This window comes from Tepidamorphus gemmatus, assembly GCF_004346195.1.
GTDB lineage: Bacteria > Pseudomonadota > Alphaproteobacteria > Rhizobiales > Tepidamorphaceae > Tepidamorphus > Tepidamorphus gemmatus.
Genome location: NZ_SMAK01000002.1, coordinates 1 through 54,753 on the forward strand (window position 1 = coordinate 1; position 54,753 = coordinate 54,753).

General features: G+C 66.6%; 61 protein-coding genes, 1 tRNA gene and 1 pseudogene (1 of these 63 only partly in view). 28 read left to right on the forward strand and 35 right to left on the reverse strand.

What is annotated here, in order from left to right:
- From EDC22_RS02870 to EDC22_RS02880, 3 genes are all read right to left on the reverse strand, one after another.
- On the reverse strand, positions 1–662 hold a 662-nt coding region (locus tag EDC22_RS02870; protein WP_132805127.1), incomplete at its 3' end, for a DUF2163 domain-containing protein.
- Positions 659–1,291 carry a DUF2460 domain-containing protein gene (locus EDC22_RS02875; RefSeq protein WP_132805128.1) on the reverse strand — a complete coding sequence of 211 codons (633 nt, stop codon included), beginning with the start codon at positions 1,289–1,291 and terminating at the stop codon, positions 659–661. The genes EDC22_RS02875 and EDC22_RS02870, both read right to left, overlap by 4 nt.
- A complete protein-coding gene (locus tag EDC22_RS02880; protein WP_132805129.1) occupies positions 1,291–3,735 on the reverse strand; it encodes a phage tail tape measure C-terminal domain-containing protein in 2,445 nt (814 codons plus the stop codon). The genes EDC22_RS02875 and EDC22_RS02880 overlap by 1 nt, the downstream gene beginning before the upstream one ends.
- A 64-nt stretch (positions 3,736–3,799) precedes the next feature.
- Here EDC22_RS02880 and EDC22_RS02885 point away from each other — a divergent pair, with 64 nt between their 5' ends.
- Both EDC22_RS02885 and EDC22_RS02890 read left to right on the forward strand, forming a co-directional pair.
- On the forward strand, positions 3,800–4,018 hold the full coding sequence (locus EDC22_RS02885) for an AbrB/MazE/SpoVT family DNA-binding domain-containing protein (RefSeq protein ID WP_281048259.1): 219 nt from the start codon (positions 3,800–3,802) through the stop codon (positions 4,016–4,018).
- The gene (locus EDC22_RS02890) at positions 4,018–4,398 is read left to right on the forward strand and encodes a type II toxin-antitoxin system VapC family toxin (RefSeq protein WP_132805131.1); all 381 of its coding nucleotides are present in this window, start codon (positions 4,018–4,020) and stop codon (positions 4,396–4,398) included. Before EDC22_RS02885 ends, EDC22_RS02890 begins: the two co-directional genes overlap by 1 nt.
- On the opposite strand, the gene EDC22_RS17995 is transcribed toward EDC22_RS02890, so the two are convergent.
- The 9 genes from EDC22_RS17995 to EDC22_RS02935 all read right to left on the reverse strand — a co-directional run bounded on the left by EDC22_RS17995 (position 4,388) and on the right by EDC22_RS02935 (position 9,055).
- A complete protein-coding gene (locus EDC22_RS17995) occupies positions 4,388–4,561 on the reverse strand; it encodes a DUF7697 family protein (protein WP_425385503.1) in 174 nt (57 codons plus the stop codon). The two genes, EDC22_RS02890 and EDC22_RS17995, sit on opposite strands and share 11 nt — an antisense overlap.
- Before the next feature lie 68 nt (positions 4,562–4,629).
- Entirely contained in the window at positions 4,630–5,067 is a 438-nt protein-coding gene (locus EDC22_RS02900; protein WP_132805133.1) for a hypothetical protein, read from the reverse strand.
- The gene (locus tag EDC22_RS02905; RefSeq protein ID WP_132805134.1) at positions 5,067–6,008 is read right to left on the reverse strand and encodes a phage tail tube protein; all 942 of its coding nucleotides are present in this window, start codon (positions 6,006–6,008) and stop codon (positions 5,067–5,069) included. The genes EDC22_RS02900 and EDC22_RS02905 overlap by 1 nt, the downstream gene beginning before the upstream one ends.
- A gap of 23 nt (positions 6,009–6,031) precedes the next feature.
- Positions 6,032–6,451 (reverse strand): acyl-CoA transferase, encoded by a 420-nt coding sequence (locus tag EDC22_RS02910; protein WP_132805135.1) that lies wholly within the window; start codon positions 6,449–6,451, stop codon positions 6,032–6,034.
- A gap of 40 nt (positions 6,452–6,491) precedes the next feature.
- Positions 6,492–6,827, reverse strand: coding sequence for a type II toxin-antitoxin system RelE/ParE family toxin (locus EDC22_RS02915; RefSeq protein WP_132805136.1), 336 nt, complete (start codon positions 6,825–6,827; stop codon positions 6,492–6,494).
- Positions 6,824–7,081 (reverse strand): type II toxin-antitoxin system ParD family antitoxin, encoded by a 258-nt coding sequence (locus EDC22_RS02920; RefSeq protein WP_132805137.1) that lies wholly within the window; start codon positions 7,079–7,081, stop codon positions 6,824–6,826. Before EDC22_RS02920 ends, EDC22_RS02915 begins: the two co-directional genes overlap by 4 nt.
- Positions 7,082–7,140: 59 nt before the next feature.
- Entirely contained in the window at positions 7,141–7,773 is a 633-nt protein-coding gene (locus tag EDC22_RS02925; RefSeq protein ID WP_132805138.1) for a DUF6441 family protein, read from the reverse strand.
- Positions 7,770–8,081, reverse strand: coding sequence for a head-tail joining protein (locus EDC22_RS02930; RefSeq protein ID WP_132805139.1), 312 nt, complete (start codon positions 8,079–8,081; stop codon positions 7,770–7,772). The genes EDC22_RS02925 and EDC22_RS02930 overlap by 4 nt, the downstream gene beginning before the upstream one ends.
- The gene (locus EDC22_RS02935) at positions 8,081–9,055 is read right to left on the reverse strand and encodes a major capsid protein (RefSeq protein WP_132805140.1); all 975 of its coding nucleotides are present in this window, start codon (positions 9,053–9,055) and stop codon (positions 8,081–8,083) included. Before EDC22_RS02935 ends, EDC22_RS02930 begins: the two co-directional genes overlap by 1 nt.
- Before the next feature lie 72 nt (positions 9,056–9,127).
- Here EDC22_RS02935 and EDC22_RS02940 point away from each other — a divergent pair, with 72 nt between their 5' ends.
- Positions 9,128–10,852 carry an AAA family ATPase gene (locus tag EDC22_RS02940; protein ID WP_132805141.1) on the forward strand — a complete coding sequence of 575 codons (1,725 nt, stop codon included), beginning with the start codon at positions 9,128–9,130 and terminating at the stop codon, positions 10,850–10,852.
- On the opposite strand, the gene EDC22_RS02945 is transcribed toward EDC22_RS02940, so the two are convergent.
- Genes EDC22_RS02945 through EDC22_RS02960 form a run of 4 tightly spaced genes read right to left on the reverse strand, consistent with a single transcriptional unit; the run spans position 10,766 to position 14,765 of the window.
- Positions 10,766–12,010 (reverse strand): phage portal protein, encoded by a 1,245-nt coding sequence (locus tag EDC22_RS02945; RefSeq protein WP_207903681.1) that lies wholly within the window; start codon positions 12,008–12,010, stop codon positions 10,766–10,768. The genes EDC22_RS02940 and EDC22_RS02945 overlap by 87 nt on opposite strands.
- A 3-nt stretch (positions 12,011–12,013) precedes the next feature.
- Positions 12,014–12,229 carry a phage head-tail joining protein gene (locus tag EDC22_RS02950; protein ID WP_036731884.1) on the reverse strand — a complete coding sequence of 72 codons (216 nt, stop codon included), beginning with the start codon at positions 12,227–12,229 and terminating at the stop codon, positions 12,014–12,016.
- 3 nt (positions 12,230–12,232) lie between these two features.
- On the reverse strand, positions 12,233–14,173 hold the full coding sequence (locus EDC22_RS02955; RefSeq protein WP_245499602.1) for a phage terminase large subunit family protein: 1,941 nt from the start codon (positions 14,171–14,173) through the stop codon (positions 12,233–12,235).
- 31 nt (positions 14,174–14,204) lie between these two features.
- Positions 14,205–14,765 (reverse strand): hypothetical protein, encoded by a 561-nt coding sequence (locus tag EDC22_RS02960; RefSeq protein WP_132805143.1) that lies wholly within the window; start codon positions 14,763–14,765, stop codon positions 14,205–14,207.
- A gap of 111 nt (positions 14,766–14,876) precedes the next feature.
- On the opposite strand from EDC22_RS02960, the gene EDC22_RS02965 reads away from it, so the two are divergent.
- Both EDC22_RS02965 and EDC22_RS02970 read left to right on the forward strand, forming a co-directional pair.
- Positions 14,877–15,137: a hypothetical protein gene (locus EDC22_RS02965; RefSeq protein WP_132805144.1), complete on the forward strand. Its 261-nt coding sequence runs from the start codon at positions 14,877–14,879 to the stop codon at positions 15,135–15,137.
- A gap of 90 nt (positions 15,138–15,227) precedes the next feature.
- Positions 15,228–15,800 (forward strand): DUF3489 domain-containing protein, encoded by a 573-nt coding sequence (locus EDC22_RS02970; RefSeq protein ID WP_132805145.1) that lies wholly within the window; start codon positions 15,228–15,230, stop codon positions 15,798–15,800.
- 54 nt (positions 15,801–15,854) lie between these two features.
- On the opposite strand, the gene EDC22_RS02975 is transcribed toward EDC22_RS02970, so the two are convergent.
- The 13 genes and pseudogenes from EDC22_RS02975 to EDC22_RS03025 all read right to left on the reverse strand — a co-directional run bounded on the left by EDC22_RS02975 (position 15,855) and on the right by EDC22_RS03025 (position 24,283).
- On the reverse strand, positions 15,855–16,079 hold the full coding sequence (locus tag EDC22_RS02975; RefSeq protein ID WP_132805146.1) for a DUF7220 family protein: 225 nt from the start codon (positions 16,077–16,079) through the stop codon (positions 15,855–15,857).
- Positions 16,076–16,783: a hypothetical protein gene (locus tag EDC22_RS02980; RefSeq protein ID WP_207903682.1), complete on the reverse strand. Its 708-nt coding sequence runs from the start codon at positions 16,781–16,783 to the stop codon at positions 16,076–16,078. Before EDC22_RS02980 ends, EDC22_RS02975 begins: the two co-directional genes overlap by 4 nt.
- Positions 16,680–17,063, reverse strand: a complete 384-nt coding sequence (locus EDC22_RS18000; protein ID WP_207903683.1) for a DNA cytosine methyltransferase — start codon at positions 17,061–17,063, stop codon at positions 16,680–16,682. The genes EDC22_RS02980 and EDC22_RS18000 overlap by 104 nt, the downstream gene beginning before the upstream one ends.
- Positions 17,063–18,322, reverse strand: coding sequence for a DNA modification methylase (locus EDC22_RS02985; protein WP_132805147.1), 1,260 nt, complete (start codon positions 18,320–18,322; stop codon positions 17,063–17,065). The genes EDC22_RS18000 and EDC22_RS02985 overlap by 1 nt, the downstream gene beginning before the upstream one ends.
- Positions 18,297–19,061 carry an HNH endonuclease gene (locus EDC22_RS18175; RefSeq protein ID WP_132805148.1) on the reverse strand — a complete coding sequence of 255 codons (765 nt, stop codon included), beginning with the start codon at positions 19,059–19,061 and terminating at the stop codon, positions 18,297–18,299. Before EDC22_RS18175 ends, EDC22_RS02985 begins: the two co-directional genes overlap by 26 nt.
- A 436-nt stretch (positions 19,062–19,497) precedes the next feature.
- Positions 19,498–19,878, reverse strand: a complete 381-nt coding sequence (locus tag EDC22_RS02995; protein ID WP_132805149.1) for a DUF6362 family protein — start codon at positions 19,876–19,878, stop codon at positions 19,498–19,500.
- Positions 19,871–20,080, reverse strand: coding sequence for a hypothetical protein (locus EDC22_RS03000; protein ID WP_245499603.1), 210 nt, complete (start codon positions 20,078–20,080; stop codon positions 19,871–19,873). The genes EDC22_RS02995 and EDC22_RS03000 overlap by 8 nt, the downstream gene beginning before the upstream one ends.
- The gene (locus EDC22_RS03005) at positions 20,077–20,334 is read right to left on the reverse strand and encodes a DUF6378 domain-containing protein (protein WP_132805150.1); all 258 of its coding nucleotides are present in this window, start codon (positions 20,332–20,334) and stop codon (positions 20,077–20,079) included. The genes EDC22_RS03000 and EDC22_RS03005 overlap by 4 nt, the downstream gene beginning before the upstream one ends.
- The gene (locus EDC22_RS03010) at positions 20,331–20,951 is read right to left on the reverse strand and encodes a hypothetical protein (protein ID WP_425385504.1); all 621 of its coding nucleotides are present in this window, start codon (positions 20,949–20,951) and stop codon (positions 20,331–20,333) included. Before EDC22_RS03010 ends, EDC22_RS03005 begins: the two co-directional genes overlap by 4 nt.
- 27 nt (positions 20,952–20,978) lie before the next feature.
- On the reverse strand, positions 20,979–21,425 hold the full coding sequence (locus tag EDC22_RS18275; protein WP_425385512.1) for a hypothetical protein: 447 nt from the start codon (positions 21,423–21,425) through the stop codon (positions 20,979–20,981).
- A 61-nt stretch (positions 21,426–21,486) separates the two neighbouring features.
- Positions 21,487–23,370, reverse strand: a pseudogene (locus tag EDC22_RS03015) (phage/plasmid primase, P4 family); the annotation flags it as partial.
- A complete protein-coding gene (locus tag EDC22_RS03020; RefSeq protein ID WP_132805151.1) occupies positions 23,331–24,077 on the reverse strand; it encodes a hypothetical protein in 747 nt (248 codons plus the stop codon). The pseudogene EDC22_RS03015 and the gene EDC22_RS03020, both read right to left, overlap by 40 nt.
- A complete protein-coding gene (locus EDC22_RS03025) occupies positions 24,077–24,283 on the reverse strand; it encodes a DUF6511 domain-containing protein (RefSeq protein ID WP_132805152.1) in 207 nt (68 codons plus the stop codon). The genes EDC22_RS03020 and EDC22_RS03025 overlap by 1 nt, the downstream gene beginning before the upstream one ends.
- 225 nt (positions 24,284–24,508) lie before the next feature.
- On the opposite strand from EDC22_RS03025, the gene EDC22_RS03030 reads away from it, so the two are divergent.
- The 14 genes from EDC22_RS03030 (at position 24,509) to EDC22_RS03100 (ending at position 39,953) form a co-directional block, all read left to right on the forward strand.
- Positions 24,509–25,699 (forward strand): hypothetical protein, encoded by a 1,191-nt coding sequence (locus EDC22_RS03030; RefSeq protein WP_132805153.1) that lies wholly within the window; start codon positions 24,509–24,511, stop codon positions 25,697–25,699.
- Positions 25,671–26,828, forward strand: coding sequence for a hypothetical protein (locus EDC22_RS03035; protein WP_132805154.1), 1,158 nt, complete (start codon positions 25,671–25,673; stop codon positions 26,826–26,828). Before EDC22_RS03030 ends, EDC22_RS03035 begins: the two co-directional genes overlap by 29 nt.
- A gap of 162 nt (positions 26,829–26,990) precedes the next feature.
- Positions 26,991–27,602, forward strand: a complete 612-nt coding sequence (locus tag EDC22_RS03040; RefSeq protein WP_132805155.1) for a helix-turn-helix domain-containing protein — start codon at positions 26,991–26,993, stop codon at positions 27,600–27,602.
- A 176-nt stretch (positions 27,603–27,778) separates the two neighbouring features.
- On the forward strand, positions 27,779–28,072 hold the full coding sequence (locus EDC22_RS03045; protein ID WP_132805156.1) for a hypothetical protein: 294 nt from the start codon (positions 27,779–27,781) through the stop codon (positions 28,070–28,072).
- Positions 28,069–28,965, forward strand: coding sequence for an ATP-binding protein (locus EDC22_RS03050; RefSeq protein ID WP_132805157.1), 897 nt, complete (start codon positions 28,069–28,071; stop codon positions 28,963–28,965). The genes EDC22_RS03045 and EDC22_RS03050 overlap by 4 nt, the downstream gene beginning before the upstream one ends.
- A 2-nt stretch (positions 28,966–28,967) precedes the next feature.
- The gene (locus tag EDC22_RS03055; protein WP_132805158.1) at positions 28,968–29,597 is read left to right on the forward strand and encodes a hypothetical protein; all 630 of its coding nucleotides are present in this window, start codon (positions 28,968–28,970) and stop codon (positions 29,595–29,597) included.
- Between the two features lie 13 nt (positions 29,598–29,610).
- Positions 29,611–31,293, forward strand: coding sequence for a DEAD/DEAH box helicase (locus EDC22_RS03060; RefSeq protein ID WP_132805159.1), 1,683 nt, complete (start codon positions 29,611–29,613; stop codon positions 31,291–31,293).
- A gap of 196 nt (positions 31,294–31,489) precedes the next feature.
- Positions 31,490–31,942: a DUF2924 domain-containing protein gene (locus EDC22_RS03070; RefSeq protein WP_132805161.1), complete on the forward strand. Its 453-nt coding sequence runs from the start codon at positions 31,490–31,492 to the stop codon at positions 31,940–31,942.
- A complete protein-coding gene (locus tag EDC22_RS03075; RefSeq protein WP_132805162.1) occupies positions 31,939–33,249 on the forward strand; it encodes a recombinase family protein in 1,311 nt (436 codons plus the stop codon). The genes EDC22_RS03070 and EDC22_RS03075 overlap by 4 nt, the downstream gene beginning before the upstream one ends.
- On the forward strand, positions 33,246–33,689 hold the full coding sequence (locus EDC22_RS03080) for a hypothetical protein (RefSeq protein ID WP_132805163.1): 444 nt from the start codon (positions 33,246–33,248) through the stop codon (positions 33,687–33,689). The genes EDC22_RS03075 and EDC22_RS03080 overlap by 4 nt, the downstream gene beginning before the upstream one ends.
- 21 nt (positions 33,690–33,710) lie before the next feature.
- On the forward strand, positions 33,711–34,226 hold the full coding sequence (locus EDC22_RS03085) for a DUF488 domain-containing protein (RefSeq protein WP_132805164.1): 516 nt from the start codon (positions 33,711–33,713) through the stop codon (positions 34,224–34,226).
- A gap of 207 nt (positions 34,227–34,433) precedes the next feature.
- Positions 34,434–34,928: a hypothetical protein gene (locus tag EDC22_RS03090; RefSeq protein WP_245499604.1), complete on the forward strand. Its 495-nt coding sequence runs from the start codon at positions 34,434–34,436 to the stop codon at positions 34,926–34,928.
- A 279-nt stretch (positions 34,929–35,207) separates the two neighbouring features.
- Positions 35,208–37,361 (forward strand): site-specific DNA-methyltransferase, encoded by a 2,154-nt coding sequence (locus EDC22_RS03095; RefSeq protein ID WP_132805165.1) that lies wholly within the window; start codon positions 35,208–35,210, stop codon positions 37,359–37,361.
- A gap of 3 nt (positions 37,362–37,364) precedes the next feature.
- Positions 37,365–39,953, forward strand: a complete 2,589-nt coding sequence (locus tag EDC22_RS03100; protein ID WP_132805166.1) for a DEAD/DEAH box helicase — start codon at positions 37,365–37,367, stop codon at positions 39,951–39,953.
- A gap of 271 nt (positions 39,954–40,224) precedes the next feature.
- On the opposite strand, the gene EDC22_RS03105 is transcribed toward EDC22_RS03100, so the two are convergent.
- Positions 40,225–40,314: transfer RNA gene (locus tag EDC22_RS03105), tRNA-Ser, on the reverse strand.
- A gap of 230 nt (positions 40,315–40,544) precedes the next feature.
- Here EDC22_RS03105 and EDC22_RS03110 point away from each other — a divergent pair.
- The 8 genes from EDC22_RS03110 (at position 40,545) to EDC22_RS03145 (ending at position 48,521) form a co-directional block, all read left to right on the forward strand.
- Complete coding sequence (locus EDC22_RS03110) at positions 40,545–40,946, forward strand: hypothetical protein (protein ID WP_245499605.1); 402 nt, start codon at positions 40,545–40,547, stop codon at positions 40,944–40,946.
- Positions 40,947–41,323: 377 nt separating this feature from the next.
- Positions 41,324–42,250 carry a septal ring lytic transglycosylase RlpA family protein gene (locus EDC22_RS03115; protein WP_132805167.1) on the forward strand — a complete coding sequence of 309 codons (927 nt, stop codon included), beginning with the start codon at positions 41,324–41,326 and terminating at the stop codon, positions 42,248–42,250.
- Between the two features lie 100 nt (positions 42,251–42,350).
- Entirely contained in the window at positions 42,351–43,589 is a 1,239-nt protein-coding gene (locus tag EDC22_RS03120) for a D-alanyl-D-alanine carboxypeptidase family protein (protein ID WP_245499606.1), read from the forward strand.
- 11 nt (positions 43,590–43,600) lie between these two features.
- Positions 43,601–44,272 (forward strand): dTMP kinase, encoded by a 672-nt coding sequence (tmk, locus tag EDC22_RS03125; RefSeq protein ID WP_132805169.1) that lies wholly within the window; start codon positions 43,601–43,603, stop codon positions 44,270–44,272.
- Positions 44,269–45,324, forward strand: a complete 1,056-nt coding sequence (locus tag EDC22_RS03130) for a DNA polymerase III subunit delta' (RefSeq protein ID WP_165926766.1) — start codon at positions 44,269–44,271, stop codon at positions 45,322–45,324. The genes tmk and EDC22_RS03130 overlap by 4 nt, the downstream gene beginning before the upstream one ends.
- 47 nt (positions 45,325–45,371) lie before the next feature.
- Complete coding sequence (metG, locus tag EDC22_RS03135) at positions 45,372–46,922, forward strand: methionine--tRNA ligase (protein WP_132805171.1); 1,551 nt, start codon at positions 45,372–45,374, stop codon at positions 46,920–46,922.
- Positions 46,923–46,926: 4 nt separating this feature from the next.
- Positions 46,927–47,724 (forward strand): TatD family hydrolase, encoded by a 798-nt coding sequence (locus EDC22_RS03140; RefSeq protein WP_132805172.1) that lies wholly within the window; start codon positions 46,927–46,929, stop codon positions 47,722–47,724.
- Positions 47,721–48,521 (forward strand): MBL fold metallo-hydrolase, encoded by an 801-nt coding sequence (locus tag EDC22_RS03145; protein WP_132805173.1) that lies wholly within the window; start codon positions 47,721–47,723, stop codon positions 48,519–48,521. The genes EDC22_RS03140 and EDC22_RS03145 overlap by 4 nt, the downstream gene beginning before the upstream one ends.
- Here EDC22_RS03145 and EDC22_RS03150 read toward each other — a convergent pair whose 3' ends face one another.
- The gene (locus tag EDC22_RS03150; protein ID WP_132805174.1) at positions 48,522–50,120 is read right to left on the reverse strand and encodes a diguanylate cyclase domain-containing protein; all 1,599 of its coding nucleotides are present in this window, start codon (positions 50,118–50,120) and stop codon (positions 48,522–48,524) included.
- Positions 50,121–50,463: 343 nt separating this feature from the next.
- Here EDC22_RS03150 and mazG point away from each other — a divergent pair, with 343 nt between their 5' ends.
- Positions 50,464–51,288 (forward strand): nucleoside triphosphate pyrophosphohydrolase, encoded by an 825-nt coding sequence (gene mazG / locus EDC22_RS03155; protein WP_132805175.1) that lies wholly within the window; start codon positions 50,464–50,466, stop codon positions 51,286–51,288.
- An 11-nt stretch (positions 51,289–51,299) separates the two neighbouring features.
- Here mazG and hflX read toward each other — a convergent pair whose 3' ends face one another.
- From hflX to EDC22_RS03175, 4 genes are all read right to left on the reverse strand, one after another.
- Positions 51,300–52,685: a GTPase HflX gene (hflX, locus tag EDC22_RS03160; RefSeq protein WP_132805176.1), complete on the reverse strand. Its 1,386-nt coding sequence runs from the start codon at positions 52,683–52,685 to the stop codon at positions 51,300–51,302.
- A complete protein-coding gene (gene hfq / locus EDC22_RS03165) occupies positions 52,686–52,943 on the reverse strand; it encodes an RNA chaperone Hfq (protein ID WP_132805574.1) in 258 nt (85 codons plus the stop codon). It abuts the gene before it with no gap.
- A 174-nt stretch (positions 52,944–53,117) separates the two neighbouring features.
- Positions 53,118–53,978 (reverse strand): D-amino-acid transaminase, encoded by an 861-nt coding sequence (locus tag EDC22_RS03170; RefSeq protein WP_132805177.1) that lies wholly within the window; start codon positions 53,976–53,978, stop codon positions 53,118–53,120.
- 65 nt (positions 53,979–54,043) lie between these two features.
- On the reverse strand, positions 54,044–54,753 hold the 3' portion of the coding sequence (locus EDC22_RS03175) for a TrkH family potassium uptake protein (protein WP_132805178.1). Its footprint extends 739 nt past the window's final position; 710 of the gene's 1,449 nt are visible here — the last part of the coding sequence; its start codon lies beyond the right edge, outside the window; its stop codon occupies positions 54,044–54,046.

Genomic DNA, 54,753 nt, shown 5'->3' on the forward strand with positions numbered 1-54,753 from the left:
CGACGGTCGGCGCGGATCGCGCCGGCGAGCCCGGCATTGGCGCCGGAGGTCCAGACGAGTCGGCCATGCCGGAACCAGCCGTCGGCGAACGGACCCAGCCCGGACACGGTGAGGATACGATCGTCGGTGGCAGCGGTGACACTGCCCGTCGCCTTGAACGCCGCGGCGTCCAGATCGACCTTGCAGCGCGCATCGCCCAGGTCCGCGTCGCAGATCCTCTGATAGGTGCGGCCCTGCGTCTGGTCGAGCGCCTGGGCGAGGCCGCGCAGCTCGGCGGTGAAGGCCAGCTCGCCTCGGATCACCTCGCCGATCGTCCCCCGGCGCATCAGCACGCGCTGATCGGGATCGGCCCAGTTCACCCGCCAGATCTCGACCTCGGCGCCGTCGTAGAGGCCGGCACGGATATCCGCTTCGGTAATGGCGGCCGAGGACAAGGCGCCGTCCACGTCGAGGTTGTCGACGGACAGGCCGAGGCTCGAGGCGATCTCGCTCGCCGAGAACCCGCTCGCCGCCTCGTAGATCACCCCGTCGAATTGGATCGGACGGTCGTGGTCGGTGAAGCCCATCACCTGTGCATCCGTCCGGGTAAGCTTCCAGCACCAGGCGAGCGTCGTGGTGCCCGTATCGAGGTGCGCCTGCATGCCCGCTGGAAGCGTCTTCATCGCCTGATCTCGATAAGCGGAATGGAGGTGATCGACCCGAGGCGCTCAACGTCCATGGTGATGTCGAGCCGGTCGGTGTCGAAGCGCACCGGCACGTCGAACTCGAAGCCGGCGGTGACGGCTAGGCCGTTCCCGGGCGGCGTCATGAAGGTGACGATGCCGGTAGTCTCGTCGAGCGTGTAGTGGACGCCCGGAGTCCGCAGCACGCCATTGACGGCAACCTGCACCGTTCCCGAGACCGGTTTGACGATGGCGCGCGTCCAGGATTGCGCGCCGGAGGCGTAGTGCTTCACCAGCTGGAACGCCGTCGTCGTGCCGTCGCCGGTGCCGATCTGCTGGTCGGTTACCGCTGGCGTCTGCGACGGCAGGCAGGACTTGAAGTCGGCCCAATCCTTGAACCGGAAGCCGTGGAGCCGACCGTTCCGCGCCTCGAAGAAGGCGACGACGGCGGCGAGATCGCCGGCGCGGCGGATACCGTAGGCCACATCATAGCGCCGGCGCGAATTGGCCCAGCTGGCGTTGCGTTCCTCGAAGCCCGAAGCAAGTTCGACAATGCGCGTGCGGCGCTCCGGTCCGCCGCGCGCGCCGCGGCTGATGTCGTCGGGAAACCGCACCTCGTGAAACGCCATCACAACCCCCGCGATCCGAAGGCGACCGCCCGCGCGATGTCGGAGGCGATCTGCGTGCGGGACTGCCGGAAGCTCTCGGCATCGCGGGCATTGATCGTGACGTTGACGGTCGGCGCGGCGGTGGTGCCGTAGCCTGCTGCCTCTCGCCGCGAGAGCACGCGCTCACCACGTTGCAGGATCGCAGGCACTTCGTCGGGCCTGAGCCCCGCCCAGCCACCGGAATGCATGCGTGGCGCTCCGGCAAAGGCCAGTGCGGGCACGATGCGGCCCGGTCCCGCAGAACCGACCATGCCGCCGGCGTGCAGGATGTTGGCGAAGATCCCGCCGCCGAGATTGCCCAGAACACCGGAAAGCACGCCTGCCAGCGGGCCGAGGATGAAACGCCGGGCTGCTAGCTGTGCCAGATCGGCGATCAGCGAGGTGACCAGGTCGCCGAACTTCAGCCTGCCGGTCTTCACGAACTGCCCCACCGCGTCCTCGGCGCTGCGGAACGCTCCCACCAATGCGTTGCCGATGTCGCCGCCGATCTCCCGGGCCCGGCCGGCATAATCCGAGAGCGCCGCCGTCACCGCCTGCCAGCCGGTCAGCGCACGCTCCGCCCCTTCGCCAGTGGCGGTTCCGGCATCGCGGGCAGCACCTCCGGCGCCATTGGCCGCGGCAGTGGTGTCATCGAGCCTGGCCGCCAGTGCATCGGCGGAGGTCGCGGCGTCCGTCAGCGCGGTCTCGGCCTCCGTGCCGGACCCGGTCACGGCATCCTTCAGCGCCTGCCAGGCGGCCAGCGGCCGGGTCGCTGCATCGGTCAACATACCCGCGGCCTCGCGATAGGCATCGGCTCGGGCGCGGGCGTCCTCGGCCATGGCCCCGAGGCCGAGATCGGGCGGTGCGATATAGGTCCGAGAAAGCGCCGCCGAGAACGCATCGGCCGCCGCGGTGCCGGCCGCCGTCGCCACCCCCTCGAACGGGTTGTCGATCCGGCTCAGGTCCACCGCGTCGAGCGTGCCGATCCGCACGCCGCCTTCGCCGGTCGCCCATTCCGGCAGCAGGGCCAGCGCGGCGTTCAGCGTCTCGATGAAGCTGTTGATGCGGGTGACGACGCCGTTCAGCATCGTCTCGACCCCGCCGATCAGACCGTTCGCGGCCTGGTAGGCGAAATCGCCGATGGCACCCGGCAGGCTGCCCCAGATCGCCACCGCGCCGTCATAGGCCCCTTGGAAGATCGCGACGGTGCGGTCGCCGAAACTCACGACGCCCGCGACGGTCCCGTCGAGCGCCGAGAGCGCGGCGGCCTTCAACCCCTCCCATCCGGCCGCCATGCGAGCCAACGCGGCGTCGAGCGCGAGCCCCACCCGCGACCAGACCTCGGAGGCCAGATCGGAGAGCAGCCGGAAGGCCTCGCCGATCCCGCCCACGCGGGCGACAAATTGGGACAGCTGAAAGATCAGCTCGCCCACACCGACGATCAGCGCACCGATGCCGGTGCGGATCAGCGCCCCGCGCAGGACGACAAGCGCCGTGGCGAGACCGCGGACCGAAAGCGCGGCAGCGGCCAGCCCGGCGACCCAGCGACCCGCGAGGAAGGTTGCGAAGGTCACGGCATAGGTGGTCAGGCGGCCGATATTGTCGAAGAGACCGCGGATCGCGATGCCGAGCGGGCCGGTGCGGCTGGCAATGGCCGCCATGGCGTTGGCAACCGCTTCGAGCGCCGGGGCCGCGGCGACGGCCAGCTGGTTCGAGAGGCCGCGCCAGATCAGCCCGAGCCGGGAGATCGCGTCGTTCGTGCGCTCGATCTGGTCGGCGTCCTGCTCCGAGACCACGACGCCGAAGGCGAGCACGTCCTCCGTCGCCTGGCGCAGCGTCGCGGTGTCGATCCGCGACATGGCGATGGAGCCTTCCTCGCCGAAGAGCTGGCCCGCGACGGCCGCGCGCTCGGCGGCAGGCACGAAGCTCTCGATGGCCGCGTTGATCGCGCCGACGCGCTGGTCCAGCGGCAGGGCGATCAGCTCGTTGGCGGAAAGGCCGAGCCGCTCCAGCGCATCGGCGGCGGGGCCGGTCCCGGCGGCCGCCTGGCTCAGTCGCCGCGTCAGATCCTTCGTCGCCTGCTCGATGCCGGACATGGACACGCCCGCCAGCTCGCCCGCGCGTTCCAGCGTCTGGATCGAGGCGACCGTGGTGCCGAGCGACTGAGCCAGCTTGGCCTGCGCATCCATCGTTTGTAGGCCGGACCGGATCATCGCCACGCCAGCAGCGGCAGCGGCGGCCACGGCAGCCGCTGCCGCGACCCGCACCCGCCGCGAGAAGGCCGCCAGCCGGGCGTTCGCCGCCTCCATCTCCCGGCTCAGCCGTCCGAAGCCGCGCGATCCGGCCTCACCGACACCTTCCAGTTCGGCGCGCACCTGCCGTCCGCCGACCGCAGCAAGACGGACGCTGACGCGTTTCTCGGCCATCGGTCAGACTCCTTGCTTTCGCCTTATAGGCGTCTTACGTTTATGCCATCGATCAAGTGAAGGTATGACCATGGCCGAGACCGCGACCCTGTCCTCGAAGTTCCAGATCTCGATCCCCAAGGCGATCCGGGCCGCCCAGCACTGGGAGGCCGGGCTGACCTTTGCCTTCATCCCGAAAGGCACGGGCGTCCTGCTGGTCCCGGTGCCCAAGCGGGACGCGCTGAAGGGGCTCGCGCGTGGCGCGTCCGCCACCGATTATCGCGACCGGACGGATCGGTTCTGATGATCCTCGTTGACACGTCGGCGTGGATCGAGTGGCTCATCGGCTCGCCGACCGGCGAGACGCTGTCCGAACATCTGCCCGAACAGGGCGAATGGCTGGTCCCGACCATGGTCCAGCTCGAGTTGGCGAAATGGCTGACGCGCGAGGTCGGCGAGGACAAGGCCGATCAGGTCGTCGCCTTCACGCAGGTCTGCCACGTCGTCCCGCTCGACACCGAGATCGCGCTGGCGGCCGCGGAAGCCTGCCGCGAGCACAAGCTCGCCACCGCCGACGCCATCATCTTCGCAACCGCCCGCGCACAGGGCGCGACGCTGCTGACCTGCGACGCGCATTTCGAGGGGCTGCCCGGCGTCTCGCTGATCGAGAAGATCAAGACCTGAAACCCGGGGCGCCATTCGCCGCCAGCTCCTCGTTCAGCTTCCGGACCATCACCGCCTCGATGACGGGCAGCAGTTCGGCCATGGCGGGTGCGGAGATGCCGAGCGCGTCACCGAGCGCCAGCGCCGCCGACATGTCCCAACCGATCACCGCGCCGGGCAGCACACGCAGCTGGCCGCCGAGACGGCCGACCAGGTCCCAGACCTGCCAACCCTCCGGTGTTTCCGGACGGTTCAGCCGCGCCGGGCAGTCCGGGCAGATTTGCGTGCAGGCGTCGCAGTATCGCTCGCCCCCGCCGAAATACCATTCGGCGAGAGCGCGGAGGCGTTTTTTTCCTGCTCCAGCAGCAGACCCTTCGAGACGTAGGTCAGCTGAAAGGCCTCGAAGATCGGCCAGATATCGAGCAGCGCGTCGATGGACTCGGGGCTCGGGTCGATGGGATTGCCGTCCGCATTGCCGATACCCTCCCAGGCGAGCACCGCGCGGCGTGCCAGCGCCTTTGCGAAGGCGACCGCGCGTTCCTCGTCGGAAGCCTCCTCCGGCACCGCCTCGACAGCCGGATCGCTGCGCGTCGCCACCATCAGCGCGGTGGTCAGCGGGCGCAGCTGCACCCGCACGCCGGGCGAGAGGTCATGCCAGCGCGGGGTGTTGGTCAGGTCGAGCGTCAGCATCAATAGGTCTCCACATCGTTCACGAGGGTTGCGGTGCACATCCGGCCGACGGTGCTGTCGCGGGCGGCCTGCCAGTCGAAGGTCGCCTGCACGCCCTGCGGCCCGGAGATTTCGATGCGCGGGCGCGGCAGGTAGACGGCGTGTACGGTGAAGGTGAGGCTCTCGCCGGACGGCAGGACGTAGGCGAACTCCATCTCGCAGGCCTCGCCGTTGATCGCCTGCGTCACCAGCGTCTGGTCGGCGAAGCGGACCTCGATCCGGCCGGTCAGCGCCGCGATGGACGGGTCCGCGCCGTCGATGCGCCCGTCCGAGCGGATGGTCTCGATCCGGTCGAGGTTGTTGGCATAGGTGATTTCCGCCGAGACCACATTGCCGAGTGCGGTGCCGTTGCGCGTGATCGCCCCGTTGAAGTGGCCGAAGCGCTTCAGCTCCAGCGCAGCGGGCGTTCCGGCGCTGGTCGTCGTGCCCACCGTCTCGCCCTGCGCCACCAACCGCGCCGTCGCGGTCAGCAGTCCCGACCGCTGCATCTGCCAGGTGATCTGGTCGAGCACGCAGCCGGAATACATCGCGTAGCGCGGCACCTCCGGCATGCCGGTCTCGATCGACATGCTGGGCAGCGTCCATGACCCCGACTGAAACTCGTGGGTGTACGGCGCCTCCGCGCCGGTGGTCGTGGGTGCGCCGAACGCCGCCTTCAGCCAGAACCCGAAGGCCTCCGCGTCGAGCGGCACGACGACATCGCCGTCTGCCGTGACCGCGTCCTTGATCGGCGCCAGCGGATCGCGGCCGTAGCCCAGCAGCTCCGAGTTCAGCAGCGGCTGCTCCGCGCCGAGCGAGGTGCTGGCGAACGGCATCTTCGTGAAGCCGCTCGCCGGCGGCGTGCCATAGGTGGTCTCGAAGGCGAGCGCCATCTGCGCCCGCGCTCCTTGCGCGCGTGCCATGTCGGTGTCCTTGTCTCAGAGAATCAGGTGAGCGGGTCGGCGCTCGCGTAGTGCAGCACCACAGGGATGACCGCCGCCTTGAGCGTCGCGGCTCCTTCGACGGCGAGATCGATTGGCCGCGGCGCCTCGGCCTCGACCCAGTCGCAGAGCCCGCCGAGCGTGCGGTCAGCGGCGAGTACCGCGCCGATGCTGGCGGTCAACGTGTCGAAGTCGGCGTCACGGTCGGCGCCCTGCACGACCGCCTCGATCTCGGCGCGGTGCTGGTAGTGGTAGCGCAGCGGCGACAGCGTCACCTCGGGCTCCCCCGGCTCGCCGTCGCGGAGGATCAAGAGGCCCCCGGCCGGCACGCGCTCGGGCAGCACGTCGCCGCGGAGCGCGGTGGCTGGTAGCGTCTGCAGCATGGCGTGCAGCGCGGCGAGGATGGTTTCGCGTGGGGTGGGCATCGAGCCCTCGAAGCTGCGAGATAGGTCTGGATGGGTCCGGTCAGTCTCCCCGATGCAGAAGCTCTGTCAGCCGCGCGGGCAGATCGCGCCGGCCGTGCAGGAAATCGATGACGATCACCCGGTCGGGCTCGTCCAGGAAGACGATCAGGTGCTCGCCGGAGCGGGTGAAGCGCAGATCCTCGGGCAGGCGCGGGTCGATCACCTTGGCGCAGCTCTGCCACGGCGCCTCGCCCCGCGCGATTGCCGCGCAGCGGTCGATCAGGTCGGCTTCATAGGCCTCGGCCTGTCGCGGGCCGAATGTCTCGATGGTCCAGAGCGCGATGTCGAGGAGCGATGCTTTGGCTGCCCGCGTCAGGCGCCACGGCTTGCCGCTCACCTCGCCGACCGCGCGGCGCGGAAGGCCCGCCGGATGGCGTCCTCACCCGAGCCCTCGGCAAGATCGCCGCGCCGGGCCTGGTCGAGGCCGGTCTCGAGCCGCGCGCGCAGGGCGTCGAGTTGCGCCTCCTCGCGTTCCAGAAGCCGCAGCCCCGCGCGCAGGGCCTCGCTGGCGTTCTGGTAGCGCCCCGAGGCGACCAGACGATCGACCAGCGCGGACTGGCTTTCGGTGAGGACGACGTTTCTCGTGGCCATGGCGCATTCTCCTTCATTGGCAATATATGCCAATCAGAGGAAGCTGTCGACCATGGGCGTCAGAGGCGGGTTTCAACCCACTTCGCCACGATCAGCCCCGGCACGCTGTCGAGCGCTTGCTCGGCGTCGCGGTCGAGATCGAGCCGCTTCGGCAGCTTGACCTGCGGCACCAGCAAAAAGATTGGCGCGGTGACCTGGTTGCGACCTGTCTTCGAGCGTGACGCCACCGCCTGGCCGCGGGTGTTGATGCGGGCGCGGTCTGCGACCAGCAGGCTCGGCCCGCGGCGGCGATAGACGAAGCGCAGGCGCAGGCCGGTGCGGCGCTCCCATTCGCCGGGAGTGATCTTGCCGCCGCGCAGGCCACGCCCTGCGGCTTCGGTCGGGATCGCGAGCCAGAACCCCTCTTTCGAGCGGATCAGCGGGCCGGTGTCGTGGGCGCCGACGATGACCGGGGCCTTTGACCAGACCAGCGCCGCGGCGTTCAGGCTCTCGCCGGCCTTCGGATAGGTCTGGCTCCGGATCGAGTTCGCCAGCCGCCGTCCGAGCCCCGCGCCGGTGATCTGGCCGCGCCAGGCGGCCTTCAGCCCGGTTCCGGCCTCGCGCATGGCAGCGGTGACGGCCTTCTCGCCGGCCTTCACCTCGGCGGCCATGGCGGCGACAAGGTCCGGCGTGATGTCGAGCTTCAGCTTCATGCAGGGCGCAGGTCCACCGTCCAGACGAGCCGCTCGCGGTCGCGGACGGGCTCGCCCTGGATCATAAAGGCCTCGCCGTCGATCTCGATGCGGTCGCCGGGGCGTGGGTCCGCCACCTTGGCGAGGCGCAGATCCAGCCGGGTGGTTTCGGACCAGATGCGCGCCTCGCCGAAGTTGGTGACGTCGTCCGGCCGGCGCAGGATCGCGCGGACCAGCGCAGACGCTCCGCCCTCGGCGGTGTAGACGACGTCGCGCGCCAAATGCGCGTCGGCGAAGAGCGCGTCGAGGGCAACTGCGAAGGCGGACATCAGGTCCGTCTGGCCTGTCGCAGCACCTGCGGCCGGGTGCAGATCGGGAGCGGATTGCTCTCGATCTCGAGCCGCACCCACTCGTCGCGATCCCGGTCGGGGATCGTGCGGGCGTAGAGCGGCTGGCCGAGGGTGTTGACGGTCTCGAAGGTGTCGGCCGGGGCATAGTAGATCTCGAAGAGCCCCTCGATCCCCTCGGGATAGAAGAAGGCCTTGTCGGTCGGCACGGTGAAGCCGACGCCGCCCCGGTAGCGGCGGAAGGTGATGCCGCCGAAGCTGACCTCGTCGGCCACCCGGCCGCGCAGATCGGCCGCGGCGGCGGTGTTGAGGTAGGTCTCCCGCACCTCCTTGTGGGCCACGAGATCGGCGAAGAAGGCCGAACCGCATTCGGCGCGGATCTGCACGGCGCCGGCCGAGAGCCCGCCCATCGAGTCCTCGACGCTCTCGATCAGCGCCTGGCAACGCTTGCGCAGCGCGCCCGAGGCGGGGGTCGCGTTGTCGAGGTCGAAGTCGATCTCGGCCGCGGGCGTGATGCCGAACTCGGTGAAGTAGTTCACGACCGTGGCGTGGTCCTTCGGGTCCTTCACCAGACCCTGGATGCCGTTCAGGAGGTGGTATTCGAAGGTCGTCTCGGCGTCCTGGCGGAGCTTCCTGAGCCTGTACGCCACTTCGGTCTGCACCTGCTGGGTGGCGCTCTCCGAGCCGAAGTCGCGGACGGACTGGATCTCGGAGGCCCAGAGCACGTCCTGCTTCTTGAACTGGCGACAGACAAAGGCGCGCATCTCGCGCCGGTCCGGAACCTGCTGCTCGTAGGCCGAGCCGCGCTCCGAGAACGGGATCAGCGAGAGCGTACCGTCGCGGCTCTCGATCACGACCGTGCGGGAGCGCACGCCGCGCGGGCTGAAGAGGTTCGAGCCCGAGAGCAGAGCGGGCTTGTAGGGGATGTTCTCGAGCGCACGGGTGAGCTCGACGATGGTGAAGGCATCCTATATCTTGCTTGCAATTCCGCTATCAAACACAATAGAAACCACAGCAAAGAGAAGTCAATGAGACTGCGGGCAGTCAAGATCAACAACTTCAAGGCCATTGACGAGGCGACGATCGACCTTGCCGATTTTACCGTGATCGTCGGAGCGAATGGATCGGGCAAGAGCTCTGTTCTGCAGGCGCTCCACTGGATGTTCCAGTCCGGACGGAGCCGCAAGATCGAGCCCCGCGCAGATGTGACCAAGGCGCGCGTCCTGTCGGAGAAGGACGCAAGCTACATGCCGACGCCACAGTATCGCGCGGCCGGATATGCCGCCGATTACGGCAACAAGCAGGGCGCGCCGCAGTTCACGCTGGAGGTCGAGGCCAAGGACGCGCAAGGCAAGGCGCACGAGGCAAACATGTGGATCCGTTCCGCCCACAACGAGGGCATCTCGGTCCATATCCCGTCCGGCAATGCGATCACCAGCCTGATCCGGGACAAGCGCGAGATCAGCGCCTACATCCCCGGCCTTGCCGGCATCCCCCTGCAGGAGGAACGGCGCGGAAAGTTCATCGTCGCGCGCCAGGCCGCAGCGGGCGACGCCAATACGGTCCTGCGCAATATCCTGCTGCGCCTCAAGGAGAACGATCAAGAGGGGTTCGAGCGGCTGCAGGCGCTGGTATCGGAGGTGATGGGCCCTCTCGCACTTCAGGTGTCGTTCGAGGAAGCAGAGAGCGGAACGATCACGGCCGAATTCCAGACCGAGCCAATGCGTCAGGCCGATCAAAGGCGCTTCAAGCCGCTCGAACTCGCGGGCATCGGATTCCTGCAGGTGATACAGATCTTCGCCTATCTCGTCTACTTCCGCCCGGTCCTTCTGCTGGTTGACGAACCGGATTCCCACCTGCATCCGGCCACGCAGGAACGGCTGATCCGGGTGCTTGCCAGGGCCGCGGCGGCATTCGACACCCAAGTCATCGTGACCACCCATAGCCCCTCGGTCATCCGGGCGCTGCCGGCGGAGGCGCGCGTCGTCTGGATGCGGGATGGCAAGGTGCAGCCGAATGGGGATACTGCCGGTCGCCAGATGATGGGCTGGGGTCTGCTCGACAAGCGCATTCTCCTTCTGACCGAAGACAAGAAGACGAACCTGCTGCGTGCGATCCTTGCGCAATGGCCCGACCTCGAGCGCACGATTGCGATCTGGCCGCTGCATGGCTCGGGCAGGCTTCTCGATCCGGCGGGCTGCGCGTCGCTGCAGGCGCTTATGGGCGACTCGATGAAGATCGTCCTGCACCGCGACCGCGATTTCATGATGCCGAACGAGGCAGAGGCGTTCTGCAAGCCCTATGCGGACAAGCACGTCACGGTCTGGCTCACCCGGCAGGCCGATATCGAAGGCTATTGGTGCGAGGTGCCGGTGATTGCCGGGCATTTCGGCATCGATGCGCAGACAGCCCGATCGTGGCTCGATTCCGCAGTGGAAAGGGCTAAACAAGGTAAAGCTGATGCGGGATGTCGCAACAGCAAACGCCATGCGATCCGGAACCAGCCGCCACTGAGATCACTCGCCGAGAAGGGCCAACTCAATGCGGCGTCGGACAAGGACGTGGTAACTGAGTACGGGAAGAACGGCGCGCAGCATGTCATCCTTGGCAAGACATTGGTGTCGCAGGTCCGCGCGGTTGCCCAATCCAACGGGAACAAGGCTGCGTCATCCTTTGGCGACAGTCTTCCTGCTGAATTGGGTGTCCCCGTTGCTGAAGACCTCAAGGCGCTCCTCGAAGATCTCCTGCAATGAATTTTTGCGGTCCGGAAGCGTCCAGAATACGCGGCAGAGCTGATGCGCGAGCACGCCGTGCTGCAGCTGGCCGATGCGGCGGCGGAACTCGACAAGCTCGGCGCGCAAGCTCGAGTAGTTCGCCTGCCGGACATCGCCGGTGACGAGGTGATAGGGCAGCCCCAGCGAGGCCGCGACCGAGAGCAACGTGCGATACTGGAACGCCTCGTAGCCCCCGCCCACGTCCGCGGGCGAGGAGAACTTCACGTCCTCGCCCGGCAGCAGCACCTGCATCGTGCCGGGCTCGAGGCTCGCGATGGCGGCGCCGTCCGCGTCCACCACGCCTTCGCCCATCATCGGCTCTTCCGGCGCCGTCTTCGTGATGAAGCCCGCGAACATCGCCGCGGTCTTCTTCCGGTCGAGCTCGGCGTCGTCGTACTGGTCGAGCAGAAACAGCCGCACCATCGCCGGCGCGACATGCGGCAGTCCGCGGATCTGCCCCGCGTCGATGGGCCGGTAGACGTGGAGCACGTCTGTCGCGGGCACGCGCACCGTCTCCGGGATCACTGCCCCTTGGTCGGTGCTGTCGCCCGGGTGGCGGCGGCGGAAGTGGTAGGCCACCCGTCGCCCGATCGCATTGAACTCGATCCCGCAGCGGATGCGGTTGCCGTTCGCCGCGGTCTCGGTCTTCTCGAAGGGCAGCATCTCGGACTGGAGAAGCTGCAGTTGCAGGGGGACCAGCAGACCGTCCTCCGCGCGACGGGGTCGGAGCCGGACGAAGCACTCGCCCGCCACGAACATCTCGCGCGCGACCATGGCTTGCAGGCCGTAGAAGTCGGTCAGTCCGTCCGCATCGGCCTCGTCGGTCCAGGCGAGCCAGAGCCGTTGCACGCGGTCGCGCAGCGCGGGATCGGCAATCAGCGACGATGGCTTGATCCCGTCGCCGACGAGGTTCGCGGCGAAGGCCTCGCAGGCGTTGGCGGCGTAGCCGTTGGTCACGACCAGCTCGCGCGAGCGCGCCAGGAGCCGCGGGCCGCCCGACGCGACCAGCGCGTTGATGTTCTCGAGCGGCGGGTTCCACCCGCGCAGCCGGCGCTTGGCCATGGCGCCTTCGAGGCGGGCCCGCACGGCAGCGGGGCCGCCGGCGGACCGGCGGCGGAAGCGGTCGAAGAGGCCCATCGATCAGAGTCCCTTCGCCGTCGTCACACGCAGCTGCCGGACGATCCGGCGCCCCTCGGCCGCGGCGATCTCGCGGTCGAGCGCCTCGATGGCCCGGTCGATCTCGGCGACGCTGCGATAGTCCACGGTCTTGCCGTCATAGCTTACCCGCGCCACCCCCGAGGACCGCTGCGCAGTCAGCGCATCGCGGCGGGCGCGGAGCTCTGCGGCCGTGGCCATGGATCACCTCATGTAGCTCGAGCGCACCGTGCGCCGGCGCGGCATTGGTCGTGTCGGGACGGATGGCGCCGTTGCCGCACCGGCCTCGGGCCCGTCCTGCCTCTTCACCCCGAGTTGCGCTTCCAGATCGGCCCAGCGTGCTTCTGGCCAGCGATCGGCGCCCGCGATCCACGCCGCCGCGCGGGCATAGACCCGAGTATCCAAGGCCTCGTTGCGCTCGCGGAGCTTCTGCCATTCGAGCCGTGCGAAGCCGCGTTTCGTGCGCACCGTCACCAGCTGCTCGGCCGTCAGCTGCTTGAGCCATTCGCCGTCCGCCCAGTCCGGCAGGTGGATCGTGCCGGGCGGGCACTTCGGTGCGTCGGCGTTCGGCGGACTTGCGTCGCCCCACCGGGGCGACGGTTCCGCCTCACCCTGCCGCAGGAAGCGATAGGTCTCGGCCTTGAAGGTCGAGGTGGCCACGGTCCAGAGCCGGGCCCCGCGCCGCAGACGCTTGCCCGCGACGGTGGCGTCGACATAGGTCGGCCCGGTCACCGGACTCGACCGGTTGAAGCCTTCGAGCCCCTTCACCGGCGCCACCTGCGCAAAGCCCACCTGGCGCGACCAGGCATAGACCGCGCTGGTCTCGTAGCCCGTGTCGATTGCGAGCCGGGCCAGCGCCATTGGCTGTCCGGAGGCATGCGCCCATGTCCGCCCGAGCAGGTCCGTCAGGCGCTGCCAGCAGGCCGGATCGCCGGGCCCGCCCTCGAGCACGAGGTGGTCGACGAGCCAGCTTTCCAGACCCCGGCCCCAGGCCCAGACGTCGACCTCGATCCGGTCCTTCTGAACGTCGGCGCCCGCGGTCAGGAAGAGCCCTCGCTGCGGCACCGTGCCTGGAGCCCATGCCTCGCGCCGGTCCGCCAGCCTCTGCCAGTCGGGCGCCTCGCCGGTCTCCATCCAGGTCTCGCCGAGGAAGGTGTTCCGGAACGCCCGCATCGCCTCGTCGCTGCCCCGTGCCGCCTCATGCGCCCGCGCGATCCGCTGCCAGCTGAGCCACCCGACCGGCGAATAGAGCGCCGAGAGGTGGTAGCCGACCGTGGTCGGATCGGCGGCCGTCGTGGTCGCGCGCCACTCGCCGCGCTCGAGCATCTGCGTCTTGTGGTGCTCTGCGATGGTCCGCTCGCAGCCCTCGCAGTGATATTCCGCCGTCTCCGGGCGGCCCTTCTGCCAGCGCAGCCGGTCGAACTTCAGCCACTGCATCGCGTCGCAATGTGGGCACGGCACGAAGTACCGCCGCTGATCGGAGGCCTCGAACTCCCGCTCGATCCGGCTCAAGCCCCGGATGGTCGGCGTCGAGACCAGGAACACCTTGCGCCGGTGGGCGAAGGTCAGCGACCGCGCCTCCGCCAGCGTCACCGGATCGCCCTCCTCGTCGGCCGAGGCCGGATAGGCGTCGACCTCGTCGAGGAAGATGTACCGAGCCGGAGTCGACCGCAGTCCGACCGCCGAGTTCGCGCCCGTCATGATCAAGATGCCGCCGGCAAACTCCTTCGACAGCATCGTGTTGCCCGCATCGCGGGATCGCGCAGGCTTCACCCGCTCCCGCAACTCGGGGCTCTCGTCGATCAGCGGATCGATCCGCTGCCGCGAGTTGCGTTTGGCCAGTTCCACCGTCGGCTGGACGGCCAGCATCGGCCCCGGCGCCTGGTGGATGGCGAACCCGATCCAGTTGTTGCCGGCCTCGGTCGCGCCGACCTGCGCGGCCTTCATGAACACGATCCGCTGGGTCGGATCGCTCGGCGACAGCCGGTCCATGATCTCACGCATGTAGGGCGTGCGCGCGGTGCGATAGCGCCCCGGTTCGGCGGAAGCCCGGCCCGACAGCATCCGGTGCTTGTCGGCCCACTGCGAAACGGTCAGATCGGGATCGGGCGTCAGCCCCGCGCTCCAGGTGCGCAGAATTTCCACCGCACCGTCGAAATCCGTAAGGCTGTCATCATCACCGGAAGTCAGGCCGGACCTCGGCAAGTTCGTCGAGGTGGGCACGGACATGTTTTTCCAAGGCCTTCTGCATTGCGGCCGGTTCCACGCCCAGTTCCGCCGCCATCAATGCCGACGACCGCGCGGGCCAGTTCACCCACGCATCGCGCTCGTCGCGCGCGAGCCGGAACATCAGCGTCTCCGCCCGCGCACGGTCGACCAGTTCCCCCTTCAGCTTCTGAAGCCGGATGCGCCGCTCCTGCGCCTTCAGCACCTCGTTCGCGGTCTTGGCCTGCAGAAACGTCGTTCCGCCGCCGACGGCCGGCGCGGTCAGTCCCTGTTCGCGCAAGGTGTCGCCCACAGCGGCGACGGCGGCCTCGGGCACGGGCTTCAGCTTCGGCGCAGGCGACTTGCGGGTCTTGGACGGGTCCGTCGTCTCGGCACGCCTGGCGTCGCTGGCCGCCGCGTTGATGCTGCCGTCGGGATAGAGGACCAGCCGCTCGGCAGTCTTCGCCTTCTGGATCGCGCCCCGCGACAGCCCGACATGGGCGGCATACTGGCGCTCGCTCATGCCCTGCATCGACGGCTCCGATTATCATTCTGAATCAGTCGCTTATCGAGTTGATAAGCGTCGCGGACAGAGGGAACGTGTCTCCAGAAGGACGATGCAACTCACCACGGAGCCACCCCGATGACCCGCCGCGCGACCGACAGTGAGACCGCTCCCGCCACCGGTTCGAGGGAGCGGTCGAACAAAGCCCTCGAGGCCTTCATCGCCGCCAAGTCCGAGATCGACGCGATGCTCGAGCGGCTCGCCGCCCTGAGCGCGGACCATTTCGAGACCAGCCCCGACGCGATCAACTGGGGCCATGTCGGCACCCTGAACCACTATCGCGCCAAGCTGCGCGAGATCACCGACATGGCCTTCAGCGAAGGCGAACACGCCGAGTGAGACGACCCGCTCGCGGTCCTGCCCGCCGACTGGCGGGCTCGACCTCGTAGAAGGGCCCGCATCCTGCGCGCCCCGATACGGGAGACGACGATGACCAAGCTTTCCGACACCCAAGCCCTGATCCTGAGCGCCGCCGCCCAGCGGCCCGAGCACATCGCCCTGCCGCTGCCCGACAGCCTGCGCGGCGGGGCCGCCGCCAAGGTGGTCGGCACGATGCTCGCCAAGGGGTTCCTGCAGGAGGTCGACGCCGACCTGCGCAACGGCGAGCCCGTCTGGCGCGAGACCGGCGACGGCCACGGCGTCACGCTGGTCGCCACCGACGCGGGCCTCGCCGCCATCGGCATCGAGCCCGAGGACGCGAACACCGCGCCAGCGGGCGCGACGGACGCGCCGACCGAGGAGTCCGCGCCGGACACTCCCAAAGAACCTGAGGCCGCGCCCAAGACGCGCAAGCCGCGCGAGGGAACGAAGCAGGCGAAGTTGATCGAGATGCTGCGTGCCGAGGGCGGCGCCACCATCGACGAGATCGTCACCGCCTTGGACTGGAGACCGCACACGGTGAGGGGTGCGCTTGCCGGCGCGTTGAAAAAGAGACTCGGCCTGACGATCACCTCTGACAAGATCGAGGGGCGCGGCAGGGCGTACATGATCGCCGAGGACTGACACCGCATATCACGACGGTCCCGATGCCGCCGTCCCGCATGGGGCGGCGGTCCCTTATTCCAAGCTCCGCATCCGGATCGCCTCGAACAGCCTGCGCAGCAGATAGCCCCGCGCCAGCGACACGCCCACGAAGGCGAGGCCGATGGACAGATGCTCCGCGAGGCCCGTCTCGATCCCGAACCACGGGAACACGACGATCTGCGTGGCGATGGCCAAAACGTAGCCGACGACAACGTTTGCCGCGGCCTCGACCATCGACATGGTCCGGCTCTGCTTCATCGCAGGCTCTCCAGAAACGCCATCACGAACTCCGCCGCGAGCGGCGGTACGATCGCATTGCCGTAGCCCCGCAGCAGCCCCATGCGCCCGGGTATCCCATCAGCCAGCGGGAATGTTCCGGACTCAACGGGCCGCCAGCCGCCATCGCGGCAGAGGAGCCAGTCCGGATCTCGCCAGACGCCGTCCGTCGCGCAGGTCCCGGCGGGGTCGGCGACTTCGACCAGTTCACCAGCTTCACCGTCCTGCGGCTCGCATCCGTGTTGCCGGCCGCATTGTAGCTTTCTGTCGCTGGCGAGCCTGCCATCGCCGTCGGCCAGCCCGCCAGCCAGACCTGCCGGCCGAGCAGCGCATTGATTGGCACCGCCGAGCATTCCGATCCGTCCTTGTGATCCCGCGCCGAGGCCGTAGCCCAACCCGCGAGTGACTGTGTCCGCGGCGACGGCGCCGAAGAACAGCCGCTGGCGGATGTGCGGCGCGCCGATGCCCGCAGCCGGCAGATCGGCCGCCGCGACGGCGTAAGATGCCGCTTCCAGGTCAGCCGCCAGAGCGTCGAACCACGCCCAGCCAGCCTTGCCTTCAGCCGCCGTTCGAGCCGCGCCGTCAACTGGTCCGAGCACTGCCGCGCTCGCGACCTGCTCGCCGAAGACGAGCTCCGGGCGGCAGGCTGCGACGAGTCGCAGAAGCCGGGGCGAGGTGGCGTTCATCGTCCTGTCCCTTGCGCTGCCCGGCCTGGCTGAAGGGCTGGCAGGGCGGCGAGCCGGTCCAGACGGGCAGATCCTCGGCCACGCCAGAAAGGCGCAGCGCATGAGGCCAGCCGCCGATCCCGGCGAAGAAATGGCATTGCGCGAAGCCGCGCAGGTCGGCGGGCTCCACCTCGAGGATGGAGCGCTCATCCACATCGCCGGCCGGCAGGAGCCCGGCCGCGATCAGCTCCCGCAACCAGGCGCAGGCCGCGGGATCGGCATCGTTGTAGTAGACGGCCATCAGGCAGCGGCATCGGCCTTGTCGCCCAACCTTTCGACCTTGATCTCGGCGAAGGTCCGACCGTTTCCGTCGAGGATCGCGTCGCGCCCCGTCTCGGCCTGCCATCGCTCGACGGCGACGTCGACGTAGGCCGGGCTGATCTCCATTGCGAAGACGCGCCGACCATTGGCTTCGCCCGCCATGATCTGCGAGCCGGAGCCCGAGAACGGCTCGTAGCAGAGCCCGCCACGCGCGACGTGCTGGCGCATGGGGATGCCGAAGGCGTCGAGTGGTTTCGGCGTGGGGTGGTCGGGGCGCTCGTCCTTGGCGAAGGACGGCATTTCCCAGGTCGAGGGCAGCGTTTCCTCGGCCACCTTCGGCGGCCGGTTCGGGCGGCGCCACCCCATGAAGCAGGGCTCGTGCTTCCAGAGGTAGTGGGACCGCGTGAGCACCCCGCGGTCCTTCACCCAGATGATCTGCTGGTGCACGAAGGCGCCCGCCTTTTCCCAGCATGACTCGAGCATCGCCTCGGCAACGGCCGCAGCGATGAACCCGTCGTAGAGTTCGGCGCCCTGCGAACTGTCGTCCCAAGTCGTGCCGTAGGACGCGGACCAGTCCTTGTTGCGGGTCGGATGGTTCGAGCCGTCGTAGTCCACGAGATACGGCGGGTCGGTCGCGAACAGCACCGCGCGCTCGCCGTTCATCAGGCGGCGCACATCGTCATGGTTCGTGCTATCACCGCAGAGCAGCCGGTGATCGCCGAGGATCCACAGATCGCCCGTGCGCGACGCCGGGTTGCGCGGCGGCTCGGGGATGGTCACCGGAGGCACGGAGCCTCCGGCGCCACCCTCTTCACCGTCGTCTTCCGCGACGTAGGCCAGCAGCTTGTCCAACTCGCCATCGGAGAAGCCGACCAGCGACAGGTCGAAATCCTCGGCCAGCAGGTCGTTCAGTTCGGCCGAGAGAAGCAGTTCATCCCATTCCGCCCAGTTCGCCGACTGGTTGGCCAGCAGACGGAACGCCTTGATCTGCGTCTCCGACAGCTCGTCGGCGAGGACCACGGGCACGGTGTCGAGACCGAGCAGGCGCGCCGCCTTCAGCCGCAGATGCCCGTCGACCACCAGCCCGTCGCTGCGCGCGACAATCGGGATGCGGAAGCCAAACTCGACGATGGCCTGTGCCATCCGGTCGACCACGTCGTCGTTCTTGCGCGGGTTGCGCTCGTATTCGACAAGGCGGCCGATGGGCCATTGTTCAAGCTGCAGCGCGTTGGCCGGCATGGGCGGAACTCTTGAGCATGTGAAGGGTCACCGTTCGGCGCGCATGGATGCTGCAGAACAGGACGAGCCTGGTGACGGGGAGCGGCGGTTCGACCGCCTCGACATCGTGGAACACGCTCTCCACGCGCTTGTGGCAGGCGCGGCAGAGCGGGATCAGGTTGGTCGGTGAATTGTCCCGCGTGAGTCGGAACGGGATGATGTGGTGCACCTGAAGGTGCCTGGTCCTTCCGCAGCAGGCGCAGAATGGCGTCTGCCGGAGCGCAGCCTTGCGGATCGTTTTCCAGCGCGAACCTCGCCCGCGGATGCGCGGCGTCCGGCAGAGATGGCGCTCGTAGCAGGACCGCGAGCAGAACCGCCCGCCGGAGTTCGTGCGATCGGAAAGGACCGACCTGGCGATGCGAAACGAGGCGCCGCAAGTCGCGCAGGTCCGTTCGACCGATTGCGCCGCGTGGCGACAGGCGCGGCTGCAGAACCGCTGGCGGCTGCTCGGCGGCGCCGGGAAGACCCTGCCGCAGTGACGGCAGGTCTCTCGGTTTCGATCCGCGGATCGCCCGCGTCGGCCTTGCGCGAGCGTCGGCCGCGCGGCGCACGGTCGGCACCGGGTGGCCGGGTTGTCGGCGCGCACTTCCTCGACCTTGCCGCACGCTGCGCAGGTCCGGAGGCGCATCCCGCGGTTCCGTGACCTGGCGCACGGCGCGACGGCGTCCGTGCTCGCCGCAGTGCCGTGCGCGAGGGTCATGCAGGTTCCTGTCGATGATTGATTGGCATCCGCTGGGTGGACCCCGGCGCGATGGGGTCCACCGGCTTCCGGTTGGACTCCGGCATCCGCGGGGTATCCACCCCGCGCGGCCAATCAGGTGCTTGAATTCACGAGGGTTTCAGGGCGCCGCGGGTGGACGCTGGACTCCGGTGGCTTCCCAAAAATCCGGCCCTGTCGCTGGCGAAATGCCGAGCCAAGCCCGCCAGCATACGTTTCGGCCCGGAAAGGAACCGGAAAACAAAGGCTTGGCGGCCTGGACCCCGGCTGGACCCCGGAAGCCAACCCGAAATCCCGCGGCATCGGCCCAAAAGCAAAGGGGAGAGCGGGCCTTCCAGCGCACTCTCCCCATCTTGCCTTCGGGATAGCATGGATCTGTTGCAAATGTCGAAGGGAAAAGTGTTGCAACACATTGGAGTCACTGCGCATTCAGCCGCGCAGCGATCTTGGTCAGCGCCAGTTGCCAGCGACGCCACGCCGTCGTGCGGTCGCAGCCCAGCTCCCCGCTGATCTGCTTCCACGGCACACGGGCTGCGCGCGACCAGACCAGCTTGCGCTCCGCCTCCTCGATCCAGAGCACCCAGTCGAAGGTCTGCTCGAGCCGGGTGATCGCGGCGGCCGTGGGCCGAACCCGCATCGGCTGCGGCTCCATCGCCGCGATCTCGCGGCTGGTCCGAAGGATGTCGGGCCAGGTATTGAAGTAGCCCTGCGCCTTCACCGGCGGCAGCTTGCGCAGGGTGCGGAACGCCTCCTCGAAATGATCGGCGACGCAGTCGGCGGTCCATGCGCGATCAGCCATGGCGCGCCTCCTTCGTCGCAAGACGCGGACCGTACAATTTCTCGCCCAGCTGGCGGACCAGTTCACGCTCGGGCCAGGTGAGGCGGTCGTCATCGGCGGAGACCGCGAGGACGCCCTGTTCCCGCCAGCCCTCGCGCTTGACCTGCTCGGGATCGCGGCGCCGGCCGCCGTAGCCCGGGGGATGAAAGCGCATGGTCTTCATCGCTGCACCTCCGGCATCAGAGAGGCGTAGCCGATGACATCGACGAGACTGTCGCGATGTGCCGGGTCGTGGGTGAGCCGAACCATCTTCAGGTCGATCATGCAGAGCACGACCTCGGCGGGCGTGACGGAGCGGCCGAGCGTCAGGCTCCAGCGGGCCGCAATGGCTCGCAGGGAGGTGGTTGCCGGGCCATAGGTTCCGGCGCGTGCCTCCAGCACATGAGCCGCCTGGTCGAGGATCGCAGGGCGGGTCATGCCAGGCCCCCCTTCGTCTCGATTGCCCAGAGCAGGAGCGCGATTGCGTCGGCCTCGTTGTCGTCGGCCGGGCGAAAGCCGCGGGCGCGGACGGCGGCGACCATGGCGGCCTTGTCGGCGTTGCCCTTGCCCGAGGCGTGGCGCTTGATCGTGCCGACCGGGACGCCCTCGTAGGGCACGCCGCGCAGCTCGGCCCATGCAGTCAGGGTGGCCATGAGCCCGCCGTAGATGTGGCTCGCGTCGGTGCCCGCGTGGCGCCGGACTTCCTCGGACCAGATGGCGGCGATTGGTCCGGACAGACGGTCGATCTCGGTCAGCCAGTTGGTGAAGCGCAGGTAGCGCATGCCGCCGCCGTCGAAGCGGCCCGGGCGCAGCGAGACGATGCCGCTGGTGATCAGACCGTCATGGCCGCGGATCGCCCAGCCGGTCGAAGTGCCGAGGTCGAGCGCGAGGATGCAGCGGCTCGCTCCTTCAACGCCTTGAAGACCGAGGGCAGCGGTGACGGGTGTGACGGATGTGACGGATAGTTCCTTATCCGCTCCACAGGCGCGCGCATGCGCGCGCGTGACGGTCTTATAGGTATGATCCGTCACATCCGTCACACAGTCTGATTTCATTGGCATTTTCCTATTCTCCCAAGAATCCTATTCTCCCAAGAAAAGGTCAGAGTTGCTGTCATTGAGGGCGATGCCGCGGAAGCCCTTGGCGGCGCGGGTGTTGTGGCGCTCGAACCCGCGTACGATCAGCGCCTCCGAAAAGCGCTTGACCGAGCCCGCGAACTCGCCGTTCGCCTCGGCCCACGCCTTCCAGTCGGCGAACATCGCGGAGGTGCTTGCGCTGAGGTGTGGGCCGACGGAGCAGCGCTCGTCGATCCAGCGACCGACGGCGTCCTCGGCCTCGAAGTAATCCTCGGTCGCGGCCATCACGGCGGGCGGAGGGCGCAGCCCTGTCCGCTGCCACTCGATGCAGCCCTCGAGCGCCCACGCAAGGATCCCGTTGCGTTCGGCCAGCAGCCTGTCCGCCAGGTGCTTGTCGCGCCGTGCGGGCGGGATGGTGACGGTGAAAGGCACCATGTGCAGGCGCCGCTTCATCGCCTCGTCGACGTTGCGGATCGAGGGCTTGTGGTTGCCGACCACCAGCAAGCTTGAACTGCGGGATGAACTCGAAGAAATCCTGCCGCATGAAGCGGGCCGTGATCTTGTCGCCCCCGGTCAGCGCCTTGAGTTTGCTCTCGGCCCAGCGGCTGCCCTGTTCCGTTTCGATGGACGTGACGATGCGCGCGCCGCGCAGGCCCGCAATGTCGGTCGGGTGACGATCACCCTGCGTGGCCATGAACATGTCCATCGGCGCGACGGTAGCGTAGTCGCCGAGGATGGCGGTCAGGGTGTTGGCGAAAACGGATTTCCCGTTTGCGCCGGTACCGTAGAGAAAGAACAGCGCGTGCTCGGTGGTCACGCCCGTCAGGCAGTAGCCCGCCATGCGCTGCAGGTAGGATTGCAATTCGCCATCCCCGCCCGTGACGGTCTCGAGAAAGCCGAGCCAAACCGGACAGGCGTCTGCGACCGATGCCCCGGCAATACGAGTCATGAAGAGGCCGGGGTCGTGCAGCAGCGACGCGCCACTACGCAGGTCGACCACTCCGCCGGGCGTGTTCAATAGCCATGGATTGCGATCCCACGGCTCGGTCGTGGTTGCGTGGCGCCGGTCGGAACGGGCAAGCCGCTCCACGGCGGAGACGGTCGCGGCGCTTGAAAGCTTCGCCTTAAGCCGTGCAGACCCGGCGCGCGAAGCCGCCTCGCGGCAGATCATCCGGGCCAGATCGAAGGCCTGAAGCGTCTCCTCGCGCCGCCAGAGCTTGCCCGACCAGGTCAGCCATTGCCCCCAGCCCGCAACGTAGCGCCATGTCCCGGCATGTCGGGCTGCGAAGGTTGCGGCGAGCGCATCCTCGGTGAAGCGCACCGGCACTGGCCCATCATGCCCCGCGTCAGCAGGGCCGCCATCGCGAACGTCATCCTCGTCATCGATCTCGCCGTTGCGGGCGGCGTCGCGTTTCCAGAGGCGTTCGGCTTCCTCGCGCAGCCGGGCCTCCGGCCAGGGAGGGGCAACGCGGGCCGTGTTGTAGGAGACGATTTCCTCCCACGCCTGTTCGCGCGGCACGTGGCCTTCGCGGGCACGGCGGATCCAGTAGCCGATAACGCGCGACAGTGCGTCGAACCGGGTCATGCCATCCACGCCGCCTTCGCGAACCTGGCGGCCGAACAGCTCGGTTACACTGCCGCGCTCTGTGGCGGCCATGTTGAAGTCGAGCCCGTTCTCGCCTTCGAGCGGCGGCATCGCGATGATCGCCTCGAGCAGCTCGCCAAGGTCGTGATCGCGAGGATCGTGGTTCAAGATCTGCACCAGCCGCCGAAGACCCTGCTTGGCGTGGATCGATCCCGCCACGCGGATCGGCTGGTGCGCGGACCGGAACAAAGAGTCGCCGCCGACCTTCGCGGCGATCATGTGCCGGGCGCGGCAGACCGTGGCGATGTCCTCGCCTTCGGCGGGCTCGGTCAGACGCCAGTAGAGGTGCAGCTTGCGCTGGCCCTCGGCGGTGACACCACCGGACGCGACCTCGAGGGTCGGGCATCCGAGGTGCTGCACGAGATGATCGCGCTTTGCGCCGATGTCACCATTGTCGAGATCGACAAGCACCACCTGCGTCTGGACGATGCTCTCGGCCCGTGCGTCGCCTGGGGCAGCGACTGTGCCGGGCGCAACGAACAGGGCCATTCCGGCGTCGCTCGCCCATTGCGCCTGCAGCGCGAGTTTCGCGGCGAGCGTGGCGTCCGCTTCGATGAAGGGCACATGCGGCGGGCCATCGCCCGCGCCCTTCTCGGCCAGCGCACGGACCGGAACCCAGCCTTCGCAATAGCCGAACACGACATCGGCGTAGATCGCGATCATTTCAGCGTCGGGCGCGACGTCGTCGGGCGCGATGGTGTCGGATGGGCCTGTCATGCCCAGCACCGTTCCCGCCACGCACAGAAGCGGCATTCGAAGTGGTCGGGGTCGGCCGTGTGGCGGGGAAGAAGTTCACCCGCATCGCAGGCGCGCAGGATCGTAACCGCCTTGTCGCTGGCGGACTGGGCGAGTGCGGCATCGAACGGCACGAGTTCGTGCCAGATCTCGCACGTGTCCTTGTTGATCGCCGTGAAGAACGCGGGCGCCTCGGTCAGGCCTAGATACCCCTGATAGAGCGCGATCTGCGCGGCGTAGACCGGCTTGGCCTTCCCGACGCCGTGCTTCGCGATCTCGCGCCAGTTCTTGGCGTTCGCCGATTTGCACTCCCAGAGCGCCGGAACCGCCATGCCGTTCGGCGCGGCGACGACCACCCCGTCGGCATGGCCCTGCACACGTCCGCCCACGACCGAAAAGCCGAATTGATCGCCAAGGCGATTGCGCGTGCGAAGGTCGAACCCGGCCTTGCGCAGCCAGGCGATGGCCAGGTCCTCGAGAACATGCCCGAGCGCGAAGATCCGGAGGGACTTGCCCGAGAACCCGGCGCCCTGGTCCTTTGGCGTCTTCAGGTATTCGTATTGCAGCCTGCGCTGGCAGATGTCGCCCAGCCGACTGCCCCCGAGATAGTCGCGCTGGGGACGTTCGGCCTGTTCCGCGACAAGGGCGGTGTCGATGCAGGCATTGACGGCGTCCGCGAAACTCGGCGGCTTCTCCCGATGGTTGAAGTCGAACGGGGCGTCCATCAGAACGGCACCTCCAGATGGGTCCGGGGCGCGCGGGTCTGCATCGCCTCCTGGAAGCCGTCGACTGCGGCCGTCGCGAGCGCGAGCGCCTGTGCCTCGCTCAGCTCGGCGAACCGCGTCGTCCATCCGATCTCGGCCATGAGTTCGGCCATGGTGCGGAGGGCGGCGCGCAGGGCTGCCTGTTCGCGTTCGTCGGGATCGATCATACGCCGACCCCGAGGGTGGGCACTGGCGTGCGGGACAGCGTGATGGCGCGGCGCGCCGGTTCGATGCTGGTCATGGGAGAGCTCCGGGTGCTCTCCTCACCTACCGTCGGAGCGTTGCGACTGTCGGATGGCTTCGCGAGAACACTTGGCGAACGAATGCTTGTAAGACAGGGGCTCTGTCGATAGCCTGAAGTTCCCCCGATTCATCCTGGAGCCGAGTCGCGCATGGCGTCATTCAACCCAAGAAGTTTCACGAGTCCCGACCGGCTCAAGAGCATTTCGCCCAAGCATCTCCTGAAGTTCTTTGCGACTTGGTCTGGTTATCTCTCCGACCGTGGCTTTGCACTTCCCGCCGAAGCCGATGACAATTTCCCGTATGACGAACTTGCTGCCGTCTTGATGAAGCCGGACGACAAGGTGCCGCCCGAAATGGTGGATGCCCTATTCTACGTGCATGAAACAGCGACCAAGGAAACGGCCGAGGAACTGATCGAAGCGGCCGAACAGGCCGGATTGACAATTGAAAAGGGAGAAGAGCCGTCAGATGCAGACATTGCCCTTCAGATCTGGCTCCAGAAGCCAGACCTTTTGCGTCGGCAGCATGCCGAGACAGTAGCCTTCACACGGTCCCGCTTCATCTATTTCGCTGGACGCAGCAGCAAGCATCGACCGGCACCGGACCCGAGCGGCGAGCAGACAGGGGCCATGCAGGAACGCATGGATGAGTGGTTCGACCGGAAGCGCCGCGGCAAAGGAGCGCGCGTTTTCGCCTTTCCTCGTGGAACGAAGACTTGGTTCATGATCCGCCACGGTGAACCGATGCGCCGTGAAGGGCGCCACCAGGACGACGGTGGTTCTGGTATCGCGTACTACAGGCCCCAGAAGCATGACGTCGTCATCTATGACGGCGAGTCCGACGAGCTGGCCGTCAATGCAGGCACAAAGGGCGAGACAGAACTCTACTTGCGTACATTCGGGGCCGTTATCTTTGATGACGAGGACTACTTCGACCGATCGAACCGTTTCACCCTCGAACCCTTGCTTGAGAAGGGTGAGAAATCGCTGGACAACGACACGGTCCCCGAAATCGTCAAGGTGCGCCTGATCGAGATCGAACGCTTCTGGGGTGGCAAGGCCAAGGAAAAGGAGGTGCGCAAGGCGAACGACCTCTTCATGGCCTGGGGCGACGATTGGGAGCGGCGCCTTGCTGGCGGTTCCATCGACCGGGCAGTCTTCAAGGTCAAGTTCGATGGGGACGGCAAGGAGCGGACGGTAGCCATTCTCCCGCCCAGCTTGGCACGCTACGACCGCGACGCTGACAGCGATCTTATCGACCGCTGGCTCAAGGATCAGGGCTTCTGCCGCCCCAACGCCGGAGATGATGAAGATGACGTCGGCGTTCTGGAGGACGATTGAGCGCGTTCCCGGTCATGCGACCGACACGCACGACTGGAAGACCGACCTTACAGATTGCTGGGCCCTGGTCGAACACTACCTCCCTGCAACCTCCAAGTACGCAGAACGCATCGAATGTCCTTGGCCTGGCGGGGAACATTGCCCGCGCCACGTCGTGCGACATGCCGGGGGCACGGTTCGTGCCATCTGCAGCGATCCGGGGCGTCTCTGCGAAACGCTCGACATAAATCGCGACGATATCCGTATCCGGGAACTCGACCGCCGCAGGCTTTTCGCGGACATTGCCGAGGCGCTTGGTCTCGTCACGTCCGCTGGGCTTCCACGCAAGGCGGTCCTCCTGCACATCGGAGATTATGCTATCGCGGCTGGCCGGAGTTTCCCGGTCTTCGGAGCGCTCACGAGTCCGCGCGCGCCGCTTGGCCGGGCAGACGTCCTCGACCTCGATCGGCGCAAGCTGCCATTCGTCCTGTTGGTGACGTCGCTCGGCGCGATTGACCCGGACGTTTCGGCGTTCATTGCGGCCCGGCAAGGGCGTGTTCTGACGTGGGCCGAATGCCTCGACTTCCCGCTCGCACCGCGCAAGGGGTTCGTCGTCACCATGCCGCTTGTCGATCTCTTCGCCCGCGAGATCGCGGCACTGACTGACGCGGGTGGCGTCGTCCAGGCCCCCGTGATGACTCTGCCGGCGAATGCCCGCTGGGCCGATCTGCGCTTCGCGTTCCGCGATGAGGCAGTCCTTAATGTCAGCTACCTCGGGCAACCACCGGTCCGCATTGAACCGGACCAGATCGGCATGCGCGACGAGCGGAACGGCAAACCGAACCGCCAGTGGCGGCTGCTCCTCGTTTGCGCTGCGCTCGGCGGCGTATTGCCCCGGTCTTTTCCAGTTTCCACCATCAAGGGGCACCGCCCGACGAGCGATATCGTGCGCATTCTAGGGCAGTTTCAGCGCGGTTACGAAAAACAGCGTCAGCTTCTCGCCGCCGCACTGCGCGGTCGGTTCGGGATTGACGAAGACCCATTCTCAGACGCTGACGATTGTTTCGAGGCACGGTTCTTGGTTGATGCAAGCAGTCTGAAGCAAGGCCGATCTGACCAGCGCGAACGAAAATTCGCCGACGGCGACTGACCCTTTCAGAACTTTTTTCTCCTCATCCAACCCCATGAAACCATTTGGTTTCGTGGGGTTTTCGTTCGCCGATCATGCTGATTCCGAGGCCCTCCAACGAATTTTCGCCGGTCCCGGTCACTCGGGCCGCGTGCCCGTCCACCTGGACGAAGGCGAAACTTCATGAAGCGTTTCCACCCCATTTGCGACGCGCGCTCGCGCGTCTCCCGCAACATCACCATCCGGGCCGAGCGGCTGGCGCGGTCGGGTTCGGTCCCCTGCATGGACGCCGAGGATATCAAGCAGGACCTGCGTCTGCACCTTTATCGCAGGGATGCCAAGTTCGACCCCTCGCGCGGTCGGTACGACACCTTCGCAGACCGCGTTCTGGCGAACCGGATCGCCACGCTGGCCGCGCCGAGCGAACGCCTGCGGGCTGAACTGGCGTGGGTCGACTTCGACACCCCGTCCGAGGGTCGCGGCGATGAAGAGACGCTGCCGCTCGCGGAGACCCTGCCTGACAGTGTGGCGCTGCACGCCGCCGTCGCGCGTGCACCGGACGAGGCCTTCGGGCTGGTTCGCGATGTCCGGCGCCTTCTCGCAGGGCTGACACCGACCTGCAGGGATGTTGCGCTGGCGCTGATCGACATGTCGCCGACGGAAGCGGCGGAAGCCCTCGGGATCCATCGAAGCACCGTCTACGCCCGGCTCGGCACGATCCGGCAAGCCGCCGAGGCCCTTGATCTCGCGGCATATCTCGGCGCCGCCCCGACAGTTTCGGAGTCCCGCCGGTAGGTGACAACAGGATCGGCGATGACTCGGTCCGCCAGTTTCATGCCGGGCCCTCGGAGGAATGCAACGCCCCCACGCGGGGAAACACTCCGACCGCAAGCTCCAGGGCGGCGTCAGGCCCGGCAGCAGTCTTCCCGACGATCCCTGGACACCAACCGACGACAACACGGAGCACACCCATGTTCACGACATCCCCCCTGAAACGCCTGCGCCAGTCGAGCTGGATGGAGGCGATCCCCGACACGATCGATGTGCCGGCCCTGTCCGACAGGCCGAACCGCGCGGTGCCGATCGAGCGCGCCACCGTGGACGACATCGAGTTCGCGCTTGTCGCCCTGGCGCGGCAGCAATCCGAGCTCTACCGGCTGGCCGGCGCGCTCGGCGACGTGCTGAAGATGGCGCGCCGTCAGGGCGCCTGTGGCGCGGACATCGCCATTTCGGCCGCTGTGCGGGATCTGGAGGGCGGCAAGTGAGCGCCCCCTTCGGCAGCGGGCCGCTCCGCATCATCACGGCCGACGAACGCCTGCGCGAGGCGCGCGGCATCAAGGGGGTGCTCACGGGCACCTCCGGCATCGGCAAGACCACGCAGCTGCTGACCCTCGATCCGCAGCGAACGCTGTTTCTGAACCTCGAGGCGGGCGAGTTGGCCGTTCAGGGCTGGCCCGGCGACGAGATCCGCATCCGCGACTGGGATGTCGCCCGCGATCTCGCCGCCTGGATCGGCGGCGCCAACCCGGCCATGCGGGACGACCAGTCCTACGGGCTCGGGCACTTCGCGCGGGTCTGCGCGTCGTTCGGACCGGCAAGCCAGCTGGACAAGTACGACACGGTCTTCGTCGACAGCATCTCGGTTGCCTCCCGCATCTGTCTGCAGTGGTGCAAGGGCCAGCCGCAGGCGCAGTCCGACCGCACCGGAAAGGCGGACCTGCGCGCAACCTACGGATTGCTCGGCCAGGAGATGATCGGCTGGCTGACGCACCTGCAGCACACGCCCGCCAAGAACATCTGGCTTGTCGGCCTCCTCGACAGGAAGCTGGACGACTTCGGCAAGCCCTACTTCTCGATGCAGATCGAAGGGTCCAAGACCGGACTGGAGCTCCCCGGAATCGTTGATGAAGTCATCACACTGACCGAGCTGCGCCCTGAGAAGGGCGAGCCGTTCCGTGCCTTCGTCTGCACCACGATCAACGACTTCGGCCTGCCTGCGAAGGATCGCAACGGGCGGTTGTCGATGATCGAGCCCGCCCATCTCGGGCGGCTCATGGCGAAGATCCGGGGACCGCGCCCCGATGGCGCTGCGCGCCTGAACTTCGATCTGCCCGCGGGCGTCATCGCGCCCAATTCCCCGACGACGAAAGGAGTATGACCATGGCGAGCGACATGGATTTCAACGGCGCGGACACGCAGGACGCAGCCCTCGACCTCATTCCCGCCAACACGCTGGCGAAGGTCCGCCTGACCATCCGCCCCGGTGGAGCAGGCCCCGAAGGCTGGCTGACCCAGAGCAAGACCAGCACCGCCCTTTACCTCAACACTGAGGCGGTCGTTATGGAGGGGCCCTTCGCGCGGCGTCGCATCTACACGCGCATCGGCTTCCGCGGGAAGGCGGCAGGCGGGCCGGGCGACGATACCTACGGCAACCGTGGGCGGGCCATGATCCGCGGCATCCTCGAATCCGCGCGCGGCGTGCGCGCCGACGACCAGTTGAACGCCGCCCGCGCCGCGCGGACGATCCGCAGCCTCGGCGAGTTGAGCGGGCTGGAGTTCGTGGCGCGCATCGGCATCGAACGCGACAAGGACAAGCCCGAGGACACCGGGCGCAACGTTATCAAGGCCGCACTCGGTGCTGAACACGCTGAATATGCGCGTCTGATGGGTGGTGTGCCCCAACTGCCGCAGCAAAGTCAGTTCATCGCGGCGTCGACCCAGTTCGGGACGGGTAGCGTGGCGCAGTCGGGCACCCCCTCGTCCGGCAACGCGCCCTTCTGGGCGCGCTGAGGGGGACGCCGCCATGATCCCTCGCGACTATCAGAGGGCGGCGGTCGACGCTGCCCGCGACCGCACCGCCGTCCATGGCAACACCATGCTTGTGCTGCCCACCGGGGCGGGAAAGACGGCGATCACCGGTTTCTACATCGGCGAGGAACTGGAGAACCGCAGACACGACCGCGTCCTGGTCCTGCAGCACACCGACGAGTTGATCGACCAGAACCGGAACACCATCGGCACTGTCACCGGACTGGCCACCTCGGTGGTCAAGGCCGAGCAGGACGACTGGGGCGGCCGCATCGTCTTCGGCAGCGTCCAGACCCTGGCGCGCGCCAACCGGCGCGAGCGGATGGCGCCGGTCTCGCATCTCGTCATCGACGAATGTCAACGCTCCGCGGCGCAAAGCTATCAGTCCATCATCGACGAGGCCCGGGCGCTCAATCCGGAGATCAAGCTGCTCGGGCTCTCGGCCACGCCGGGTCGCGGCGATGGCCGCAGCCTGCGCCGCACCTTCAGCAATGTCGGCTATCATCTGAAGATCGGTACACTGATCGGTCGCGGTCTCCTGGTGCCACCGCGCACCTATACCATCGATCTCGGCGTCGAGGACGAACTGGCCGGGCTGGAGGCAACTGCGGGCGAATTCGACATGCGCGCCGCCGACAAGGTGCTGAACCGCTCGGTATTGAACGAGGCCGTCGTCGAACACTGGCAGGCAAAGGCGGCGGACCGGCGCACCATCTTCTTCTGCGCGACGGTCGACCATGCCGATGCGGTGGCCGAGGCCTTCCGTAAAGCTGGAGTGACGGCCGAGACGATCTCGGGCGAGATGCCATCGCGGACGCGCGCCGACCTCATCGCCCGGTTCGACCGGGGCGAGGTGCAGGTGCTGACGAACTGCATGGTCCTGACCGAAGGGTTCGACAGCCAGCCCGTCGGCTGCATCGGCATCCTGCGCCCCATGCTGCACAAGGGCACCTTCATCCAGGCAGTCGGTCGCGGCCTGCGGCGGGTCGATCCCGCGCGTTTTCCCGGCATTGTGAAAACCGACTGCGTCGTGCTCGACTTCGCGGGCGCGGCGCTCCGGCACGTGTCGCTCGAACAGGAAATCAGCCTCGACGAGGACGATCCTGAGCCCGGCCAGGCACCGTGGAAACTGTGCCCGACCTGTGAGGCCGAATTGCCGCTTGGCGCATCGGTCTGTGATTTCTGCGGTCACGTCTTCACGCGGGAACGTGCAGAGGCTCGACTGCTGACCGCCTTCGACATGATGGAGATCGACCTGCTGGAACGGTCCCCGTTCGCTTGGGTAGCGCTGCATGGCGACGGCCAGGCGATGATGGCGAGCGGGTTCAATGGCTGGGCCGGGGTGTTCCATGATGGCGCGCTCTGGCACGCGCTCGGGCAGCCGAAAGGCAGGGCGATCCGGCCGCTCGCCATCGGCACCCGGGTGGAGGCGCTCGCAGCAGCAGACGATTTCCTGCGCGCCACCGAGACGGGGACCGCCTCGATCAAGAGCCGTCGCTGGCTGAACGACCCGGCGACAATGAAACAGATGGACCTGCTGCAGCGCGCGGGGCACAAGGCCAACGGGCTGGATTTCAGCCTGTCGAAATACGCCGCCAACTGCCATCTGAACTTCCTCTGGAACCGCGGTGCGATCATCGCCGCCGTTCTTGGCCGGGTGGAGCGGTCGGCCGCATGAAACGCCCGAACCCGCTCGCTCCCGACCAGATGACTCCCGCCGAGCGCCGCACTGAGTTGTGCGGCCTGCTGGCCCTCGGGCTGGTTCGGTTGCGGATGCGGGATGGGAGCGAAGTATCTGACGATACTGGAGAACGTTGCCTACACTATCCGCCCGACCAATGCCGTCATGCAACTCCAACTCACCGGAGAAATGCATGAACAAGCCCGATCCCATCCCCGCGCGCTTGGCCGCGCTCAAGACCACGCCGACGCCCGACCTGAAGAAACAGTGGAGAGACCTGTTCGACAGCGAGCCGCCACCGTTCAACCGCCGCTATCTCGAAAGCCGCATCGCTTATCGCATCCAGGAACTCGCCTATGGCGGGCTGAAGCCGGAGACGATCCGGCGCCTTGAGCGGCTGGGCGAGGAACTCGACGGCGGCGACCGGAAGAAGAGCCGGATCCGCGCCGACGCCATGCCCATAGTCGGCACCCGGCTTATCCGCGAGTGGCAGGGCGTCGAGTACGTCGTGACCGTCACCGCAGATGGTTTCGAATGGCAGGGGCGGCCCTACAAGTCGCTGTCGGCCATCGCCCGCGCCATAACCGGCACGCGTTGGAACGGGTGGACCTTCTTCGGGCTGAAGAACCACAGGGGGCGGACATGACGAAACCCGTCGTCCGCAAGCTCCGCTGCGCGGTCTACACCCGGAAATCCTCCGAGGAAGGGCTGGAGCAGGAGTTCAACTCGCTCCACGCCCAGCGCGAGGCATGCGAAGCCTACATCGCCAGCCAACGCTCCGAGGGCTGGGTGCTGGTCCGCGACCAGTATGACGACGGCGGCATCTCCGGCGGCACGCTGGAACGTCCCGGATTGAAGAGGCTGCTGGAGGACATCGAGGACGGTTTGGTCGACGTTGTGGTGGTCTACAAGATCGACCGACTGTCGCGGTCACTGGCCGACTTCGCCAAGCTGGTCGAGGTGTTCGACCGGAACGGCGTGACCTTCGTCTCGGTGACGCAGTCGTTCAACACCACCACCTCCATGGGACGGCTGACGCTGAACATCCTGCTGTCCTTCGCCCAGTTCGAGCGGGAAGTCACCGCCGAACGCATCCGCGACAAGGTCGCCGCCAGCCGGAAGAAGGGCATGTGGATGGGCGGGGTGCCGCCCTACGGCTACCGCGTCGAGAGCCGGAAGCTGGTCATCGACGAGGAGCACGCCGAGCACGTGCGCTGGATCTTCGCCCGTTTCCTCGAGATCGGCTCCTGCACGGAACTGGCGCGGGAGGTTGGCACGCGCGGCATCCGCACACCGCGCGGCAACCGGATCGACAAGAAGTACCTCTACCGGATGCTGTCGAACCGGGCGTACATCGGCGAGGCGGTCCACAAGGGCGAGAGCTATCCCGGAGAGCACGACGCGATCATCGACCGTGAGACATGGGACCGCGTCCACGCCATCCTGCGGGAGAGCCCCCGGAAGCGGGCCGCGCGCACCCGCGCCGAGACGCCGGCTCTGCTGAAGGGGCTGCTGTTCGGGCCCGATGGCGCCGCGTTCTCCCCGACGCACACCCGGAAGGGTGGCAAACTCTATCGCTACTACGTCAGCCAGACGGTGCTGAAGCACGGCGCTGGATCTTGCCCTGCGGAGCGCATGCCCGCGGGCGAGATCGAGGCGGCAGTCCTCGACCAGCTACGCGCCGTATTCCGCCAGCCCGAGATCGTGGCGGGGACATGGAAGGCGGCGCACGACCACGCCGACGACATCACCGAGGCCGACGCACGCGCGGCCTTGCAGCAGCTCGACCCGCTGTGGGATGAACTGTTCCCCGCCGAGCAGGCGCGAATCGTGGCGCTGCTGGTCGAGCGCGTCGACATCGGCACCGGGGGGCTCGACATCCGGCTGCGGGTGGATGGCCTGCAAAGTCTTGCGCGCGAGATGATGGCAGGCGGCATGGGAGCGGCCGCATGAAACCTGCCGCCACACGCGACACCATCACGCTGCACGTCCCCTTCCGCCTGGTCAAGCGCGGCGGGCGCAAGGAGGTGCAACTGCCCGACGGCGCGCCGGTTCAGCGGCGGACCGACAACACGCTGGTCAAGGCGCTGGCCCGTGCGTTCCGCTGGAAACGGATGCTGGAATCGGACCAGTTCGCCACCATCAACGAACTGGCAGAACATGAAGGAATCGCGGCGCCGTTCCTGACGCGAACCATGCGGTTGGCGCACTTGGCCCCGGAAATCGTCGAGGCCATTCTCGACGGTCGCCAGCCCCGAGTGCTGACCCTGGAACAGATGCGAAAGCCGTTGCCCCTCGATTGGGCGGAGCAGAAAGACCTGCTGTTGCAGTCGGATCATCAAGCCCGGCGACCCGGAAAACAGGGGATCCACGGCAGCAACCGGAAATGCTAGCGTAACGAAAAAGGGGCAGGCATGAGCATTGTTTTCACTGTTGGATACGAAGGCACGGACATCGATCGCTTTGTTCGGACCCTGAAGGCAGCCGGGGTGCAGCAACTGGCGGACGTGCGCGCAGTGGCAGTATCCCGAAAGCCTGGATTCTCGAAAAACAAGCTGGCCGCCAAACTCGCCGAAGAAGGGATCGAATACCTCCACTTCGTCGCCCTCGGCGACCCGAAGCCCGGTCGTGATGCCGCGCGAGCGGGCGATTTCGACGGCTTCAGGGAGATCTACGGCGCTCACATCCTCACAACCGAAGCGCAGGATGCCTTGCGGAGCTTGACCGAAGCGGTCCAGGGTGCGCCAACCTGTCTGATGTGTTTCGAGCGCGACCCTGCAACCTGCCATCGCACCATTGTCGCCCGCGAAGTGTCCGAAGCCCTCGACTTTGATATTTTTAACCTTTTTGCCGACGATCCTGAACGCTATGTCCGTCACGCTGCAAAGTTGCCGCGTTTCCATCCTTGTGAAAGCGTTACCGCAGCGTAGCGCCAAACACGGGGAAACGGTCTGTTGCGCCGGGGTCACGTACGACGGCGAATTCAAGCGTCTGTTCCCGATCCGGTTTCGGCATCTGTCCGGCGACAGTTCTTTCAAGCGGTGGGACTGGGTCAGCTTCAAATACCGACGACCGACACGGGACCGTCGGCCGGAAAGCTGCCGTGTCATGGAAGACACATCAGGATCGAAGGCAAGATGCCGCGCAAGGATCGCGCGCCTTTCCTGAACCGGCTCGTATCCGGCTCGGCGGCTGCTGCGGCCGCCGAGGGCAAGTCGCTGGCTTTGGTCCGGCCGCGCAACCCGCATTTCTTCTACAAGGCCAAGAGTCCGGAGCAGATCGAGAAGGAACGACAAACCTACGCCGAGGCCGCGCGCCAGGGCTCCTTCTTCGATGACGAATTGAAGGCGCTGGAGCCGAGCCCATACGAGTTCCGGTTCAAGTTCGAAGATGACGCCGGTGCCCACGATTACGCCAACGGCGACTGGGAAGCCCATGCGATGTTCTTCAACGGGCGCCGCCGGGAGGGATCGGACCAGGCCGCGCTGGAGTGGATGAGCCGGACGTTCAACGAAGAGTATCGCGAGCGCGGCATGCTGTTCTGTCTCGGCAACGTGGCAAGCCGGCCGCAGACCTGGCAATTGCTCGGGGTCTTGCGGGTCGACGATACCGGGCAGCAGGCACTGTTCTGACGTCCAGCCCGAAAGGGATGCCACGGCTGGCCCGGATTGACCGCCCCTGATCGCCTTTCGCGGGTATTCGGTTTGCGAACGCCCCCGTGCGCGGCTTAGTCTGGCGCCATAAAAGGCGGGAATGTCAGCCCAAATTCCGGAGCGCCGACCGACCGCCGCCAGCAGAGAGACAGTGAGACAGATGACACCCGCCATCCGCGCGATCCACGATTTCACGCGTGCAACACCCGCAGAACCCCACGCGCGGAGGGCGAATTCCGACCACCAAGAGGTTTCCACGTGTCGCGACTGACCGACCTGATCGCACGGGCCAAGGCGAAGGACCCCGCGCTCGGCGACGAGCTGGAACGCGAATTCAGGGCGCTGGCCTCGCGCCGCGCCTTCGGGCTCAATTTCGAGCGCCACCGCCCCGAAAGCGTGGAGCTTCCCGGCCGGCCGATCCGGCGGGGCGACAAGGTGCGCATCCTTCCCCCGCGCGGCTCCACGAAAAAGGGCGATCCGCGCCTTTGGCGGGTGCTGCGCATCGAGGAGGATGGCGCACGCCCCACCGCGCATCTGGCGCCGCTGGACGGGGCCGAGCCCGAGGCGGCCACGGCGCCGGTCGAAGACCTGGTCGTGATGGCCGAGTTTCGCGACTACATCTATCCCGGCCTTGTCAGCACCGGCCGGGTGGCGCGCGGCGGCGACAAGCCCTTTCACAGCGTGATCAACGGCGAGAACTTCCATGTGCTCGAGGCGCTGACCTTCACCCATCGCGGCCGCATCGACGCGATCTATATCGACCCGCCCTACAACACCGGGGCGCGGGACTGGAAATACAACAACGACTATGTCGAGGCCGAAGACCTCTATCGCCATTCCAAGTGGCTGGCCTTCATGGAGCGGCGGCTGAAGGTGGCGAAGGAGCTTCTGAACCCCGAAAACTCGGTCCTGATCGTGACCATCGACGAGAAGGAATATCTGCGCCTGGGGCTGCTGCTGGAACAGACGTTTCCGGAGGCGGATGTCGAAATGGTAACCAGCGTAATCAGCGCAAAAGGCGCGGTGAGACCGGGGCGGTTCTCACGGGTCGAAGAGCATATCTTTTTCGTTTTCATTGGGTCAGCGAAGATCAATTGGTGGGTCAGTAATATGCTCCCTTCCGGCCCGGAGGATGAAATTTCTGAAAGGGACGCAGGGCCCAAGCCGATCCAATGGCTACTACTTCGCAGGCGAGAGCCTACGAGCATTCGTAGCGCGCGTCCTAATCAATTCTACCCAATCTTTGTAAATAGCTCAGACGGAACAATACGCTCTATAGGGGATCCCATTCCCCCAGAAACCGATCGGCATTCTGTTGACTCTCCCGAAGGCACAACGGCGCTGTGGCCAATCAAACCAGATGGAACTGAAATGCTTTGGGGTCTCACACCGGAGGTTCTCCGCCGGAATCTCGAAAAGGGCTACGTTCGGATAAACAACTGGGAACCGAAAAATAAAACCGGATCAGTCCAGTATCTCCAAAAAGGCACTATTGAAAAAATCGAATCTGGTGAGATTGTCATTACGGGTTACGCCGATGATGGATCTGTTCAGGGTCATACAGCCCCGGGAGTGCTACAAGGAAAGTCTCCAAAGAGAATCTGGAACATGCGCTCCCACAATGCGGAGACTGGTGGGACAAACCTTCTGTCGGCGCTGCTCCCCAAGCGCCGGTTCCCCTTTCCCAAATCCCTCTACGCGGTCGAAGACGCCCTGCGCTTCTTCGTCGCTGACAAGCCCGAGGCGATCATTCTCGATTTCTTCGCCGGCTCCGGCACCACGGCGCATGCGGTGATGCGGCTCAACCGGCAGGATGGCGGGCGGCGGCAATGCATCTCGGTCACCAACAACGAGGTCGCCGCCGACGAACAGAAGGCGCTGCGCCAGGACGGCCTGCGCCCCGGCGATCCGGACTGGGAGAAATGGGGCATCTGCGAATACATCACAAAGCCCCGCATCGAGGCCGCGATCACCGGCCGCACGCCCGAGGGCGCGCCGATCAAGGGCGACTACAAGTTCACCGACGAATTCCCCATGGCCGAGGGCTTCGAGGAGAACGCCGAATTCTTCACGCTGACCTATGAAAGCCCCGTGGCGGTGCATCACAACCTGGCCTTCCAGCGCATCGCGCCCTTGCTGTGGCTGCGCGCGGGCGCCCGCGGCCGGCGCATCGACACACTGCCCGAACAGGGCTGGGAGGTGGCCGATACCTACGGTCTGCTCATCGATCTCGACCGCGCGGCGGAATTCTGCGCCGCGGTCGAGGCGGCCGAGGGGGTGAAGATCGCCTATGTCGTCACCGATGACGACCGGCGCTTTCAGTCCGTCGCGCGGCGGCTGCCGGCAGAGGTGGAGCCGATCCGGCTCTACGAGGCCTATCTTTCCAATTTCCGCTTTTCGATGGGGCGCTGAGGCATGAAGTTCACGCTCAAGGATTACCAGGAAGACGCTGCCCGCGATGTGCTGGACAACCTCAAGGACGCGGCGATGTTCTGGCGCGAGCGGGGGCGCAAGACGGCCTTTTCGCTGACGGCGACCACCGGCGCCGGCAAGACCGTGATGGCCGCGGCCGTGTTCGAGGCGCTGTTTCATGGCGACGACACCTTCGATTTCGAGGCCGATCCCGGCGCCGTGGTGATCTGGTTCAGCGACGACCCCTCGCTGAACGCGCAATCCCATTTCCGCCTGCGCGAGGCCTCGGACCGGCTGAGCCTGTCCGACCTGGTGATCGTCCAGAACACCTTTCAGCGCGAGAAGCTGGAGCCGGGAAAGGTCTATTTCCTGAACACCCAGAAGCTGAGCAAGACGAGCCTTCTGGTGCGCGGTCATGACCCCGACGATGCCGGGGTAGAGACCGAAGGCGGCGTGCCGCTGATGCCCGATGCGCGGGCCTTCACGATCTGGGACACGATCCAGAACACGATCGAAGACCCTGACCTGATGCTCTACCTTGTGCTTGACGAGGCTCACCGGGGGATGGGCGGCACCGGCAACGGCGGTGAGAGACGGACAATCGTTCAGAGGCTTATCAACGGCCACGGCACGGTTCCGGGGATCCCGATCGTCCTCGGGATCTCGGCGACGGTCGAGCGGTTCAACGCAGCCGTGGCCAACATGACCGACCGCACGATCCTGCCCAACGTCGTGGTGGATTCGGCCAAGGTGCAGGCGTCGGGCCTGTTGAAGGACACGATCATCCTCGACGTGCCAAACGAGGTCGGCCAGTTCGACACGGTGCTGGTGCGGCGCGGGACCGACAAGCTGAAGGAGATCACCGCCGCCTGGGAGGCCTATGCGGCGGAACAGGGCATGACCGAAGCTGTCGTGCCGCTAATGGTTCTTCAGGTGCCGAATACGCCTGACCCCGACGAGATCGGGCGCGCGCTCGATACCATATACGAACGCTGGCCCGATCTGCCCGACGATGCCGTGGCGCATGTGTTCGGCGACCACACCACCCAGACATTCGGCCGCCATTCCATTCCCTACATCTCCCCGGAACGCGTGCAGGAATCGACCTGGGTGCGGGTGCTGATCGCCAAGGATGCGATCAGCACGGGCTGGGATTGCCCGCGGGCCGAGGTGATGGTCTCGTTCCGGCCGGCGCGCGACAGGACGCATATTACCCAGCTGCTCGGCCGGATGGTCCGGACACCCCTTGCACGGCGCATCGCGGGCAACGAAAGGCTCAATGCCGTCGACTGCATGTTGCCGCTCTTCGACAAGAAGTCGGTGACGGAAATCGCCAAGGCGCTCATGTCGGGCGGCGACGGGGGCGAGGAGCTGCCCGGCCGCCGCGTGCTCGTCAATCCCGAGGAGTTGAAGCCGAATCCGGCCATCCCCAAGGAAGTCTGGGAAAAGCTGACGTCGCTTCCCTCGCAGGCCTTGCCGAAAAAACACGCAAAGCCGGTCAAGCGCCTCACCGCCCTTGCGCACGAGTTGGCAGCGGACGGGCTTTTGCCCGGGGCCGGCAAGAAGGCCCACGCCGAGATGCACAAGGTGCTGAATGCCGCGAGGGAGCGCTACAAGGAAGAGATCGCGAATGCCCGCAACGCCGTTCTCATGGTCGAGGGCGTCGCCGTCGGTGTCGATCTTGATGCCGGCGAAATGTCCTTCGACGATTTCATCGAGGCCGCCGACTTCGCCGTCATTGATGACGCATTCCGTCGAGCAGGACGTGTCCTCAGCCCGGATCTTGCGACCACATATTGTGAGGCCTTGGCGAAATCGGAGGGCGATCCGGCCGACCTCGAAGCGGCACTGATCGAAGCACGTGTCACCATCGCGGCTATCGGAATGGTGCCGGGAGTGAAGACCTATCTTGAAGATGAAGCCGAAAAACTGGCCAACGACTGGCTGACCAGATTCAGGGTCGAAATCAGGGGACTTTCCGATGAGCGGCAGGAAGTCTATCGCCAGCTTAGGGAAATGAGTGCTCATCCGCTGGACGTCGATCTGGCCGAGCCGAAGTCCTGGATGCAACCCACAACCGTTCGAGAGGCCGACGGAACCGAAACACCTCTGCCGCGACATAAACGCCACCTGATGTGCGCGACTGACGGGCTTTTCCCGGAAGACTTCAATTCATGGGAAGCCGACGTGATCGCGGCAGAACTGAAACGACCGGATGTCGTTGGGTGGTACCGCAACCCATCTCGGGCCAGTCAGGATTCACTGGGCGTCACATACGAGAACGACGGAGAGACCAAGATCGTCCGGCCAGACTTCATCATTTTCGCGCGCCTGCCGGATGGGTCAATTGCGGCTGACATTGTCGATCCTCACGGAACGCAGTTCGGCGATGCCATTCCCAAGCTGAGAGGACTGGCGGCCTACGCGGAAAAGCACGGTCACGTTTTCCGGCGGATCGACGCAATCGCCAAGGTCGGCGAGCAATATCGCGTCCTGGATCTCAAGGAGCCCTCTGTCCGCGCCGCAATCAAGTCGGCGACATCAATCAAGAGCCTTTATGACAGTGCCCCTGCCCAAGACTATCACTTGTGAGCTGCGAAGTTTCGAGACGGGTCCCGGTCGCCAAGCAGTTGGATTCTGCAAACAAGTCACATAGCTGTCCCAAAAGTTCCTTTTGCAATCAATTAATCACGCCTGTTAACCGCAATGAGGCGGTTAACAGGTCCGGAGAATACTGGGCATAAGAGAACGAATCTGTATGCTCGGGCCCGGAGGCGGTGAATAGTCCCTCCCGCATAACCCTCGAAAACAACGGAAAAATCCGGCCGCAGCCGGATCGGGAGAACGCTTTCGCGAGGGCAAGTGGCGGATGGGGTGGGATTCGAACCCACGAGGCGGTTTCCCGCCTGCCGGTTTTCAAGACCGGTGCCTTCAACCTCTCGGCCACCCATCCCAGGCAGCAGATTCGATCGCGTAGCAGACTTCTCCGGCCCGAGAAACCCCCGACGGCGGTGGCGGGGCGAGGGCGGCGACCCGCCCGTTCCGTCTCGTGGCGTGCGACGGCGTGACCGTGCCGGCGCATTTGCCACGATATGCGCCGCCGCCCTGGAGAACGCCACCTCAGGGAAGATCCAGCCCGGAGGCGCAAGCGTAATTGGCAAGCGGATCAGGGAGAAAGTCGGGATGGTACGTCCTGCGCGTGTTGCCGCCATTGCGGCGATTGCGATCATGCTGGCGGTGGATGACAGCCGGCCCCGCGCCGATGCGCCGATGACGGCCGCCGAGATCGCCAGAACGATCAGCGGCAAGAGGGTATATCTGCGCACGCCATTCGGCGGGGAATTTCCGCTGTACTATCGTCCGGGTGGCATCGTCGACGGCAGCGGCGAGGCGCTCGGCCTCGGCCGGCTGATGCGCCCGACCGACACCGGCCGCTGGTGGGTGGAAGGCGATCGTCTCTGCCAACAATGGCAGTCCTGGTACGACGGCCGCCGATACTGCTTCACGCTTGTGCGACAGGGGCCAAACGAACTCGCCTGGCAGCGCGACGACGGCCTGGCGGGAACCGCGCGCATCGATGATTGAGCCGCCCGGCACCCCCGCCTCGAACGGCGCCCGCGCCGGCGCCTCTCCGATGGCGCCCTGCCGCAGTTAGGCCGCATTCTCGGCGGACCAAGGATCGGATCGAAGATCCGCGCGCGACGGCTCGTCGGGTTGGATCACGGATTTTGCAGTGCGGTTTACGGCGCTGTAAGCTGGTTGTGGCAGAGTCGTCGCAGACGATGCGGGGGAGGGTATCGGTCCCGTGGGCGGGGGCGGTGCCCGAGCGGACGGGGTAGATGAAGACGGGACGGGGGACAATCGGCTCGCTGGCGATGGCCGCCCCGATTGGGCGACGAGAACGGCCGCGCGGCCCTTCCGGGGCGCTGCCGTCCGGGTCTCGTCTGGCCGGTTGCGCCGCGATGGCGATCATCGCTGCCGTGCTGGCAGGCTGCACTGCCACCACCGCGAGCAACAAGCTCGGCGTCACCGCCAGTCCGCGCGTCGTGCCGGTCGGAGCGCCGGTGCCCAGCGGCGGCGGCACCTACAAGCTCGGCCAGCCGTACAGGATCGCCGGCAAGACCTTCGTGCCGCGTGAGGATCCGGGTTACGACGAGATCGGTCTCGCATCCTGGTACGGTGGTGATTTCCATGGCCGCCGCACCGCCAATGGCGAAATCTTCGATTCCACAGCCCTGTCCGCGGCTCATCCGACACTGCCGCTGCCAACCTATGCCAGGGTCACCAATCTCGAAAACGGCAAGTCGGTGGTCGTGCGTATCAACGACCGCGGCCCGTTCGCGCACAATCGGCTGATCGACCTGTCGAAGCGTACGGCCGAAGTGCTGGAATTCAAGCACACCGGGACGGCCAAGGTGCGCGTCCAGTACGTGGGGGCGGCGCCGCTGGATGGCAACGATGGCCAATGGCTGACGACGACGGTCCGATATGACGGGCAGCCGGTCGCGCCGGTGATGCTGGCCACGGCCCCTCAGGTGCCCGCCCAGGTACCTGTGCAGCCATCCGTCCCGACACCTGCACAGGCACCGGCTCAGGTCGCCGCGCTCGACGGCGGCGCAGAGGCACCGCAAGGCTTGGCGCCTGTGCCGCAGATGGGCTTCACACAGCCGACGCCGGCCGCCTTTGGGACGGCTCCCGCGTCGCCAACGCCGACGCCGCAGGTCCCGGTCGGCGGCAATGTCACCTACCGGTGGGTTTCGGGCTACACGTCGCCACCGGTCGCGTCCTCGGAGATCTTCGGCGCCTTCGCCGCCTTCGATGACGGCCGGGACATCGTCCTTGTGATCTCGTCGCTGCCGCTCGCGCCCGAGCCGCTGCCGCAGCGCTAGCTTCCCGCCGCACTCCGGACCGCCGGCGCGGCTTTACCGCAAGGGGGCAGATTGGTATCACGGGCTTCGACGCCGAACGGACGCCAACCGCGAGATGTCAGTGCACTGGACAGCCAGGACGCATCGCCCCGACCGTCGCCCCTGGAATGCCGTCTTCGCGCGTGCGGTGGTCGTCCTGCTTGGCCTGGTTGTCGCCGCAAGCCCGATAGCGCAGGCTCAGCCAATTGAGACGGCGGCGCCATCGGCCTACATGATCGATGATGCCACGGGCACCATCCTGATCAGCAAGAACCCCGACACGCCGCTGGCCCCCGCCAGCATGGCCAAGCTGATGACGCTGGAACTCGCCTTCCAGGCGATCAAGGAAGGGCGGCTGTCGCTCGACGACGAGTTCTTCATCTCGGAAAACGCCTGGCGACGTGGCGGCGCGCCATCGAGGACATCCACGATGTTCGCCGCGGTCAAGTCAAACGTACGACTTGAGGATCTGCTGCGCGGCATCATGGTGCAGAACGCCAATGACGCCTGCATCGCCATCGCCGAGGGCATGGCCGGCAGCGAGGCTGCCTTCGCCGGGCTGATGAACCAGCGCGCACGCGAACTCGGCCTGACGCACAGCACGTTCGTCAACGCGACCGGGCTGCCGGAGCGCGACGGACCGCGCCAGACGATGTCGACACGCGACCTCGTGACCCTCGCCCGGCATGTCATCAACGAATATCCGGACCTCTACAGGCTGTTCTCGGAGCCTGAATTCACCTGGAACAAGATCCGGCAGACCAACAGGAATCCCTTGATCGGACAGACGATCGGGGTCGACGGGCTGCTGACCGGATACGACGAGACGGACGGATTCGGGATGATCGCCTCGGCTGTTTTGGACGGTCAACGCATCATCGTCGCCGTCAACGGGCTCAAGACCAGTAACGAACGCTTCTCCGAGGTCCAGAAGCTGCTCGGCTGGGCGGCGCGCTCGTTCGAGAAGCTGTCGCTGTTCGCCGCCGGCGAACCGGTCGGCGCCATCGGCGTCTATGGCGGCGAAATCGGCAGCGTGCCGGTCGCCGCGCATCAGCCGATCGAGGTGCTGATACCGCGTGGAGTACGCTCGAAGCTGAGGGCGCGGATCGTCTACCTGGGGCCTTTGCGGGCCCCGGTGGCCGAGGGCCAGCGCGTCGGAGAGTTCCAGGTCTTCAATGATGACCAGCTTATCGGCACGGCGCCGGTCTTTGCCACCCGCGATGTCGATGTCGGTCCGCTGTACAGCCGCGCGCTCGATGCCGCCTATCAGATGGTGGTCGAGCTGATCCATTCCGGCGTCGACGCCGCAACCAACCGCTAGACCATAGGCCGATGCAACCCGGCCGCTTCATCACCTTCGAAGGAGGCGAGGGGACCGGCAAGAGCACGCAGATCGAACGGCTGGTCGAACGGCTTCGGGCGCGCGGGCTCGACGTCGTTCAGACCCGTGAACCGGGCGGAACACCACGTGCCGAGACCATTCGCCGCGCGGTGCTTTCGGGAAGGGTTGCCGCGCTCGGCCCGTTCGCCGAGGCGCTGATGATGAATGCCGCGCGCGACGATCACCTGGCCGAGCTCATACGTCCTGCGCTGGCCAGAGACGCCTGGGTCGTCTGCGATCGCTTCGCGGATTCGACACGCGCCTATCAGGGCGCCCTGGGTGGGGTGACGACGGAGGTTCTTGCGGCGCTTGAGGACCTGGTGGTCGGCGATACGAAACCCGACCTGACGATCATCCTCGACCTCGATCCGGAAATCGCCCTTGCCCGTGCCCGCGCGAGAACCCGCGCCGAGGGAGGGGCGGGCGATCGCTTCGAGGACGAGGGGCTTCATACCCATCGCAAGCTCCGTCAGGCCTTTCTCGACATCGCCGCGGCCGAACCGGACCGCTGCGTGGTGATCGACGCCTCGGGCAGCGCCGACGAGGTGGCCGAGCGGGTGTGGAGGGTGGTGAGCAACCGCCTCGGACTCGAGGATGCAAGGCAGGTGGAGCGAACGGCGTGACCGGGGAAGTTCCGACCTCCTTCCGGCTCGCGCCCTCCGACAGGGCCGAAGGCCTGCTCGGCCATGCGGCCGCCGAGCAGGCGCTCCTCGAGGCCTACCGGTCGGGACGGATGCATCATGCCTGGCTGATCGAGGGTCCGCAGGGCATTGGCAAGGCAACGCTCGCCTACCGGTTGGCGCGGTTCGTTCTGGCCCACCCGGATCCGGCGATGCCGGCCGTGGCCGGTGCCGCCGACCTGTCGCTCGAACGCGACCATCCGCTCATCCATCAGGTCGCCGCCCGGGCTCATCCGGATCTGCTGGTGCTGGAGCGGATCGCCGAGGAGGAAGGAAAGGCCCTGAAGACCGTCATCCAGGTCAAGCAGGTGCGCCGCCTCGTTCGCCTGCTCGGATCGACGCCCGCCGCAGGCGGATGGCGCATCGTGATCGTCGATCCTGCCGACGATCTCAACGTGGAGTCCGCCAATGCGCTGCTGAAGTCCCTCGAAGAACCACCATCGCGCACGCTCTTCCTGCTGGTCGCGCACCGGCCGGGCCGACTGCCGCCGACGATCCGTTCGCGTTGCCGGCGCATCGAGCTCAGACCGCTTCCGCAGGCGCTCGTCGCCGGAGCGCTCGCCGCGGCCGGATTTGACGCCGCGACGGTGGATGTCGCGAGCCGCCTCGCCGATGGGAGCCTCGGGCTTGCGCTCGAAATGGCCTCCGCCGACATCGCCGAGCCCCTGCGCACCCTCGAGACGATCCTCGCGTCGATGCCGCGGCACGATCCCATTGCCGCAATCTCGCTCGCTGAAGCGGCTGGACGGCGGGGACAGGAGCAGCTCTATGCGATCATGGTGACGCTCGTGCGCGACTGGATCTCCTCCCGCGTCAAGGCTGCCACCACGCGGGGCGAACCTGTGGCTCGCCTTGCACCCTGGGCGGAGGTATGGGAAAAGGTCACCCGCGTGCTCGACGAGACCGAACGTCTCAAGCTCGACCGCACCAAAACCCTTCTGGCGGTGTTCAGGCTGGTTTCCGCCGCGACTGCCCGGGACGCGGCCCGCGTCTAGGCGCCGCCGCGGGCGGACCGGCTACCCCTGCGAGGCCGATCGCTTCCATGACCTCAAAGTTCTACATCACGACGCCGATCTTCTACCCGAACGGCGTTCCACATATCGGCCATGCCTACACAGCCCTGGCCTCCGACGTGCTGGCACGGTTCCACCGTCTCGATGGCGCCGACGTGTTTTTCCTGACCGGAACCGACGAGCACGGCCTGAAGATGCAGCAGACCGCGCAGAGGCAGGGCCTCACACCGCTCGAGCTCGCCACGCGCAATGCCGGCGTCTTCAAGGATCTGTGGGCCCGACTCGACATCACCTATGACGATTTCATCCGCACCACCGAGCGGCGACATCACCGGGCCTCCGAAGCGATCTGGCAGCGGATGGTGGACAATGGCGACATCTACCTCGACACCTATGCCGGCTGGTATTCGGTCCGGCAGGAGGCCTTCTTCGACGAGTCGGAGACGACGGTCGGCGAGGATGGCGTGCGCCGCGAACCGCTCGGCTCGCCCGTGGAATGGGTCGAGGAGGAGAGCTATTTCTTCCGTCTCAGTGCCTATGGCGACCGGCTGCTCGCTCATTACGAGGCGAATCCGGACTTCATCGCCCCGCCGGAGCGGCGCAATGAGGTGGTGAGCTTCGTCAAGGGCGGCCTGCAGGATCTGTCGGTCTCCCGCACGACCTTCGACTGGGGCGTCAGGGTTCCCGGCAACGATCGGCACGTGATGTATGTGTGGGTCGACGCGCTGACCAACTACATCACCGCGGTCGGATATCCCGAGACGGAAAGCGCACAGTTCCGCAAGTGGTGGCCGGCCGACATTCACGTGATCGGCAAGGACATCATCCGCTTCCACGCGGTCTACTGGCCGGCCTTCCTGATGTCGGCAGGGGTCGAGCTTCCCAGGCGCGTCTTCGCGCATGGCTTCCTGTTCAACCGCGGCGAGAAGATGTCGAAGTCGGTCGGCAACGTGGTCGATCCGTTCGCGCTCATCGATCACTACGGCGTCGACCAGGTCCGCTACTTCTTCCTGCGCGAGGTGCCGTTCGGTCAGGACGGCAATTACAGCCACGACGCCATCGTCCAGCGCATCAATGCCGACCTGGCCAACGATCTCGGCAATCTCGCCCAGAGGTCGCTGTCGATGATCGCCAAGCATTGCGAGGGACGGCTCCCCGCGCCCGGCGTGCTGTCGGCTGACGACGAGGCGATGCTTGCCACTGCTGACGGATTGCTGGCCAAGGCACGTGCCGCGATGGCGCAGCAGCAGCTTCACATCGTCCTCTCGGACATCTGGGCTGCCGTTGGCGACGCCAACCGGTATTTCGCCGCCCAGGAGCCCTGGGCACTGCGCAAGACCGACCCCGGGCGGTTCGCGACCGTGCTGTACGTGACCGCCGAGGTCCTGCGCCAGATCGGTATTCTGATCCAGCCGGTGACGCCGACGGCGGCGGCGCGGCTGCTCGACAGCGTCGGCGCGCCCCCTGGCGCCCGGCGCTTCGCAGATCTCGGCGCGGCCGGGCGTCTCGTACCGGGCGCGGTGCTGCCGGCGCCGACGCCGGTGTTCCCGCGCTACGTCGAGACGGGCGAGGGTGCCTGACGGCATGATCGTCGACAGTCACTGCCACCTCGATTTTCCCGATTTCGCGGACGATCGCGACGATGTCGTTGCCCGGGCTCGCGCGGCAGGCGTCGGCCGGATGATCACCATCTGTACCCGTATCCGCCGCTTTGCCCAGGTGAGGGTGGTCGCCGAGACCTATCCCGACGTCTTCTGCTCGGCCGGCACGCATCCGCATAATGCCGGCGAGGAGACCGACGCCACGCTCGCGGACTATCTGGAGGCGGCGCGCCATCCGAAGGTAGTCGCCATCGGTGAGGCCGGGCTCGACTACCACTACGACTTTGCGCCGCGCGACGCGCAACTCGCGGGGTTCCGGCTGCAGATCGAGGCGGCCCGCCGAACGGGACTGCCGCTCGTCATCCATTCGCGCGAGGCCGAAGCCGACACCGAGGCGATCCTGCGCCAGGAAATGGCCAGGGGACGGTTCGAGGCGATCCTGCACTGCTTCAGTTCCAGTGCCGAACTCGCCCGGGCCGGTCTCGAACTTGGCCTGTATGTCTCGTTCTCCGGGATTGTCACGTTCCGGCGGTCGGACGAGCTGCGCGCGATCGCGGCGTCGATTCCGGTCGACCGGCTGCTCGTCGAGACCGACGCACCGTATCTCGCCCCGATGCCGCACCGCGGCCACCGTAACGAACCGGCTTATGTCGTCGACACGGCCAGGATCCTCGCAGAAGTCCGCGGCGTCGACTACGACACGCTGGCGCGGCAGACGACCGCCAACGCGTTCCGTCTGTTCCGCCGGATGCCGCCATTCGAGTCCGTCTCAGCCTCATGACCTGGCGCGCCACGATTCTGGGCTGCGGATCGTCCGCCGGGGTTCCGCGCGTGGCCGGCGGCTGGGGCGCGTGCGATCCGGCCGAACCTCGCAACCGTCGTCGCCGCTGCTCGATCCTCGTCGAGCGCACCGGGCGGGCAGGGCGCACCACGGTCCTTGTCGACACCTCGCCGGACCTGCGCGAACAGTTGCTTGACGCGCAGGTGAGCTGGCTCGATGGCGTGCTGATGACCCACGACCATGCCGACCACACCCACGGCATAGACGACCTGCGCCCGATCGTCATTCACAACCGCAAGCGCATCGACGTCTACATGGAGGCGGAGGCGGCGGAACGCATCACCAGGCGGTTCTCTTACTGCTTCACTGCCCCCGACGACAGCCCCTATCCACCGATCCTGACGGCTCGCGAGATCGTCCCGGGAACGCCGGTCGTGATCGGCGGGGAGGGGGGCGACATCGTTGCCGACCCCTTCCCGGTCCTGCACGGACCGACCGTCGCACTCGGATTCCGCTTCGGCGGTCTCGCCTATACGCCGGACATCAGCGATATTCCCGACGAGAGCCTCGACAGGCTCACCGGGCTCGACGTCTGGATCGTCGATGCGCTGCGATTTGCGCCGCATATCAGCCATTTCAGCCTGAACGACGCGCTCGGCTGGATCGACAGGCTGAAGCCGAAGCGCGCGATCCTGACCAACATGCATGTCGACCTCGACTATGCCACGCTGAAGGCGCAGCTTCCTCCCGGCGTCGAACCCGCCTATGACGGACTCGCGATCGCGTTCCGGGGTTGATCAGGCGGCAGCCTCGCCGTCGTCGGCAGCGGCAACCGGGCTGACCGGCGAGACGACATAGACGCCGCGGTTACGTCCGCTCCGCTTCGCCTGGTAGAGCGCCTCATCGACATTGCGAAACAAGGTCTCGGCGGATCGTCCGTTCTGCGGCCAGAAACCGATGCCGATACTGGCTCCGACACTGACCGAGCCGCCATTGCGCAGCGGGTAGGGCGCGGCGATTCGATCGAGCAGTGCCTCGGTGAAGGCAATGGTCTTTTCGCGCAGGCTCTCCGTGCCGTCCACCGGCAGAAGAACCAGGAACTCGTCACCGCCAATCCGCGCGGCGATCGCGCCGGTCGGCAGTCCTTCCTGGATCCGGCGGGCCACGTCGGCCAGAATCCGGTCGCCGACGGCATGGCCGTGGGTATCGTTGACAGGCTTGAACCCGTCGAGATCGACCTCGAGCGCCGCGAACGGTCGCCCGTCGGCGATCAGCTCCTCGAACCGCGCCGCCAGCAGTCGCCGGTTCGCGAGCCCGGTCAGGGCATCATGCATTGCCAGGCGTTCCAGCCGCTCAGTCATCTCGTTGAAGGCCGCGCCGAGCTCGCGCAGCTCGGCCGGCCCATGCGCAATGGTGATCCGCTTGCCGAGCTCGCCATTCGCGGTGGCCACCGCGGCGTCCCGCATCTGCCTGATCGACCGGAGGATTCCCCGCTCCAGCAGAAACCACACGACGAGTGCGAACAGGGCCAGCCCAGCGCCGAGCATCGCCAGGTCGGCGACCAGCTCGCGCTGCGCGGCCGACAGGACCTCCTCGCGCGACACACCGACAAGGAACACGATGCCCGTCTCCGGCACGTTCGCTCGGCCGAAGATGCGCTCGACGCCGTCAACGTCGGTCACCACCGGCGCCGCAGTCACGTCCGTCGCCATGACGGCCCACAACGCCTTCAGGCGATCCGCTGGCAGACCCGCAAGTCCTGCCCCGCCGTCACGGTGATGGCGCGCAACAAGCGAACCGTTCGGTCCATGCAGGGCCGAGATGACCGTATCGTGGGCGACATCTGTCTGCGCGACGATTTCGGACGCCCAATCGAAGGACAGCGCCGCATGGACGACGTGCACCCGTCGATCCGCGCCGATGACGTGCGCCACAGCCCGCAGACCGCGCACCTGTCCGACATCGACGGCGTGGTAGCCGATGGCAATCTTGTCCGATGGGCCCGGTTGCAGGTGAGTCGGCGCCGGCAGCCAGGCCGCGTCGAGCGGCATGCAGCTCAGGCGCCCGTCGTGACCGAGCTGTACCGCAGTGCTGAAGGCACCGCCACCAGCCGGACAGTCATTCCGGAAATCGTCGTCAGCGACCACCAGCGCCGCCGTCCGCAGCATGCCGCCGAGCGCCTCGATCTGCTGCCGATGCCGGGCTGCCGCGGCCTGCGCCATGGCAGTGACCTTGGATTCGGCTTCCGCAATGGCGTTGCGGCGCTTCGCATCAATGAACTCGACGACAAGGATGGAGGTCGGGATGATCGCCATGACGATGATCGCCGCGAGGTGCGCGCCCAGCCCGGCGCGTCTGATCAATCCGTAGGGAAGCGGCATGGGTCTCGACTTCATCCGGCCGGCTGCGATTGCCCCTCGGGATGTATCGTGGCAGGCAGCCCTTAAGATCGTGCGCAGGCCTTGACTAAAATTCTATCGACAGCGGCAATCGGGGCGTCGCGTGAGAAGATCGTGGCAATCCCATGGGCAAACGACATTCCGGAGCATGGAAACGCCGCCACGCCGGGATCAGCGATCGCCCTCCCGGACAGGGATTTTGGTTCCATAATATATCTTATGCGCCTTATATGCATGGAGCGGGGCGCGGCTTCCCCCGCGAGCCGACCCTCGCGGCGGTCGCGCCAATGACCACGCTCTGCTATAGCGGCGCCAACGCCACGCCGCACGGATCGACCGCATGACGCCATCACGAGACATCCGCACCCTGATCGATCTCATGGCGGCGCTGCGCACACCCGGTTCGGGATGCCCGTGGGATCTTGAGCAAAGCTTCGCGACGATCGCGCCCTACACGATCGAGGAAGCCTATGAGGTTGCCGATGCCATCGAACGCGGCGATGTCGAGGATCTGCGGGATGAACTCGGCGACCTGCTGCTGCAGGTCGTGTTTCATGCGCGAATGGCCCAGGAGGCCGGACTTTTCGATTTCGGCTGCGTCGTCGAGGCCATCACCGCCAAGCTGATCCGCCGGCATCCGCATGTGTTCGGTCCCGACACCGCAGTCCGCACGGATGCCGCGGGCGTGAAGCGGCTGTGGGATGGCATCAAGGCTGCGGAGAAGGCCGAACGGGCGGAGCGATCCGCAACGGCGCCGGAGCCGGCCTCTCTGCTTGACGACGTGCCCGTCGCCCTTCCCGCCCTCACCCGGGCGGTGAAACTTCAGAAGCGGGCCGCCACTGTCGGGTTCGACTGGCCGACCGCCGGTGAGGTCATCGCCAAGATCCGCGAGGAAATCCGTGAGCTCGAAGATGCCGCAAAGGCCGGGGATCGCCAGATGGTGGAGGAAGAGGTCGGCGACTTGCTGTTTGCGGTCGCCAATCTGGCGCGCCACCTGTCGGTTGATCCGGAGACCGCCCTGCGCGAGGCCAACGCCAAGTTCACGCGCCGCTTCCGCCATATCGAGGCGCGTGCCGCGGCCGCCGAGACACCCCTGGCCCGCCTTGGCCTCGAGGAGATGGACAGGTTGTGGCAGGATGCCAAGCGATCGGAGAATCGGCGCTGATCCCAGCCCGTTCAGGCCCCTGAAGTGGGAAAGCGGCGATCGAACTCATCGCGCCGCGAAATCGGAATGTCGACCTCCAGACGCACTCGGCCGGTCTCGGCATCGTCGCTGCGCCCGACCACCGTACAGCGTTCGTAGATCCAGTTGACCGCCGCACCGTCGGAAGCCTCAAGATCGATGCTGCGATGGACAACCTCGCCCTTGAGCCGTTCGTCGATCGCCGCCAGCAGCATTGCCTCCCCCTCGCCCGTGACGGCCGACATCAGGATCGGCCGTACCTGACCGGACTGACGGCCCGCCGAGGCTTCGAGCCTGCCCCGCTCAACGGGATCGAGCAGATCCACCTTGTTGAGCACGTCCAGAACGCGCCCGCTCCCCTCGGCATCGACACCGAGCCGGTCAAGGATGGCCGTCACGTCGGCGGCCTGGGCTGCGCTGTCGGGATGGGAGACGTCGCGCACATGCAGGATCAGATCGGCTTCCAGCACTTCCTCGAGCGTCGCCCGAAAGGCCGCGACCAGGTCGGTGGGAAGATCGGAGATGAATCCCACCGTGTCGGACAGGATCACACGACGCCCACCTGGTAGCCGCACAGCCCGCAACGTCGGATCGAGGGTCGCGAACAACATGTCGCGTGCCAGAACCTCGGCCCGCGTGAGACGATTGAAGAGCGTCGACTTGCCTGCGTTGGTGTAGCCGACGAGCGCGACGACGGGGAACGGCACTCGCCGCCGGCTGTCGCGATGCAGCCCGCGCGTGCGGCGCACGGACTCCAGTTCCTTCTCGATGCGGGCGATCCGCTCCTGGATCAGCCGCCGGTCGGTCTCGATCTGGGTTTCACCCGGGCCGCCGAGGAAGCCGAAACCGCCGCGTTGCCGCTCGAGATGGGTCCACGATCGCACCAGCCGGCTCTTCTGCCAGTTGAGATGCGCAAGTTCGACCTGCAGCCGCCCTTCCCTCGTCCGCGCCCGTTCGCCGAAGATCTCGAGAATCAGGCCGGTGCGGTCGAGCACCTTGGCGTTCCAGGCCCTCTCGAGATTGCGCTGCTGCGCCGGCGTCAGCGGCGCATCGACAACCACAAGGCCGATCTCCTCCGCGAGAATCAGCCCCTTCAGCTCCTCCACCTTGCCCTGACCGATCAGCGTGGCGGGCCGCGGCTCGGCTATGCGCACGATCCCTTGACCGACAATGTCGAGGTCGATCGCCCGGGCCAGCCCGACCGCCTCATCCAGACGCGCCTGCGCCGATCGTGCGTGCGGACCGCCCGCGCTGCTCTGGCGCGTGCGCACCTCCGGTACGACAACGTAGGCGCGCACCGGCGCCCTCGCCGTCTCGTGGGCGAGGCCCGTGTCCCGGCGCCCGCCGGGGCTATGGGAAGCAGACTCGACCGGCGTCAATCAACCTCCGACCGCAGCCCCCTCCTCGGCAGGCTCGAACAACTGGATCGGATGGTTCGGCATGACCGTGGAGATGGCGTGCTTGTAGACCAGCTGGGAATGTCCGTCCCGACGGAGCAATACACAGAAGTTATCGAACCAGGTCACCACGCCCTGAAGCTTGACCCCATTGACCAGGAAAATGGTGAGGGGAGTCTTGTTCTTGCGAACATAGTTCAGGAACGTGTCCTGGAGGTTTTGATGTCGTTCCGCCGCCATTGCTTTTACCTCTTGCCCCGCTGCCGGCATGCAGACGGGTCCTTTTGTGGCTGACCACGCGGTGCTTGTCGGATCGTCCTGCGATCCTTGCCGAATTAGATGGTAAGATGATGCCGCAGGGCAAGGCACGATTTTGCAGTGCACCCCTGCAAGGCCGGCGGCGTTGCACACGCGTCACGAGGCGATTTCCGCGGCCCCGTGAAACAGATCCCGCAACCGCCCGGCAATCGAACCGGGCTTGCCGTTGCCGATCACCGCGTCATCGATTCGGACGACCGGCATCACCAGCTTCGTCGCCGAGGTGACGAAGGCCTCCCGCGCCCGCTTCGCCTCCTCAACGGTGAACGGCCGCTCGACGAGTTCGAGCCCCTCGCGCCGGGCGAGTTCGACCACCACTGTCCGGGTGATGCCTCTCAGTATGCCGCGATCGGCGGGCCGGGTTATCAGCCGTCCGTCGATGTCGACGATCCAGGCATTGGTCGAGGAGCCTTCGGTGACACAGCCATCGCGGTCTACGAACCAGGCCTCGGCGGCGCCAGCCTCCTCTGCCGCCTGTCGGGCGAGGACGTTGGGAAGGAGCGATACTGTCTTGATGTCGACGCGCTCCCAGCGATTGTCTGGAACCGTGATGACGGCGATGCCTTGCTCGGCCACCTTGCCGCCCTTGCGTCGGTCGATCGAACGGGCGGTGACCACGACGGCAGGCGCTACATCCCCCTTCGGGAACGGATGGTCGCGCCGGGCGACGCCGCGGGTTATCTGCAGATAGACCATGCCGTCGCGGACCCGGTTGCGCCGGACGGTTTCGCGCAGCACGTGGCCGAGGGCGGCGCGCGACATCGGCTCGCGGATTCGCAGTTCCTTCAGCGATCGCTCCAGCCTGTCCATGTGGCGGCGTTCGTCGACGAGGCGCCCGTCGAGCACCTCGCAGACCTCATAGACCCCGTCGGCGAACTGGTACCCTCTGTCCTCGACATGGACGCAGGCCTCCGCGTGCGGAACGTAGCGGCCATTCACATAGGCGACACGGGACATGACGATGCGATCTCCCCAGAGTATCGTATGGCGACGGTGCGGCCGGCCGCGCCAAGGTGCAACTCTCATCCGCGCCGCGCCGCATAGACGATCAGGCCGAGCACTGCGACAATCTCGAGCCGCCCCAGGATCATGCCGGCGCACAGCATCAGTCGCGTCCCGCTCCCCAACTCTGCATAGGCGGGCCAGCCAGCGCCCGCCCAGTCGCTGGCGTAGACGGGACCGGCATTGGACAGGGCCGACAGGGCCGCAACGACGGCACCATCATAGGGAATTCCCTCAGCCGCGACCATCAGCGACAGGCCGACGGCGGCCAGGACAAAGGCGAGGAACCCGGACCAGATCGCCTTCATCAGCTGCATGTCGTAAGCTTGGCCAGCCAGCGTCGATGGCCGCACACCGTGCGGATAGACGAGACGGTTCAGTTCCCGGCCGCCTTGCAGCAGCATCGCGCCGACCCGGAATACCTTGATCCCCCCGCCCGTGGAGAAGCTCGCCGCACCGATCGCGACGACCGTCGCGACCACGACCAGCGTGAAGACTTCGAATCCGGCGTATCTGACCTCGAATCCGGTGGTGGTGATCAGCGATGTCGCGGTGAAAAGGCCATCGCGCATGGCCAGCCAGACACCGCGTCCGGAGGCCTCGAAATACCGGTAGCCAGCGATCAGCCCGAGCACCAGGCAAGCGCCGATCATCCACAGGCTCTCCCTGTAGGCAAGGTTGCGGCGACGGCGCAACTGCAGCAGGTCGCGGTGCCACAGCACATTGGTCG

Bases quoted from the DNA above. Each gene is read 5' to 3' on its own strand.
- EDC22_RS02875 (WP_132805128.1), bottom strand. From the start codon at position 1,291: ATGGCGTTTCACGAGGTGCGGTTTCCCGACGACATCAGCCGCGGCGCG.
- EDC22_RS02880 (WP_132805129.1), bottom strand. From the start codon at position 3,735: ATGGCCGAGAAACGCGTCAGCGTCCGTCTTGCTGCGGTCGGCGGACGG.
- EDC22_RS02885 (WP_281048259.1), top strand. From the start codon at position 3,800: ATGACCATGGCCGAGACCGCGACCCTGTCCTCGAAGTTCCAGATCTCG.
- EDC22_RS02890 (WP_132805131.1), top strand. From the start codon at position 4,018: ATGATCCTCGTTGACACGTCGGCGTGGATCGAGTGGCTCATCGGCTCG.
- EDC22_RS02900 (WP_132805133.1), bottom strand. From the start codon at position 5,067: ATGCTGACGCTCGACCTGACCAACACCCCGCGCTGGCATGACCTCTCG.
- EDC22_RS02905 (WP_132805134.1), bottom strand. From the start codon at position 6,008: ATGGCACGCGCGCAAGGAGCGCGGGCGCAGATGGCGCTCGCCTTCGAG.
- EDC22_RS02910 (WP_132805135.1), bottom strand. From the start codon at position 6,451: ATGCCCACCCCACGCGAAACCATCCTCGCCGCGCTGCACGCCATGCTG.
- EDC22_RS02920 (WP_132805137.1), bottom strand. From the start codon at position 7,081: ATGGCCACGAGAAACGTCGTCCTCACCGAAAGCCAGTCCGCGCTGGTC.
- EDC22_RS02925 (WP_132805138.1), bottom strand. From the start codon at position 7,773: ATGAAGCTGAAGCTCGACATCACGCCGGACCTTGTCGCCGCCATGGCC.
- EDC22_RS02930 (WP_132805139.1), bottom strand. From the start codon at position 8,081: ATGTCCGCCTTCGCAGTTGCCCTCGACGCGCTCTTCGCCGACGCGCAT.
- EDC22_RS02940 (WP_132805141.1), top strand. From the start codon at position 9,128: ATGAGACTGCGGGCAGTCAAGATCAACAACTTCAAGGCCATTGACGAG.
- EDC22_RS02945 (WP_207903681.1), bottom strand. From the start codon at position 12,010: ATGGGCCTCTTCGACCGCTTCCGCCGCCGGTCCGCCGGCGGCCCCGCT.
- EDC22_RS02950 (WP_036731884.1), bottom strand. From the start codon at position 12,229: ATGGCCACGGCCGCAGAGCTCCGCGCCCGCCGCGATGCGCTGACTGCG.
- EDC22_RS02960 (WP_132805143.1), bottom strand. From the start codon at position 14,765: ATGCAGGGCATGAGCGAGCGCCAGTATGCCGCCCATGTCGGGCTGTCG.
- EDC22_RS02965 (WP_132805144.1), top strand. From the start codon at position 14,877: ATGACCCGCCGCGCGACCGACAGTGAGACCGCTCCCGCCACCGGTTCG.
- EDC22_RS02970 (WP_132805145.1), top strand. From the start codon at position 15,228: ATGACCAAGCTTTCCGACACCCAAGCCCTGATCCTGAGCGCCGCCGCC.
- EDC22_RS02975 (WP_132805146.1), bottom strand. From the start codon at position 16,079: ATGAAGCAGAGCCGGACCATGTCGATGGTCGAGGCCGCGGCAAACGTT.
- EDC22_RS02980 (WP_207903682.1), bottom strand. From the start codon at position 16,783: ATGAACGCCACCTCGCCCCGGCTTCTGCGACTCGTCGCAGCCTGCCGC.
- EDC22_RS18000 (WP_207903683.1), bottom strand. From the start codon at position 17,063: ATGGCCGTCTACTACAACGATGCCGATCCCGCGGCCTGCGCCTGGTTG.
- EDC22_RS02985 (WP_132805147.1), bottom strand. From the start codon at position 18,322: ATGCCGGCCAACGCGCTGCAGCTTGAACAATGGCCCATCGGCCGCCTT.
- EDC22_RS18175 (WP_132805148.1), bottom strand. From the start codon at position 19,061: ATGACCCTCGCGCACGGCACTGCGGCGAGCACGGACGCCGTCGCGCCG.
- EDC22_RS02995 (WP_132805149.1), bottom strand. From the start codon at position 19,878: ATGGCTGATCGCGCATGGACCGCCGACTGCGTCGCCGATCATTTCGAG.
- EDC22_RS03000 (WP_245499603.1), bottom strand. From the start codon at position 20,080: ATGAAGACCATGCGCTTTCATCCCCCGGGCTACGGCGGCCGGCGCCGC.
- EDC22_RS03005 (WP_132805150.1), bottom strand. From the start codon at position 20,334: ATGACCCGCCCTGCGATCCTCGACCAGGCGGCTCATGTGCTGGAGGCA.
- EDC22_RS03010 (WP_425385504.1), bottom strand. From the start codon at position 20,951: ATGAAATCAGACTGTGTGACGGATGTGACGGATCATACCTATAAGACC.
- EDC22_RS18275 (WP_425385512.1), bottom strand. From the start codon at position 21,425: ATGAAGCGGCGCCTGCACATGGTGCCTTTCACCGTCACCATCCCGCCC.
- EDC22_RS03020 (WP_132805151.1), bottom strand. From the start codon at position 24,077: ATGGACGCCCCGTTCGACTTCAACCATCGGGAGAAGCCGCCGAGTTTC.
- EDC22_RS03025 (WP_132805152.1), bottom strand. From the start codon at position 24,283: ATGATCGATCCCGACGAACGCGAACAGGCAGCCCTGCGCGCCGCCCTC.
- EDC22_RS03030 (WP_132805153.1), top strand. From the start codon at position 24,509: ATGGCGTCATTCAACCCAAGAAGTTTCACGAGTCCCGACCGGCTCAAG.
- EDC22_RS03035 (WP_132805154.1), top strand. From the start codon at position 25,671: ATGACGTCGGCGTTCTGGAGGACGATTGAGCGCGTTCCCGGTCATGCG.
- EDC22_RS03040 (WP_132805155.1), top strand. From the start codon at position 26,991: ATGAAGCGTTTCCACCCCATTTGCGACGCGCGCTCGCGCGTCTCCCGC.
- EDC22_RS03045 (WP_132805156.1), top strand. From the start codon at position 27,779: ATGTTCACGACATCCCCCCTGAAACGCCTGCGCCAGTCGAGCTGGATG.
- EDC22_RS03055 (WP_132805158.1), top strand. From the start codon at position 28,968: ATGGCGAGCGACATGGATTTCAACGGCGCGGACACGCAGGACGCAGCC.
- EDC22_RS03060 (WP_132805159.1), top strand. From the start codon at position 29,611: ATGATCCCTCGCGACTATCAGAGGGCGGCGGTCGACGCTGCCCGCGAC.
- EDC22_RS03070 (WP_132805161.1), top strand. From the start codon at position 31,490: ATGAACAAGCCCGATCCCATCCCCGCGCGCTTGGCCGCGCTCAAGACC.
- EDC22_RS03075 (WP_132805162.1), top strand. From the start codon at position 31,939: ATGACGAAACCCGTCGTCCGCAAGCTCCGCTGCGCGGTCTACACCCGG.
- EDC22_RS03080 (WP_132805163.1), top strand. From the start codon at position 33,246: ATGAAACCTGCCGCCACACGCGACACCATCACGCTGCACGTCCCCTTC.
- EDC22_RS03085 (WP_132805164.1), top strand. From the start codon at position 33,711: ATGAGCATTGTTTTCACTGTTGGATACGAAGGCACGGACATCGATCGC.
- EDC22_RS03090 (WP_245499604.1), top strand. From the start codon at position 34,434: ATGCCGCGCAAGGATCGCGCGCCTTTCCTGAACCGGCTCGTATCCGGC.
- EDC22_RS03100 (WP_132805166.1), top strand. From the start codon at position 37,365: ATGAAGTTCACGCTCAAGGATTACCAGGAAGACGCTGCCCGCGATGTG.
- EDC22_RS03110 (WP_245499605.1), top strand. From the start codon at position 40,545: ATGGTACGTCCTGCGCGTGTTGCCGCCATTGCGGCGATTGCGATCATG.
- EDC22_RS03115 (WP_132805167.1), top strand. From the start codon at position 41,324: ATGGCGATCATCGCTGCCGTGCTGGCAGGCTGCACTGCCACCACCGCG.
- tmk (WP_132805169.1), top strand. From the start codon at position 43,601: ATGCAACCCGGCCGCTTCATCACCTTCGAAGGAGGCGAGGGGACCGGC.
- metG (WP_132805171.1), top strand. From the start codon at position 45,372: ATGACCTCAAAGTTCTACATCACGACGCCGATCTTCTACCCGAACGGC.
- EDC22_RS03140 (WP_132805172.1), top strand. From the start codon at position 46,927: ATGATCGTCGACAGTCACTGCCACCTCGATTTTCCCGATTTCGCGGAC.
- EDC22_RS03145 (WP_132805173.1), top strand. From the start codon at position 47,721: ATGACCTGGCGCGCCACGATTCTGGGCTGCGGATCGTCCGCCGGGGTT.
- EDC22_RS03150 (WP_132805174.1), bottom strand. From the start codon at position 50,120: ATGAAGTCGAGACCCATGCCGCTTCCCTACGGATTGATCAGACGCGCC.
- mazG (WP_132805175.1), top strand. From the start codon at position 50,464: ATGACGCCATCACGAGACATCCGCACCCTGATCGATCTCATGGCGGCG.
- hfq (WP_132805574.1), bottom strand. From the start codon at position 52,943: ATGGCGGCGGAACGACATCAAAACCTCCAGGACACGTTCCTGAACTAT.
- EDC22_RS03170 (WP_132805177.1), bottom strand. From the start codon at position 53,978: ATGTCCCGTGTCGCCTATGTGAATGGCCGCTACGTTCCGCACGCGGAG.